This is a genomic window from Chelativorans xinjiangensis (assembly GCF_009812055.1).
In the GTDB taxonomy this organism is placed as follows: domain Bacteria; phylum Pseudomonadota; class Alphaproteobacteria; order Rhizobiales; family Rhizobiaceae; genus Chelativorans; species Chelativorans xinjiangense.
In genome coordinates this window covers 1-54,470 of sequence record NZ_WQNH01000012.1, presented here as the reverse complement: position 1 = coordinate 54,470, position 54,470 = coordinate 1, and the positions used below count along the sequence as shown (strand labels likewise).

The following is a 54,470-nucleotide window of genomic DNA, read 5'->3' as shown; positions in this document are numbered from 1 at the left end:
CGCGCATTTCTCCAGCGTGCGCACCATGACCGGCGAATTCGTGCAGTTCGGTCCCCGTGGCGAGCAGACCGGCGGTAAGTTCTACATCGAGCGGCCCGGGAAGCTCCGCTTCGACTATGAGGGTTCGGCTGGTTTCCGGGTTGTCTCCGATGGAACAACCGTGGTGGTACGGAACAAGAGGATGAACACCGCGGACGTCTATCCGCTGTCACAAACGCCTCTGAAGCTGCTCCTCGACGAGCGCATCGATCTTTCCGGCGAAAAGGTGCAGAGCGTCCAGGAGGACGAGGATCTGACGACCATCAGGCTGGCCGACCGGAAGGTGTTCGGCAGTTCGACCATCACCATGATGTTCGACGCCGGCTCCTACGAACTGCGCCAGTGGACCATCACCGACGCCCAGGGCAAGGACACGACGGTGATGATCTATAATGTGCAAGCGGGCGTCACCTTCGATCCCAGCGTGTTTGAGATCGATTACCGCCGTGTCAACGAGTTGAACCGCGGCCGTTGATGACAGCACCGCGCTTGCCATCGGCTCATCCGGCGCTAGACCGGACCATCGGTTCAAGGAATCGATGATCCGATCTAAGCTTTTGCTTTGTCGCAATTCCGGACGGAAAACCGGTTTCCACTTTTCCTGGAATTGCTTTATTGCCGCTCTGTCTGAAGAAGCTGCAAGCCGAGCGCCGAATGCCCCTCAAGATCGCCACCTGGAACATCAATTCCGTCCGCCTGCGCCTGCCGCTGGTGCAGCGCTTCCTGGAAGAACACCAGCCGGACGTCCTGTGCCTGCAGGAGACCAAGTGCCCGGACGACCAGTTCCCGCTGGCCGCCTTCCGCAAGCTCGGTTACGGGCACATCGAAATCCATGGCCAGAAGGGCTATCACGGCGTGGCGACCATCTCGCGCCGGCCCATGCAGCTGGTGGAAAAGCGCGGCTTCTGCGGCATCGTCGACAGTCGGCACGTCTCGACCATGCTGGACGTAGAGGGAAGGCGCATCCTCCTGCACAATTTCTACGTCCCGGCGGGCGGCGACGAGCCGGATCCCGAGATCAACACCAAGTTCCGCCACAAGCTCGACTTCATCGAGGAAATGCACGCGGTGCGCCCCGCCGAGGACGTCGACACGGCGACGGTTCTGGTAGGCGACCTTAACATCGCCCCGCTGGAGACGGACGTGTGGTCCCACAAGCAGCTCCTGAACGTTGTGAGCCACACGCCGGTGGAGACCGAGGGGCTGGACAATCTGCGTGACAGGGGAGGTTGGATCGACCTCGTGCGCCGGCATGTCCCGCCGGAGGAAAAGCTTTTTACCTGGTGGAGCTACCGCGCCAAGGAATGGGACCAGTCCGACCGCGGACGACGGCTCGATCATATCTGGGCTTCCGCAAACCTCGCGCCGGCGCTGCAGCGCATCGAGGTCCTGCGCGAGGCGCGTGGCTGGGAGCGCCCCTCCGATCACGTACCGGTGATCGCCGAGCTCGGCTGAAGCACCAGAGCTTCACCGCAACGTGACTTCCCAAGGAAGCCCAACAGCCGTTACGCTGCATGAATGCGGAAAGACGGCGGAGCCGGCAAACTTGCCGTGCGATTGGGGTAGACACGGACCGACAGGCGAAAAGGATATGCGAACCTCTCCCGCGCGCATCTATGTGAGCGCGATGAAGCTGACCATCCTCCTTCTGGCGCTTATAGCGCCGTTCCACGTGCAGGCCGCGGAGAGGCCTGCGGGGGTGGTCGAGCTTTTCACCAGCCAGGGCTGCAGCTCGTGCCCGCCTGCGGATGCGCTGCTGATGGAGTTGGCCGAGCGGGACGATGTGGTGGCGCTTGCCTACCACGTCGACTATTGGGACTATCTTGGCTGGAAGGACGAACTGGCCACGCCGGAAAATACTGCCCGGCAGCGCGCCTACGGAGAGACGTTTGATCGCTCGGTCTACACCCCACAGGCGGTTGTCAACGGGCAGCGGGATATCGTCGGCTCGCATCGTAAGGACGTATATGCGGCCATCGACGAGGGATCGGAAAGCGTCGCGGCACTGCGTGTCGACGTCGACATCTCTTCCAACGATGGGAGCGTCTTCGTCGATGTCGGCGCGGCCAAGGCGGCCCCGGCCGACGCGCACATCGTCGTCGTCTACTACCAACCACGCCAGGTGGTGTCGATCCGCGGCGGCGAGAACCGGGGACGGTCGATTGATTACCGTAACATCGTCACCAGCTTTCAGACCGTCGGCATGTGGCACGGCAAGGCCATGCGCCTCGAACTGCCAAAGAGCGAGATGAAGAAGAAGGGTGGCCGCTGCGCCGTGCTGCTTCAATCCTTCGATGCCGAAGGGCGCCCCGGCGCCATTTTGGGTGCCGCACGCACCGCCGAAAGCTGGTAATCGCCCACCACGTTCCCGCAAAAGAAAAACGCCGGTACGGCGCTCGCCTGTACCGGCGTTGATCCAGTTCGGGATCGTTGCCTTTGCTAGATTGGCGCAGAAGCGCCGGAGTTGGTTCGATCCGGCTACGACACCGTGGGCGGGGGGGCTTGGGGTACGGCGCCGCCTCCGGATCGAACCGTCTCAGGCAACATCAGAATGCTGGCTTCAAAATCAGGCGGGAGCTTGGAAAGAAGACGGCGAGAATAAGGCAGACGATCACCAAATCCGACAGGGCGTTTTGTGTTCGTGAAAGAAAGATGGCGCATCATCCCGGGCGCACGGGGTTGCATTTCCCGGCGCGGCACGCCAACTTTCTTGTCATAAACCGTCATGAGGGTGCGAACTGAACATGACTGACTTTGCAAGCGCCGGGGAGGACGGCGACGATTCCGGAGTTCTCGTCCGGCTCAGCGAGGCGCGGCGGGCACGACTCGACCTGCCGGTGACCTTCGAGCGCCGCGAGCTGGACCAGATACTGCGCCTCTACGGGCAGATGGTGGCCACCGGCGAGTGGCGCGATTACGCCATCGATCACCTGAGGGACAGAGCGGTGTTCTCCGTCTTCCGCCGCACCAGTGAGGTGCCGCTGTTCCAGATCGTCAAAACCCCCAAACTCGCCCGCAAACAGGGCGCCTACAGCGTTATCGCCGCCACCGGCGCCATCCTGAAGCGCGGGCATGAGTTGAGCCGTGTGCTGACGGTGTTCGACCGCAAGCTCAAACTCGTGCGGGCGTGAGCCAAGGCGATACCTGGAGCAATTCCGCGAAAAGTGGAAACCGGCTTTCCGTCCGGAATTGCAACCAGGCAAAGGGTTGGATCGGATCATCGATTCCGCGAAACGATGATCCGATCTAACGCCCCTCCCGGAACAGCCTCTCGGGTAGAGATTCGGCATCCGGCGGCCTTGCCGCGCCGCCGTTGAGTTCGAGCTGCATGAAGACCGTGTCCAGCCAGCGGCCATGCTTGTAGCCGCTGCCTTTCAGAACGCCGGCATGGCGGAAGCCAAGAGCCTCATGCAGGCGCACGGAGGCGCTGTCCGGTGAGCCGTCGCCGATGACGGCGGCGATCTGCCTGAAGCCCAGTGTCCGGCATTCCTCGATCAGCGCCTTTACCAACTGCCGACCGAGGCCGCGCCCCTGCGCCTGCGGCGCGATATAGACGGAATCCTCGACCATGAAGCGATAAGCGCGGCGTGGACGAAACGGCCCGGCATAGGCATAGCCGAGCACCCGTCCTTCTACCTCCGCCACCAGATAGGGGTAGCCGCGCGAGACCAGCGCCTCGTGCCGCGAGGCTATCTCCTCCTCTCCCGGCGGCTCCAGTTCGTAACTCGCCGTGCCGCTTTCAACGGCGTGGGCGTAGATCTGCGTGATGGCGGGAATGTCGTCGGATACCGACGGGCGAATGGTGATAGCGGTCATCGGCGGTTCGTTCGGTGTGGTTTCCATCTTCATGGCAGGATACAAGGCAAAAGAAAAGGCGGCTCTAAAGCCGCCTTTTCCTGATCGTTCCAGTTCCGCCCGTTACTCGCGGTTGCCGAGGAACTGCAGCAGGAACATGAACAGGTTGATGAAATCGAGGTAGAGCCTGAGCGCGCCCATGATGGCCTTGCGGCCGGCCACGAGCTGATCGTCCCCCTCGTAGTACATCTCCTTGATCTGCTGCGTGTCGTAGGCCGTCAACCCCGCAAACACGAGCACGCCGATCACCGAAATGGCGAACTGCAGCGCCGAAGAAGCCAGGAAGATGTTGACGATCATGGCGATGATGATGCCGATGAGCCCCATGAAGAGGAAGGAGCCCATACCGGAAAGATCACGCTTCGTCGTGTAGCCCCACAGCGACAGCGCGCCGAAGGAGGCGGCGGTGATGAAGAAGGTCCGCACGATACTCTCGCCCGTATAGACGAGGAAGATCGTCGAAAGCGAGAGTCCCACCAGGCCCGAATAGACCCAGAAGGTGGTCTGCGCCGCCGCCACGCTCATCGTGTGAATGCGGAAGCTCATGAAGAAGACCAGCGCCAGCGGGGCAAGGATGACCACCCAGCGGAAGGCGCTTGCGTAGATGAGCTGGCCGAAGGCCGTGAGCTGGCCGTCGGCCACGGCGAAGTTGAAGGCACCCCATCCAACCAGGCCGGTGATGGCCAGCCCGAGAGCCATGAGGTTGTAAACCCGGATCATGTAGGCGCGCAGGCCCTCGTCGATGGCCACGCCCGCGCGGGCGTCGCTCGCCATGCGCGGCTGATAGTTACGAAGGTCAGCCATTGTTTCCTCTTTTCTCGCACTCTCCCGTCGGGTGTCGGCCATGCAGCCGCTCGCCGCTGGCGGGAGCCCAGCATGCGTCGTTCAAATATGATGTCTGTTCGCGACAAGAGCAAGACCTTCAGCAGCGGAAAAGCGCACGCTGCCGCCGCGGTGATCGGACACCAAGGCCTGCAGCGCTAGAAGGCCGATCCCTTTCTATCTCACAGGTTCCGCAATACCGGCGCAGCCTTGTGGCCGAGCACGCGCCAAGTGCCGGCGAGTCCGAAGCCGACCGTCAGCACCAGGGCGATGACGACGGTCGATAACGCCACCTCCGGCAGGAAGCTCCAGGGCAGCGTCATGATGCGGGTTACCACATACCATGCCGCAACACCGCCGGCGGCCAGCGCAAAGAGCGCTGTGGCAAGGCCGATCAGGAGATATTCCAGCGCGAAGGCGGCAATCAGCGTGCGCCGCGTCGCGCCCAGCGTCTTCAGTACCACAGCGTCGTGCACGCGGGCGCGGTTGCCGGCCGCGAGCGCTCCGGAGAGCACGAGCACCGAGGCGATGAGCGCCACCGCCGCCGCCGCCCTTATGGCGGTGGCAAGTTGCCCGACGAGCTGGTTCACAACGTCAAGCGCGTCCTTCACGCGAACTGTGGTGATGGTAGGGAAGCTGCGTGTGACGGCGTTCAGAAGGCGCGATTCGTCGGCACTCGTGGCGCCGGCGTCGGTCAGCGTCGCCAGCCAGGCATGGGGCGCGCCTGTAAAGGTGTTGGGAGAGAAGACCATGACGAAGTTCATGGCCAGCGTCTCCCACTCCACCTGGCGGAAGCTGGCAATGCGTGCGGTGACATTGCGGCCGAGCACATTCACCGTCAGAGTGTCGCCGAGCTTCAGGCCAAGCGCGACGCCCTCGTCCGCGGTGAACGAGACGAGCGGCTCTCCTTCATAGCCGGCCGGCCACCATTCGCCCTGTGTCAGCGTGGCGTTTTCCGGCTTGTTGTCCGAATAGGTGATGCCGCGGTCGCCGCGAAGCACCCAGCCGCCCTCCGGCGGCACCTCGATGTCGCGCACACTGACGTCGTTGAGCGCGATGATGCGCCCGCGCAGCATCGGCACGCGGATGAGTTTGCCATCCGACGCTTGTGCCTCGACCAGCGAAGCGAAATCCTCCACCTGGTCCGCCTGGATATCGACGAAGAAGAAGTTCGGCGCCACCTCCGGCAGGTTGCCGGCGATCTGCCGCCTCAGATTGCCGTCGATCAGCGTAAGGGTGGCGATGAGGGTGAGGCCGAGGCCGAGCGCCAGCACGACCGACGGCGTCAGCGCACCGGGACGATGGATATTGCCGACGGCAAGCCTGAGGGCGGTCGAGCGCACGCGTGGGGCGCGGCGAGCGACGGCCTGCACCGCCCAGCCCACGCCGCGCAGCACCAGGAAGGCGGCAATGGCGGCGGCGACGAAAATCGCGGCGATGCGCCGCTCCTCGGAATAAAGGATGGCGAGAAGGGCAAGTATCGCAGCGATAGCAACTGCCAGCACCACGTAGAAGAGACGCGGCCAGCCCTTGGCGTCGATCCCCATCTCGCGGAACAGCGCCGTCGCCGGCACGTCGCGCGCCCGGCCGAGCGGCAGCAGTGCAAAGGCAAGCGTCGTCAGCACGCCGAACAGCGCGGCAAGCCCGAGCGCGGAAGGATAGATGCCGCCCTCGCTCGGCACCGGCAGGACCGAGGCAAGCGCAGCACCCGCCGCAAAAGGCATCAGCGCGGCGAGCACCAGTCCGGCGCCGATCCCCATCAGGGCGATGATGAGGACCTGCATGAGATAAACCGAGAAAACGAAGCCGCCCGACGCGCCGAGGCTCTTGAAGGTAGCGATGACGGCGCGTTTTCCGTCAAGATAGGCGCGCACCGCGTTGGCCACGCCGACGCCCCCGACCACCAGCGCGGTCAGCCCGACAAGGGTGAGGAACTGTGAGAAGCGCTCGACATTGGCCGACAGCGACGGGGCAGCGTTAAGCCGCGTGCGGACGCTCCATCCCGCTTCGGGGAAGCGCTCGCTCGCCTCCTCGCGCAGGGCGCGCAACTCCGCATTGCCGGGATCGCCGTCGAGGCGCAGCTTGTAGGCGTGCTCCACCAGGCTGCCGGGCTGCACGAGACCGGCGGCACCGAGCCCCTCCAGCGAGACCATCAGGCGTGGCGCGAAGCCGAAGCCATCGGAGATAGCATCCGGCTCGGTGACAAGCTTGGCGCGCAGTTCGAACGTCTGCCCGCCGAGCATCAGCCGGTCACCGATGGAAAGGCCTAGCCGGTCGAAAAGAAGCGAAGGCGCTGCCGCGCCATAGGCACCATCCGCAAGGCCATAGAGTGCGTCATGGGAAAGTGCTGGATCGGTGACAAGCGCCCCGTAGAGCGGATAGGCCTCGTCCACCGCCTTCACCTCGACCAGCGCCTGGTCGGAACCATCGGTAAGACGGGCCATGGAGCGCATATTGGCGCTTTCGGCAAGCTGGCCGAGGCCCGCCAGCCAGGCATGCTCGGCCGCGTCGGCGCGGCGCTGGTTGAGTTCGAAGCGGATGTCGCCGCCGAGCAATTCCTGGCCCTGCGAGGCCACGCCCGCGCTGATGGCGCGAGCGACGGAGTTTACCCCGCCGATAGCCGCCACTCCCAGCGCAATGCAGGCAAGAAAGATGAAAAAGCCGGAGAACCCGCCGCGCATCTCGCGCAGGGCAAAGCGCATTGCCAGTTGAGGCCCCGCCCCGCCACGCCTCTCGGCGCGTCCGGCGGAGAGGCTGTCCGTTTTCCCATCGATGGCCGTGGCGTCGGAGCGGAACATGGGCCGCGCCTCAGCCGGCCGAAGCGGGTTCGGGCGCGGCCTCCTCGATCCGGCCGGAGCGCATCGCCACCTGCCGGTCGCAGCGCGCGGCGAGTGCCGGATCGTGGGTCACCAGTGCCAGCGTCGTGCCGCGCTCGCGCGCCGTCTCGAACAACAGGTCGGCGATCTGCCGCCCCGTCGCCTGGTCAAGATTGCCCGTAGGCTCATCGGCAATCATGATGGCCGGCTCCGGCGCCAGCGCGCGGGCAATCGCCACGCGCTGTTGCTCACCGCCGGAAAGCTCGCCCGGATAGTGGGTCAAACGGTCCTTCAGCCCCACCGCTTCAAGCTCCTTCTCGGCGAGACCGAAGGGATCGCCATGGCCGGCGAGTTCCAGCGGGACGGCGACGTTCTCCAGCGCCGTCATGTTGGGGATGAGATGAAAAGACTGGAAGACGATGCCGATGGTGCGGCCGCGGAAGGCTGCAACCGCATCCTCGCTCAAGCCGTTGAGCGTCCGGTCGGCAACGCGCACCGTGCCGCTGTCCACCTTCTCCAGCCCGGCGATCACCATCAGCAATGTCGACTTGCCGGAGCCGGAAGGGCCGACAATGGCCGTGGATTGGCCATGTTCGACTGCCAGGCTGACGCCCTTGAGCACGTGGACGGAGGATGCACCCTCACCGAGCGTCAGGGAAACGTTGTCCAGATCGATGGCGGGTTTGGTCACGGGCGGGGCGTCCTATATGAGAGATGTCGCGGGCGCGGCTTCGGCAGATATGGGTTGAGTTTCATGCTATTCAAACCTTTGGACAAGATTTCCGGTGCTATCGTGTCGCTCACGAAAATGTCATCGGCGCTCATCCTCGTCCTTCTGCTGATGCCCGGTGCGCGGCCGGCGTGGGCGGAGGCCTTCGACATCGTCGGCTTCGGCGATAGCTTGATGGCCGGTTACCAACTGGCACCGGGAGAAGCCTTTCCGGAGAAGCTGGAGACCGCGATGCGTGACAACGGCAACGACGTCACCGTGGCGAATGCCGGCGTCTCCGGCGATACCACCAGCGGCGGCCTGTCACGGCTCGACTGGTCGGTCCCCGAAGGTACGGACCTTGTGATCCTGGAGCTCGGCGCCAACGACATGCTGCGCGGTCTCTCCCCTGCCGCCACGGAAAAAAACCTGGACGAAATCGTTACCCGGCTTCGCCAGCGCGGCATCGACGTGCTGCTCGTCGGCATGTACGCCGCGCCCAATCTGGGGCCGGACTACCAAGAGGCGTTCAACGCCATCTACCCGCGACTGGCGGAAAAACACGACCTGCCGCTGGTCCCGTTCTTCCTCGACGGCGTAGCGGCCAACGGCTCGCTGCTGCTCGAGGACGGCATGCATCCCAACGCAAAGGGTGTGGACCTGATGGTGGAGCGCATGCTCCCCCGTGTCGAGGCCCTCGTCGAAGGGGAAAAGCCCGAGATGTGAGCCGCAGGCGCCAGAAAGCGCTTGCCCCGGTGCTCAATCGATGATTCGCTGACGATAGACATAGAGATTCGAGGAGGTTGCCATGCCGCGACTTTTCACCGCCCTCGAGATTCCGCGCGATGCGGCGCTGTCCCTTTCGCTTCTGCGCGGCGGCCTGCCGGGAGCCCGGTGGGTCGATGTCGAGAACTACCACCTCACCTTGCGTTTCATCGGCGATGTCGAAGGCCACGTCGCCGACGAGGTCGCCAACGCCCTCGACCGGGTGCGGCGGCCGGCCTTCTCGCTCACACTTTCCGGAGTCGGCGCCTTCGGCCAGAAGAAGCCGCACGCGGTATGGGCGGGTGTAGCCGCCTCGCCGGACCTCTATGCCTTGCAAGGCGAAATCGAGCGCATCTGCCAGCGGCTCGGCCTCGCCCCGGATCCGCGCAAGTTCACACCGCATGTAACGCTCGCGCGGCTGAAAAGCACGAGCCCCCACGAAGTCGCTGCCTATCTGTCGGCGCGGGGCAATTTCGCTACGGTGCCGTTCCGGGTCGGGCGTTTCGTCCTGATGTCGGCGCGCGATTCGGTCGGCGGCGGACCCTATATCGTCGAGGAAGCCTGGCCGCTGATGCGGGCGGAGCCATCGCGCTCGGCAAGCCTCGCCACCAGCGCATCGGAAGCTTCGCGGAGCGTGCGGTAGACTGCGGCGAAGCCGTCGTCCCCGCCGTAATAGGGATCCGGTATCTCCTCCGGCCCGCCGAGCGCATAGTCGAGGAATAGGTGGATGCGCCCATGCGCTTCCTTCGGCGCCCGCTGGCGCAGTGCGCCAACGTTGGCGCGGTCCATGGCCAGGATGATATCGAAGCGGGAAAAATCCTCGGGCTCCACCTGGCGCGCCCTTTGCCCGGAAATATCGAGGCCGAAGCGGCGCGCGGTAGCCACCGACCGTGGATCCGGCGGCGAGCCCGCGTGCCAGGCGCCGGTGCCGGCCGAATCCAGATGGAAAGCATGCTCCAGGCCGCGCTCGGAAACGACGGCACGAAAGATGCCTTCCGCCAGCGGCGAGCGGCAGATATTGCCGAGGCAAACGAAAAGGATGGCTGTGCGGGCCTGTTCGCCCGCGCGAGGTGTATTATCCTTCATGCCACTACGCGATAGCACGGAGAGGTTTCATGGCAAGGGAGAAACTCGAGAACAAACAGGTGGAAGAGGCACTGGTGGAACTCGAAGGCTGGAGCCTTGCGCGTGACGGCGCGGCCATCGAGCGGCGCTTCGTCTTCGCCAATTTCAACGAAGCCTTCGGCTTCATGACGCGGGCGGCGCTGGCCGCCGAGAAGCTCGACCATCATCCCGAGTGGTCGAACGTCTACAAGACCGTCGACGTCACCCTCACCACCCACGACGCCGGCGGCCTGACGGAGCTCGACGTCAAGCTGGCGAAGAGGATGAACGCCTTCGCCGCCCGATAGCCCCCGATAGCTGGCATTGCATCCGGGCGCAGTCCTCCCCACATCATCCCGGCAAGGAGCGACAGTCATGGACGACGTGAAGATCGGCGAGATCCTTGTTCCCGGCAGCGCCGACGAGCACGGCCGCCACGAAGAGGATGTTCGCCGCAAATTTTGGCGCACCGCCAAGAAAGCGGCCCGCCAGGTGCCATTCATGGAAGATGTGATCGCCGGCTACTATTGCGCGCTTGATCGCGAAACGCCGCCGCGCGTGCGCGGCATCTTGCTCGCCGCACTCGCTTATTTTGTCCTGCCCCTCGACATGGTGCCCGACTTCCTCGCCGGTTTCGGCTTCACAGATGATATGGCTGTTCTGGCAGCAGCGCTCGGCGCCGTGCGCTCGCACATCACCCCCGCCCACCGGCTGGCCGCCAAGCGCGCCCTCGAAGACGCCGAATGAAGAACGGCGGGCATTCGACGCCGCGCAGCCGGGTCAAACTCTTGCCTTTTTCATCCGATTCAACCTTCTACGTGGGGTGTGAAGCGGCCGGCAGGAACGCTCGGTGAGCTCTTTTAAGAAGAGGCGGGCGATATTTCATGCAGCTTCACTCTTTGGTAACCCAGATTAAATAAAAATGAAGCCATCGGGCGTAAGCCTCTGATGTGCTTTACAAACACACGGCAGACAAAGATACGGTCAGGGACAATGCGTGGGATTTTTTCGTCGCTCTTTCTGTTTTGCGCGGTCGCGGCCGCGGGGCCGGCCTTCGCACAGGCGACAGCCGTCGGGCAGCACCGCGACTGGGGCACCTACAGCTACCAGTCTGGTAACGGTAAGGTCTGCTATGTGATGAGCGTGCCGAAGCAGAAGGAACCGTCAAGCCTCGATCACGGCGACATCTTCTTCTTCGTCAGCCAGAAGCCGGGCCAGAACGTCGCCTACGAACCGCAATTCATCGCCGGCTATAGCCTCCAGGAAGGCTCGAAGGTCACGGTGACGGTGGACGGCCGATCGTTCAGCATGTTCACGCAGGAAAAGTCGGCGTGGCTGGAGAACGCGGCGGAGGAGCCACAGCTCATCGCCGCCATGAAGGCCGGCTCCGACATGACGGTGGCGGCGAAGTCCGGTCGCGGCAACGACACCCGCTACACCTTCTCGCTTCTGGGCATGACGGCAGCGCTCGATTCGATCCAGAACTGCCAGTAGGCCACGCGGCTGCGCCTGCAGCCTCCAATCGCGGGTTCGCGGAAAGGTCGCCCTTGCGAGGGCGGCTTGCCCCTTTGTCTTTTCCTGATAATAGTGCCCGCGCAAACCGGCCCCGGGCGCGCCGGACATCCAATCACCGGAAAAGACCATGGCGAAGCACACAGACGTAAAGAAGGTCGTTCTGGCCTATTCGGGCGGCCTCGACACCTCGATCATCCTCAAATGGTTGCAGACGGAACTCGGCGCGGAGGTCGTCACCTTCACCGCCGATCTCGGCCAGGGCGACGAGCTTGAGCCGGCGCGCAAGAAGGCCGAGATGCTCGGCATCAAGGACATCCGGATCGTAGACGTCCGGGAGGAGTTTGTCCGCGACTTCGTCTTCCCGATGTTTCGCGCCAACGCGGTCTATGAAGGCATCTATCTGCTCGGCACCTCGATCGCGCGGCCGCTGATCGCCAAGCATCTTGTCGAGATTGCCGCCGAGACCGGCGCCGATGCGGTCGCCCATGGCTCAACCGGCAAGGGCAACGACCAGGTGCGCTATGAGCTTTCAGCCTACGCGTTGAACCCTGACATCAAGGTCATCGCGCCCTGGCGCGACTGGGCGTTCAAGTCGCGCACCGACCTCATGAATTTCGCCGAGCAGCACCAGATTCCGGTGCCGAAGGACAAGAAGGGTGAGGCCCCATTCTCGGTCGACGCCAACCTCCTGCACTCATCGTCGGAGGGCAAGGTGCTGGAGGATCCGTGGAGCGAACCGCCGGAATTCGTCCATCAGCGCACCATCTCGCCCATGGAGGCGCCGGACAAGGTCACGGAGATCACGCTTCAGTTCAAGTCCGGCGATCCGGTCGCGCTCGACGGGAAAGCCATGTCGCCGGCCACACTGCTCGCCGCCCTCAACGATCTCGGCCGCGACAACGGCATCGGCCGCATCGACCTGGTGGAAAACCGCTTCGTCGGCATGAAGTCGCGCGGCGTCTACGAGACCCCGGGCGGCACGATCCTTCTCGCCGCCCACCGCGCCATGGAATCGATCACCCTCGACCGGGGTGCGGCTCACCTCAAGGATGAGCTGATGCCGCGCTATGCGGAACTCATCTACAACGGCTTCTGGTTCTCCCCCGAGCGCGAGATGCTGCAGGCGGCGATTGACAAGAGCCAGGAAGACGTCGAGGGCGAGGTGCGGCTGAAGCTCTATAAGGGCAACGTCATCGTCACCGGCCGCAAGTCCGACAAGTCGCTCTATTCCGACGCCCTGGTGACCTTCGAGGACGACCGCGGCGCCTACGATCAAAAGGACGCCGAAGGTTTCATCCGCCTCAATGCCCTGCGGCTGAGGACGCTGGCGGCAAGGAAGCGGGACTAGCGCATCGGCCCGAAAATCGGAATCGATTTTCGGAAAGCACGATGCGTAGATTCAAAGACATAGAGCGTCCTTCGCGCGTCCATTTGGACGCGCGGCGCTCTGACCGCTTCCCTGCCCTTGCGGAAGGAAGGGCATGCTTCACGCATGCCCGTTGCCTGAGCATTCGCGCAGCTCCAGTTGCCGATAAAAATCCCCGAGCTGCTTGCCGCGCTCCGGCTTGAAGCCGCGCCCCGCCTCCTGCATGACGACGATGCGGTCGATGCGGAAAGCACGGAAGTCGTCCCGCAGCTCGCACCAGCCGACCAGCGTCCATACCTTGCCCCAGAACCACAGGCCGAGCGGCCGCACGTCGCGCTGGCTCATGCGCCCGGCTTCGTCGCGGTAGTCGAGGCGAAGCACGCGCCGGCTCTCCACCGCGTGCTCCAGAGCATCGATGGCCTGACGCTCGGCGTCGCTGATCACCCAGTTGGGCGTGTGGATCTCAGTGCGCGAAATGCGCTCGCGCTCGTTTTCCGGCAGCACCGTGCTGATCTTGATCAGTGCTTCCTCGGCCGCGCGCGCCATGGCGGCACCGCCGAAGGCGCGCACCATGCGCGCGCCGGCCACCAGCGCTACGATCTCATCGCGCGTGAACATCAGCGGCGGCAGCTCGAAGCCTTCGCGCATCAGGTAGCCGACGCCGGCCTCGCCGTCTATGGGCACGCCCGTCGACTGCAGGTCGGCAATGTCGCGGTAGATGGTGCGCTCGGAGACCTCGAGCCGCTCCGAGAGAAGACGCGCGGTCACAAGCCGTCCGCCGCGCAAATGTTGAACGATCTGAAAGAGCCGGTCCGCACGCCGCATGAAGGCCGCTCCTTACGTAAACAGCCCGAAGCTATTGCCGTCCGGATCGAGACAATACACGAAACGGCCCGCAGGAATAGTGACGATGGGGGAGACTACCTTGCCGCCATTCGCCGTCACCCGCTCCATGGCTTCTTCCAAAGGCGTGGAAACGGCCAGATGGATGGTGATGCCGGTGCCCTCGGAAGCAGGTTTTCCGGGGTAAAGATGGCCGGCGACGGAGTTTTCCTCCTTTGCCGCGAAACGAGCCATCGGGTTTGGCCCTTCCATGTCCGTCAGCTCGTTTTGAAGCACTGCGCCGTAGAACTCCCTGGCGCGGCCCATATCGCTCACCGGGATTTCAAACCATACGGCCGCGTGGGCGGGCAAAAACGGTGTCATCGATCTCTCCTCTTCGGTATGCCGCCAGAGTGGCACACCCCTCCTGACAACATACCGTCAGGAGCCTGTCAGCGGGCGAGATAGGGGTGGGGCCGGTCAGGCCGCGGCGTGCTCGCGCGCGAACAGCTCGCGCATCTCGCCAACCGTCTCGGCGCGCTCGGGGAAAAGCGCCTCCAGGAAGGCGGCGGCGAAGGTGCCGGGTGCGGAACCCGGCGCGCTAACGATACTGCCGTCGCTCACCGCGTGCGGCACGTCCTGATAGGCTTCCGCGCCCGCATAGCCCGGCGCGTGCTTGTTGATCCATTCGCGGCCGTTGCTGGTGTGACCGCGGCCCTCGAAAAGGCCGGCGCGCGCCAGCCCCAGCGTGCCTGCGCATATACCGCCGACGACCCCGCCGCGCTCGGCGACTGCCTTGAGAAGCGGCGTCACGTCGGGCGCATCCGGAGACGCCCAGTTATCCGAACCGATCAGCGCTACTGCGTCGAGATCCTCATTCTCCTGCGGCGTCAACCCGCGCTCGCCCGCAAGCTGGAAACCGGCGATGGAGCGCACGGATCCTGCTTCGGGCGTGAGCGCAACGGCGCGTGCGCCGAACCACTCGACAGCGGAAGCAGCCAGCAGGCCGAATTCCCAATCGGCAAACTTCTCGATGAAAACGAGACCGACTGTCTTCGACTGTTCCATGGCACCCTCCTCTTCGGCTCGACGGGGTTCAGCGCTGCCGCGTCGGCCCCGTCGGTTGCCAACCGATATCCCTCTGCAGGCTGGGCGGCAAGTCGTTCATGATCCGTTCGGTGAGCTTGCGGCGCCTGCACCGCCGATAGGCGCTGGCCCAGCGGTGGACGGTGCGCGAGATCGAATAGCGTGTAGCGGTCATGGCCTCTCATCCTCCAACGTGATTGCCGGAGGATTGTCGCACGACCGTGCTGCCAACGTTTTGTCAGGAGCCTTGCAGGGTCGCCTACTCCTGCGGCTGCACCTCGACTGTGTAGTTGAGTGGCAGCCGCCCACCGTCGGCGTAGATGGTCTGGCCGGTGATGTAGCTGGCATCGTCGGAGGCGAGAAACGCGGCGATGGATGCGATTTCCTTCGGATCGCCGATGCGCCCCAGGGGTGTGCGAGAGAGGATGCGGTCGCGAGCCGCCGGGTCGGCATTCACACTCGCCAGCATGTCCGTCATGATGGAGCCCGGTCCGATGGCGTTGACGCGGATGCCGTGCGGGGCGAGCGACAGCGCCATGGCCTTGGTGAGCTGGTTCATGCCGCCCTTGGAGACGGAATAAGGCACTTGGTTGGCAATGGCGAAGACGGCATTGACCGACGACATGTTGATGACGACACCGGGCGCCCCGCCGCCTTTCACCTTGTCGACCATATAGCGGGCGACCGCCTGGCCCACCAGGAAGGCGCCTTTCAGGTTTATCCGCAGCACCCGGTCGAAGTCCTCTTCCTTGAGATCGAGGAAATCCGCACCGTGCACGACGCCGGCATTGTTGACGAGGATGTCGATATCGCCCAGCGAATCGATGGTCGAGGCGACGAGATTGTGCACGTCGAGGCTCTTGCCCACGTCGGTCTTGACGAAATCGACCTCGCCGAGCTTCTCCAGATCCTTGATCGCCTTGGCGCCCTTCTCGGCGTCGACATCCGCGATCACCACCCGCACGCCTTCGCGCAGGAAGCGCTCGGCGATGGCATAGCCGATGCCGCCGGCAGCACCCGTCACGATTGCCGTCTTTCCGTCCAGTGCCATGGTCTCACCTCGATCGTTTCATTCGGCCGGAACCTGGGGCGCCGCCGGCGCCAGGTCAAGCTGCTTCTGGTGAAGCACTGAGCGCTGCAACCGCTTTTTGACACGGTGGTCGAAAGGAGGGCACAAGGGCGAACCTTCACCCAGTGCCGGGCGCCCAATGACAAAAATCCTCTCGCTTCTGATCGTGGCCATGATGATCCTGCATATCATCCGGCCGCTCGGCCTTCCCGGCCTGAAGAAACGCAGCGATTTCTGGAAGCTCGCCATCGTGGCGCTCGCCGCCATCATGCTCACCGTCGCGCTCAGCCACGGCCGCGGCTGAGCGCGGCTTGGCTCAGGCGGCCTTCTCCAAATCTTCTTTCCAATCGCCAAGCGCGGCAAGCCCGTTCATCTTTGCGCGGTGGGCGAAGGCGCGCTGGCCGGCGGCGACGTTCTCCTGTTTGCCGCCCCAGGCCTTCAGCGCCGCCGCCTGCAGCGCACGGCCATAGGAGAAGGTCAGCGTCCACGGCACGTCGTATCCGGCGTTCATGACGGACAGGTGCGCCGTCGCCTCCTCGTCCGACTGGCCGCCGGAGAGAAACGCGATGCCGGGCACGGCCGCCGGCACCGTGGCCTTCAGGCAACGCACCGTCTTCTCCGCCACCTCCTCGCGGCTTGCCTTGCGGGCGTTCTTGCCGTCGATGACCATGTTCGGCTTCAGCACCATGCCTTCCAGCGAGACGCGGGCATCATAGAGCTCCTGGAACACCGTCTTCAGCACCCATTCTGTAACCGTGTAGCAGCGGTCGATGGAATGGTCGCCAGGCGCCCCGTCCATCAGCACTTCCGGCTCGACGATAGGCACGATCCCCGCCTCCTGGCAAAGGGCAGCGTAGCGCGCCAATGCCTGGGCGTTCTGCTTCACCGCACCCCATGTCGGCAAATCGTCGGAAATGGCGATGACGCCCCGCCACTTGGCGAAGCGCGCGCCAAGTTCGTAGTACTCGGCAAGCCGCTCGCGCAAGCCGTCCAGCCCCTCGGTGATCTTCTCGTCCGGGAATCCCGCCAGAGGCTTCGCGCCCTTGTCCACCTTGATGCCGGGGACAGCGCCCGAGCTGGCGATGATCTCCACCAAAGGCGTCCCGTCCCTCGCCTGCTGGCGGATTGTCTCGTCATAGAGGATGACGCCGGAGATGTGGTTCCTCATCGCCTCTTCGGCGGAAAACAGCATTTCCCGGTAGTCGCGGCGCGTCTCGGCGGTGGATTCCGCACCGATCGAATCGAGACGCTTCTTGATGGTTCCAGTGCTTTCGTCCGCCGCCAGAATACCCTTGCCGCCAGCCGTCATCCTGGCGGCGATGTCCTCAAGCCGTTCGCTCATCTTCCATGCCTCCTGTACACGCTCTAGAAGCCGTTACCAGATGAAAGGACAAAACGGAATGCGGGTCGAAGTTCCCTAATCGATTGAAATAAAAAAGAACTTTGCCTTATTTCGATAACGCCGCCACGCCGGGCAGCATCTTGCCCTCCATCCACTCCAGGAAAGCGCCGCCTGCCGTCGACACGTAGGTGAAATCGTCGGCCACGCCAGCCTGATTGAGGGCGGCCACCGTATCCCCGCCTCCGGCAACAGAAATCAGAAGCCCCTCGCGCGTGCGCTCTGCCGCATGGCGCGCGGCGGCCATGGTCGCCTTGTCGAAAGGTTCGATCTCGAATGCGCCCAACGGCCCGTTCCACACCACCGTGTCGGCCCGGTCGAGCCATTCGTTGACCGCTTCGATGCTCTTCGGCCCGACGTCGAGGATCATCGCATCCTCGGGCACGGCGGACACGTCGACCACCTCGCTCTCCGCCCCCGCCTCGAACTTCTTCGCCACCACTGCATCCACCGGCAGGATGAGCGCGCAGCCGGCGGTGGCCGCGTCGATCATGATCTGCTTGGCCGTCTCGGCGAGATCATGCTCGCATAGCGATTTGCCGACCTTCGTGCCGCGCGCGGCGAGGAAGGTATTGGCCATGCCGCCGCCGATCACCAGCCCGTCCACCTTCTTCACGAGGTTCAGGAGCAGGTCGATCTTGGTGGAGACCTTGGCGCCGCCGACGATCGCCAGCACCGGCCGCTTCGGCTGGCCCAGCCCCTTCTCCAGCGCCTCCAGTTCCGCTTGCATGGTGCGCCCGGCATAGGCTGGCAGGAGATGTGCAAGGCCTTCGGTGGAAGCATGCGCGCGGTGGGCGGCGGAGAAGGCGTCGTTCACATAGATATCGCCGTTCTCGGCCAGCGCCTTGGCGAAGTCCGTGTCGTTCTTCTCCTCGCCGGCGTGAAAGCGCGTGTTCTCGAGAAGCAGGATGTCGCCATCACTCATCTCGTCGACGGCTTCCCTAGCGGCCTCGCCCACGCAGTCAGCGGCGAAATAGACGCGACGGTCGAGCGTGGCTTCCACGGCGTTGGCCACCGGCCTGAGCGAGAACTCCGCGGCCGGTTTCCCTTTCGGTCGCCCGAAATGAGCGAGCAGGATGACCTTTGCCCGGCGGTCAGAAAGCTCGGTAATGGTCGGAGCGATCCGCTCGATGCGCGTCGCATCGGTCACCGCGCCTTCCTTCATCGGCACATTCAAGTCGACACGCACAAGCACGCGCTTGCCGGCGATATCCTTAAGGTCGTCCAGGGTTCTGAAGTCGGCCATCGATCCGCTGCCTCGAAAATGTGGTGATTGTGCCGGCGAACATACAGGCCACGGCGCGCGAGGCAAGACCGCCATCACTCGTCCGGCAGGTCGGCTGTCTCCGTCGGCGTGCGCCGGCGCCGGTTTTTCCACCAGCGCCGGAAGAACATCCGAAGCCGGTCCGCCGCCTCGCCGACGCTCATGAAGACCGGCACCTGGGCGGGCTGCGCGGGCGGATCGACGGACAGGCCGATGCCGACGATACGGCCTTCCTCGTTCACCTCGCGCACAATCAGCTCGATGCTGCCGAGTGGCACGCGATCGCCATACTCCGCCCGCCCGCCCAACCGTTTGCGCACGAATTCGGCGATGGAAAGTGCCTGCTCCTCCGCATCGAGGCCGAGGGCATAGGCGGCCTCGATGTCGGCGGCGGGGCGCTCCGGGTCCACCGCGAAGGCGCCGAAGAACTCCGCATCCTCCGGATCAACTCTCGCCGGACTGGCGAAAAGCCGGTCGAGCAGTCTGGGATAGCGGTCGGGCACGAAGATATAGATGCGGTCGCCGGCCTGCAGCCTGCCGGCATAGTGAAAGCCCATCGAGCGGCCGTCGCGCACCACGAGAGAGGGACGCGCCCAGCGGGGGATGCGCTCACCGCGTTCGACCGGGCTGCCGGCGACGACGCGATAGGCCAACAGTTCGTGATGTGCCGAGCCCGGCAGTTCCAGCTCCACCTTGTCCACCGGCCCGGTGCGCGTCGGCACGACCAGTCCGAGCCGGCGGGCGAGCGGCCCGACGCTCCAGCCTTGCACCACCAGCGAGACAAGCACGATGATGAAGACGATGTTGAACAGGCTGCGGCCTCCTTCCAGCCGATCGATGAGCGGCGTAATGGCGAGCAGGATCGAGACCGCCCCGCGCAAGCCCACCCACGAGATGAAGGCCGTCTCGGCGCGCGAGAAGCGGAACGGTGCCAGGCACAGCGCCACGGCCACCGGCCGGGCGATGAAGATGAGGAAGAGCCCGATGAACAGCGCCGGCAGCGCGATCTCGGTGAACTGCGAGGGTGTGGCGAAAAGCCCCAGCACCAGGAACATGATGATCTGCGCCAGCCACGTCACCCCGTCCTGGAATCGCTTCAGCATCCCCGTCGAGCGCATCTGCGCATTGCCGGCCACAAGCCCCGCCACGTAGACGGCGAGAAATCCGGAGCCGCCGAGCGCGCCGGTAAGAGCGAAGACCAGGAGCGACAGCGCGAGCACGAAGATGGGCACGAGCCCTTGCTCGAGCCTGAGCCGCATGACCAGCCGCACGATCAGGTAACCGCCGGCAAGCCCGGCGGCGAGCCCTATACCCATCTGCTGCAGGAAACCGAGCGCCACGTCGCCGGCAAGCTGGCCCGGCTCCAGCGGGGCGCCGGCGGCAATCAGGCTGACGAGGGAAAGGGTGAGGAAGATCGCCATCGGGTCGTTCGATCCCGACTCCACCTCCAGGGTCGAGCGCACACGGTCGCGCACGAAGATATTGCCGACGCGCAGCAGGAAGAAGACGGCGGCCGCGTCCGTGGAAGCGACGGCGGCGCCGAGCAGAAAGGATTCCAGCCAATCGAAGCCCACCACAAAGTGGGCAGCAACGCCCACCAGCCCCGCCGTCAAGAGAACGCCGACCGTGGCAAGGACGATGGCCGGGAGTGCCGCGGAGCGAAAACTGGCGAAGGACGTGCCGAAACCGGAATCGAACAGGATCACCGCCAGCGCCAGCGAGCCGATGAAAAAGGCCACCGAGGCGTTGTCGAAATCGAGCCCCAAACCGTCCGTACCCGCGGCAAGGCCGATGCCGAGGAAGATGAGCAGCAATGGCGCGCCGAAGCGAAAGGCGATCAGGCTGGAGAACGCAGCAAACAGCACAAGTGCGGTGCCGATGAGCGTTATCAGGTAGATGCCTTGATCCATTACCCTCTCTGAAATGCGATTCTCGGCTAAATTGCGGTGAATGGGCAGTATAGGCAAGAGCCAAAGAAAAACGCCCGGCCGATTGGCCGGGCGTTATGGCAGAAAAACAAGAAAGAAGGCTTAATCAGCCGATCGTCTTGCCGAAGGCCACCGCCGTGTCGGCCATGCGGTTGGAGAAGCCCCACTCGTTGTCGTACCAAGACATCACCCTGACCAATTCGCCCTCGATCACCTTGGTCTGATCGAGTGCAAAGGTCGAGGAAGCGGCGTTGTGGTTGAGGTCCACGGAGACCAGCTTCTCGCCCGTATAGGCGAGAATGCCCTTGAGCGGCCCATCCTTGGTCGCCGCGACCAGCGCCTGGTTCACCTCTTCGACCGTCACCTTCTTCTTCGGCACGAACTTGAAGTCGATGACGGAGACGTTGGGCGTCGGCACGCGGATCGATACGCCGTCGAGCTTGCCGTTGAGCTCCGGCAACACCAGGCCCACGGCGCGGGCGGCACCCGTGGAAGTGGGGATCATGGACATCGCCGCCGCGCGGGCGCGGTAGAGATCCTTGTGCATGGTATCCAGCGTCGGCTGATCGCCCGTATAGGCATGGATCGTGGTCATGAAGCCCCTCTCGATGCCGAAGGCATCGTTCAGCACCTTGGCGACCGGGGCCAGGCAGTTGGTGGTGCAGGAGGCGTTGGAGATAACGCGATGCTCGGCGGTGATCTTGTCGTGGTTGACACCGTAGACCACCGTCAGGTCCGCACCGTCCGAGGGCGCTGAGACGAGCACGCGCTTGGCACCGGCCGTCAGATGCGCGGAAGCCTTTTCCTTGGAGGTGAAGATGCCCGTGCATTCGAGCACGATGTCGATATCGAGATCCTTCCACGGCAGCTTTGTGGGATCCCGCTCGGCCAGCACCTTGAAAGAGTCGGAGCCGACGACGATCGTATCGCCCTCAACCTTCACATCGCCGGGGAAACGGCCGTGCACGCTGTCATAGCGCAGAAGATGCGCATTGGTCTCCACCGGACCGAGATCGTTGACGGCGACGATATCGATATCCTTGCGGCCGGACTCATAGATGGCACGCACGATGTTGCGGCCGATGCGGCCAAATCCGTTGACGGCTACTTTAACGGTCATGAACTACCTCCGGCGAACGTGATGCGTGCCTAAAGGCACGGCGGGAAGACGCCGCTCCATAACGGCGTCCAGAATAGAATAACAGGCTTTGCCGACACCAAAGTGTGGTCCAGCGTCGCGCCTCACAATTCTTACGCAGCGGCCAGGCGCGCTTCCGCCGCCGCCACTACAGCCTCTGCCGTAATCCCGAAATGCTTGTAGAGATCCGGTGCCGGTGCACTGGCGCCGAAACCGGTCATGCCGATGAAGGCGCCGTCGGAGCCGATGAAGCGATCCCAGCCCTGGCGGATGCCGGCCTCGACGGCGACGCGTACGGGCGCCTTGCCGATGATCGCCTCGCGATAATCTTCGTCCTGCGCCTCGAACAGTTCGAAGCAAGGCACCGAGACGACGCGCGTCGGGTGCCCCCGCTCTTCCAGAAGCGCCTTCGCGGCGACCGCGATCTCGATTTCCGAACCGCTGGCGAAAAGCGTCACCTTCGCCTCGTCGCCGGCGGGCAAGAGCTCATAGGCACCGCGCGCGCACAGGTTCTCTTCCTGGTACTCGCGGCGCACCGGCTCCAGCTTCTGCCGCGTCAGTGCCAGGGTGGAGGGCGCCTTCTTCGATTCCAGGGCAAGTTGCCAGCACTCGGCGGTCTCTACCGGGTCAGCCGGCCGGAAGACGCGGTGGTTCGGGATCGCCCTGAGCGCCGCCAGATGCTCCACCGGCTGGTGCGTCGGCCCATCCTCGCCCAGCCCGATGGAATCGTGCGTCATGACGAAGATGGTGCGGATGCCCATCAGCGAGGCGAGCCGCATTGCCGGCCGCGCATAGTCGGAGAAGGTGAGGAACGTGCCGCCATAAGGAATGAGGCCGCCATGCAGCGCAATGCCGTTCATCGCCGCCGCCATGGCATGCTCGCGGATGCCGTAACGGATGTAGCGGCCGGAATAGTCGCCCGGCGTCACGTCCACCGTCTGGCTTGTCTTGGTGTTGTTGGAGCCGGTCAGATCCGCCGAGCCGCCGATGGTCTCCACCACGCAGTCATTGATGACATCGAGCGCCATCTCCGAGGCGTTGCGCGTGGCAACCTTGGGGTTTTCCTGCGCCAGCTTCTTCTTGTACTCGGCGATCGCCGACGGCAGCGCCTCCGGCAGGTCGCCGCGCATGCGCCGCTCGAACTCGCCACGCGTCTCCGCATCCGCTGCCGCCAGCCGCGCCTCCCATGCCTTGCGCTCCTTGGCCGAGCGCAGGCCTGCGAGCCGCCAATCGTCTAGGATATCCGATGGCACGACGAAGGGTTCGGCGTCCCAGCCGAGCGCCTCACGCGTCTTGGCGATCTCATCGGCACCCAGCGGCGAGCCGTGCGCCTTGTTGGTGCCCGCCTTGGTCGGCGCGCCCCAGCCGATGGTGGTCCGGAAGGCGATCATCGTTGGCCGGTCGGACCCTCGCGCCTCTTCGATGGCAGCTGTGATGGCGTCCGGGTCGTGCCCGTCCACCCGCATCGTGTTCCAGCCCGACGCCTCGAAACGCGCGCACTGGTCGGTGGAATCGGCCAACGAGACCGGCCCATCGATGGAGATCTGGTTGTCGTCGAACAGCACGATCAGCTTGGAAAGCTTCAGATGTCCGGCAAGGGCCAGCGCCTCTTGGCTGATGCCTTCCATCAGGCACCCGTCGCCCACGAGCGTATAGGTGTAGTGGTCCACGAGGTCGTCGCCGAAACGGGCGTTGAGCAGCCGTTCGGCAAGCGCCATGCCCACCGCATTGGCAAAGCCTTGGCCGAGCGGCCCGGTGGTCGTCTCGATGCCCGCTGCCTCGCCATATTCGGGATGGCCGGCCGTGCGGGAGCCGAGCTGGCGGAAATTCTTGATTTCGTCGATGGTGATGTCTTCGTAGCCGAGCAGGTAAAGCAGCGAGTAGAGCAGCATCGACCCGTGACCCGCCGACAGCACGAAACGGTCGCGGTCCGCCCAGTGCGGGTTCTTCGGGTCGTGCGTCATGAAGCGCGTGAACAGCACCGTGGCGATGTCGGCCGCCCCCATCGGCAGGCCGGGATGGCCGGACTTCGCCTTTTCGACGGCGTCCATGGACAGAAAGCGGATCGCGTTCGCCATCCGGTCGTGTTTTTCGCGTGAAATCATCTTTGCTCGCTGATCGGCTGCCGGCATTTTCAGGCATTGGGCGGTGTCGCGCCCGAGAAAGCAGGCGACACATAGCAGGTGCGCTGCCCAAGTCAATAAACGGCCGCGGGGCCGGAAAGTTCGGGCGCCGCCCCGAAAGCAAAAGCAAATCGGGGGATAGCCGCCAAGTGTGTTGACGCCGGGTTCATCCGCCGCGTAATCTTTCAGGGGTAAAATCTTATGATTGCGCACAATTCGCAGGCGGGCGGGCTGGGAATGGGTTGCAATGAACGGTGATACCACACTCAGAGAAGTAATCGGCCGCCTTGGCAAAGCCATAGAGGGGCTGGAAGCTGCTGCCGATAACCGGATCGAGAAGGAACAGGACTACGCCGAAGCCGAAGCCGAAGTGCAGCGCATGGGCGCCGACCGCACCCGCCTCGCCCAGGAGATCGACAAGTCCGAAGCGCGCGCGGAACGCCTGGCCGAGGTGAACCGAGAGGTCTCGCGCAGGCTGGTGACGGCCATGGAGACCATCCGCGCCGTCTTGGATCGATAGGCTCATGGCACAGGTAACGGTCACCATCGACGGCAAGGCCTACCGCATGGCCTGCGACGAGGGTCAGGAGGAACACCTGATCGACCTCGCCCAGCGGTTTGACCGCTATGTCGCGCATCTGAAGGAGTCCTTCGGCGAAATCGGCGACCAGCGCCTCACCGTGATGGCCGGCATCATGGTGATGGACGAGTTTGCCGAGTTGCAGAAGCGTGTCCACGGCATGGAGAGCGAGATCGCCACCCTGCGCAAGACGCGCGACGACGCGCTCTCGAAGGCCGGCAAGAACGACGCTACGCTGACCGGCACATTGGCCGAGCTTGCCGAACGCATCGAGGCGGTGGCATCAAAGCTGGCCAAGTCCTAACCTATCGGCGGCGTGGCGTGCGGTGATTGGCCCTTTCCCCTGCTCGGTGCCATCGCGGGAGCGCTGCTTCGTTGGCCAGGATGACGGGCGGGGCGATTTGCCACCCGGATCCGCAGAGTGGATAAGAAGAGCGTCGGCATATGACAAAGCCCAGGAATCCAGTCCAGCTCGGCGTCGTAGGCGCGGCCCACGGCATCCGCGGTGAGCTGCGCGTAAAGCCGTTCACCGACGATCCTATGGCGCTTGGCCGCTACGGTCCCCTCTTCACCGCGGACGGCCGCGCGCTGACTGTCGCCTCCGTCCGGCCCGCCAAGGATGTCGTGATCGTTCGTTTCGGAGACGTAACGGACCGCGACGCAGCGGAAGCCTTGACGGGCGAGGCCCTGTTCGTGGACCGCTCCGTTCTGCCGGAGGAACTTGAGGAAGAGGAATTTTATCACGCCGATCTGGTGGGGCTGCCCGTCTTCGACGAAACGCAGGAGGAAATCGGCAAGGTGGTCGCCATCCACAATTTCGGGGCCAGTGACATCCTCGAAATTCGCCCCGACGCCGGGCCGACGCTCATGGTCCCTTTCACCCGCGAAGCAGTGCCGAAGGTAGATGTTGCCGAGGGTATCGTGCATCTCGACAGCTCCGCCGCCGGCCTCGACCACCAGAAGCCGATCGATGAAGATGCACATCCGGACCCGAAGGCGCGCCCACGCGGACCCAAATCGGCCGGGGGCAACCGGTGAGCTTCCGCGCCACCGTGCTGACCCTCTATCCCGAAATGTTCCCGGGGCCGCTCGCCGTTTCGCTCGCCGGCCGCGCCCGGGCCGCCGGCACCTGGTCGCTGGAGACCGTGCAGATCCGCGACTTCGCCACTGACAAGCACCGCAGCGTCGACGATACGCCCGCCGGCGGCGGGGCAGGCATGGTCATGCGCGCCGACGTGCTGGCGCACGCCATCGACCATGCCGCCCCCGAAGGCGACCCGCGCCCGAAGCTCCTCATGAGCCCGCGCGGCATCCCGCTCACCCAGGCCCGCGTGCGCCAACTCGCCGCCGGCCCCGGCGCCGTCATCCTCTGCGGCCGCTTCGAGGGCGTCGACCAGCGCCTCATCGAGGCGCGCGCCCTGGAGGAGGTCTCCATCGGCGACTACGTCCTCTCCGGCGGCGAGCCAGCCGCCCTCGTGCTGCTGGACGCGGTGGTGCGCCTCCTGCCGGGTGTCATGGGCAATGAAACCTCCGGCACCGAGGAGAGCTTTGAAAGCGGCCTCCTCGAACACCCGCACTACACGAGGCCGCAAAGCTTCGAGGGCCGCGAAATCCCGGAAGTGCTCCTGTCTGGCAACCATCGCAAGATCGCCGAATGGAGGCTCGCCGAGGCGGAGAAACTGACGGCGGAGCGGCGACCGGACCTGTGGGCCGCGCACCAGAAGGCGGGAAAAGCCAAGTGAGCACCTTGCTGAAGATCGAGGCGGCATTTAGCCTTGGCTACGGCCTGAAGCACCCGAGCGACTTCAAGGATACGCGTCTGGGCCGCATCGGCGGCTGACGTCCCGCGCTTGCCCCATTATGGGCCGCCGTCTGTTAATTCCACCGCCTGTTGATTCCCTATGTGATGTGGTGTATGTGCGCCGCACCGGAGCTGCCATGGGGGTCCATGGCCGGAACTTAAAGCTAAAGAACGTGAATTCGCTCCTGCGCTTCCCTGGGAGGCGCACCTTTCAGGCGGTCAAGCAGGACTGCCGGTGGGACGAGCGCTCTGGCGGTCGCCAAGAACAAGAGGACAGGACGATGGACCTTATCCGTCAGCTCGAGGCCGAGCAGGCCCAGAAGATCGCCGCCCAGCGCACCCTTCCCGATTTCTCGCCTGGTGACACCGTGCGCGTGCAGGTGCGCGTCACCGAGGGCACCCGCACCCGTGTGCAGGCCTATGAGGGCGTGTGCATCGCCCGCGCCGGCGCCGGCCTCAACGAGAACTTCACCGTGCGCAAGATCTCCTACGGCGAGGGCGTGGAACGCGTCTTCCCCGTCTATTCGCCGCTGGTCGAGGCGGTCGAGGTGGTGCGCCGTGGCAAGGTGCGCCGCGCCAAGCTCTATTACCTGCGCGACCGCCGCGGCAAGTCGGCCCGCATCAGCGAGAACACCGGCGCCCGCGCCCGCAAGCTGAACGACGCCGAGCGCCAGGCCTCGGCCGACGAGAAGGCCCGCATCGAGGCCGAGAAGATCGCCGCGGCGCAGGCGCTGGCTGCCGAGAAGGCGGCGGAGGAAGCAGCCGAGGCCAAGGCGGCGGAAGCCGCCAACCAGGAGGCCGCTCCGGCTGAGGCGCAGAGCGAGTAGGCCTCGTTCAAGCCGATACCTGTTTCTGAAAAGAGCGCCGTCCGGCGCTCTTTTTTGTTGCTGCCTGCGCGTGCGGGTTCCTGTGAACCGCGCAAACGGTATCCACCTTCTTCATCCGATGCTCTAAGGTGCGGTCCCGAACCCGGCCGCGGATGCGGTCAGCCACAGGGGGAATCCATCATGTCGTTTCGTACGTTTCTTGCCGGGACGTTCGCCGTCTTTGCCGCCACGGCTGTCACCCATGCGCAGGGCCTGCCGGATCTGGGCGGCCGCAGCGTCACCGTGGTGACGGAAAACGCCTATCCGCCGCTGCAATTCATCGATCCAAAGACCGGGCAGCAGATCGGCTGGGAGTACGACGCCATGGAGGAGATCGCCAAGCGGCTTAATTTCGAGGTCGCCTATCAGAACATCAGCTGGGAGGCGATGATCCAGGCGGTCTCCGACGGGCAGTACGACATCGGCATGACCGGCATCACCATCCGCGACGACCGCAAGGAGAGCGTCGACTTCTCCGCCCCCTACATGCATTCGGAAATGCGCATGCTGGTGCGCACCGACGAAGAACGTTTCACCGATGCGGAGAGCTTTGCGGCGGAGGAGGGCCTGCTGATCGCCGCGCAGCCCGGCACCACGCCCTTCTACGTCTCCGTCTACGACGTGCTCGACGGGAACGAGCAGAACCCGCGGATAAAGCTCTTCGAAACGTTCGGGGCGACGGTCCAGGCGCTCAGGGCCGGCGATGTCGATCTCGTGCTCACCGACGGTGTGGCCGCCAATGGCTATGTCGAAGCTTCAAACGGTGCTCTGAAGGTCATCGGCGAGCCGCTCGGATCGGAGGATTTCGGCTTCATCTTTCCCAAGGGCTCCGATCTCGTCGGTCCCATCAACGCCGCGATCGCCGCGCTCGAGGCCGACGGCACGCTCGACGCGCTCAATAAGAAGTGGTTCCTCGATTACAAGCTGGGCGAATGAAACCACGCATGAAGGGTGAAGGGGGCGCCGACCGCCGCCGCTGATGGCCTCTCCCCGACCCGCCGCAGCCGATAAGGAGTTCCCCTGGTGGCTTGTCGCCGCCACGGCGATTGCCGTCGGCGTCGCCGTGTATGTGGCGACGAGCGATCTCTATACGCAAATCATCTCCACCGTATCGCGCGGCGTCCTCATCACCGTCTTCGTCACCGTCACCGGCTTTGCGCTCGCCTCCGCGCTGGGGCTCGTGATGGCGCTGATGGCCTTGTCGAAGAGGGCGCTGCTGCGCCAGACGGCGCGTTTCTATGTCGAGATCATCCGCGGCGTGCCGGTGCTTGTGCTCCTGTTCTGGATCGCCTTCGCCGGCGTGCCGGCATTCGTAGCGGGCTGGAACGCGCTTACCGGCCCGCTGCAGGAGGCCGGGCTGACCGGTGCGCTCCAGGTGCGCGACGTCTCCCTTCTGTGGCGCGCCGTCATCGCGCTCACCATCGGCTATTCCGCCTTCATCGCCGAGATCTTCCGTGCCGGCATCCAGTCTGTGGACGAAGGGCAGATCGAGGCTGCCCAGGCGCTCGGCCTCACGCGCTTCCAGCGCTTCCGCCTCATCGTCATGCCCCAGGCGCTGCGCACCATCCTGCCGCCGCTCGGCAACGACTTCGTGGCCATGGTGAAGGACTCTTCGCTGGTCTCGGTGCTTGGCGTGGCCGACATCACGCAGATGGGCAAGATCTACGCCTCCGGCTCCTTTCGCTTCTTCGAGACCTATTCCATCGTCGCCTATATCTACCTGCTCCTGACCATCAGCCTGTCGCTGGCGCTGCGCGCGCTGGAGCGGCGCCTGCGCCGCACCGAGGCTGCCTGAACCGGAACCCCTTCCGCCGGCAGGGCGTTCACCGCCCCATGGACGCGCTCCTTCAGGAATTTGTGCCGCAGACAACTCTGCCCTGGCAGGTGATCGCCGTCCGCCTCGCGCTGTCCCTTGTCCTCGGCGGTATTCTGGGCTTCGAGCGGGAGCTGCTCGCCCGCCCGGCCGGCCTGAGGACCCATATGCTCGTCTGCCTCGCCTCGGCCACGTTTGCCATCGTTGCGATGGAGATCGTCTCCATGCCGGTTTTCCAGGACGAGAGCGTGCGGGCCGACCCCGTCCGCCTCGTCGAGGCGATCACCTCGGGTGTGGCTTTCCTCGCCGCCGGGTTCATCATCTTCAAGCGCGGCCATGTGCGCGGGCTGACCACGGGCGCCGGCATGTGGCTCGCCGCCGCCATTGGCCTGGCCGTGGGGCTCGGCCTGTGGCTGGTCGCAACGCTCGCCTGCCTGTTCGGCGCTCTGGTGCTCGCCGCCATGCGCCAACTGGAGATACGGTTCGATCTGAAAAACCGGACTGACGACGAGTGAGTATCCATCCGCGCCTCCAATTGCCGAAAGCGCAAAACGCTGGTATGACGCGGCCCATGGAAGAGATTTTCGCACATCCATCCTGCAAGAGCTTCGTTCTGCAGGACGTAAAGCGTCTGCCGGGCCGCTTTTTCGCGCGCATTTCCGGCGCGCTTTTGTGCCGACTTCCCTGAGCGGACGAGACACCGCCCTCGGGCATTTTCCCTCTCCGCTTTCGAGGAACAGCAGACTATGACCAAACCCAGCACGCTCTACGACAAGGTATTCGACGACCATCTGGTCGACCGGCAGGACGACGGCACCTGCCTCATCTATATCGACCGCCACCTGGTGCACGAGGTTACCAGCCCGCAGGCCTTCGAAGGCCTGCGCCTGGCCTCGCGTACAGTGCGCCACCCGGAAAAGACGCTCGCCGTGGTCGACCATAACGTGCCGACCTCGCCGGACCGCAAATTCGGCATCAAGAACCCGGAAAGCCGCATCCAGGTCGAGGCGCTGGCCAAGAACGCCGCCGATTTCGGCATCGAATATTACAACGAGGCCGACCAGCGGCAGGGCATCGTCCATATCGTCGGGCCCGAGCAGGGTTTCACGCTGCCCGGCATGACCATTGTCTGCGGCGACAGCCACACCTCAACCCACGGCGCCTTCGGCGCCCTGGCGCACGGCATCGGCACCTCCGAGGTCGAGCACGTGCTGGCCACACAGACACTCATCCAGCGCAAAGCCAAGAACATGCTCATCCAAGTGGACGGCAAGCTGCCGGAGGGCGTGACGGCCAAGGACATCATCCTCGCCATCATCGGCGAGATCGGCACCGCCGGCGGCACCGGCCACGTGATGGAATATGCCGGCGAGGCGATCCGCGCCCTCTCTATGGAAGGCCGCATGACGGTCTGCAACATGTCCATCGAGGGCGGCGCGCGCGCCGGCATGATCGCCCCGGACGAGACGACCTACGCCTATATCAAGGACCGCCCCCGAGCGCCCAGGGGCAAGGCCTGGGATATGGCACGCGCCTATTGGGAGACGCTGCATTCCGACGAAGGCGCCCATTTCGACCGCGTCGTCAAGCTCGACGCGGCCAACCTGCCGCCCATCGTTACCTGGGGCTCCTCGCCCGAGGATGTGATGTCGGTCACCGGCGCCGTGCCCGACCCGGACCTCATCCCGGACGAGAACAAGCGCTTGTCGAAGAAGCGCGCGCTCGACTATATGGGCCTCACGCCCGGCACCAGGATCACCGACATCGCGCTCGACCGCGTTTTCATCGGCTCCTGCACCAACGGCCGCATCGAGGATCTGCGCGAAGTGGCGAAGGTCGCCGAAGGCCGCAAGGTGCACGAGCATGTCAACGCCATGATCGTGCCGGGTTCCGGCTTGGTGAAAGCCCAGGCCGAAGCGGAGGGTCTCGACAAGATCTTCATCGAGGCCGGCTTCGACTGGCGCGAGCCCGGCTGCTCCATGTGCCTCGCCATGAACGACGACCGCCTGAAGCCGGGCGAGCGCTGTGCTTCGACCTCGAACCGCAACTTCGAGGGCCGCCAGGGCTTCAAGGGCCGCACCCACCTCGTCTCGCCCGCGATGGCGGCAGCGGCGGCGATCGCCGGTCACTTCGTGGACATTCGCGAGTGGCGCTAGGGCAATTCCAGGAAAAGTGGAAACCGGTTTTCCGTCCAGAATTGCGATAAAACAACGAGTTAGAACAGTTCATCGATTCCATGAAACGATGAACTGTTCTAGGCTGAGCCCCGCCTTTCCCTCCCCCTGAGGGCCCTCGAGGGGAGGGCTGTCGCATATAGGTTCTCTTTGTTCGGCTTCGCCGGACCCCCACCCTCAATCCCTCCCCATCCTGAGCCTGTCGAAGGGGGGAGGGGAGTTGCTAGCGCCGCGCCTTCCCTGGCGAAGGACGTGCCTATCCGTTGCCGCGCTTCATCCGAAGCCGGGCTATGTCAAAGAACTGGGAAGCGGGGCGCGTTGTCCGAGCCACTCAATTTTTTTTTAGGCGCGTCCAACGCGCCCCGCCGGAGTCTGTCCCGACAGTCGGCCGGTCACTCGGGCCTTTCTCCTTCCCGGCCGCACCCAATTGGGGGTGGTCTCAGCCGGGCCGAACAAAAGCCCTGGCGGCTTCTCCGCAATGCCGGCAACGCTGTCACCCAGCGCTCCCGGCACCGCCGGCCTGTCGCGGGCCCTCAGGCCTCCGGGTACCGAGCCCGAAGGGAGAGGTCTCCGCCGCTCTCCCTGATCCCCGGTCCGGACCCGGTTCCCGCGAGAGCGATGGGGTGGATTTTAAGGGCAGGCTGGGCAGGGGGGAGTATTTTCCTGCGAAAAAAGTTGGGGAAATTATTCCGAAGCGAGGGAAACCAATGGGTTGTCGGGGAAGAAAAAAATTGTCGCCACATTTTATCCCCGCGCAGGCGAGGCATCGCCGGCTGAGGTGAAGGGCGCCCGCCGCCTTCCAACGTGCATCATCCCCACCCCACCCGCGCTCGTCATCCCGGATGTCGGAGCGAAGCGGAGACTGTCCGGGACCCATTCTCGCCTCGCTGAAGCTCCGGCGAAGCGGGCCGGAATGTGGAAGAGTCACGGAATGGGTCCCGGACAAGCCTTCGGCTTTCCGGGATGACGCCCGCGGGTGGGGTGGGCGTTGGGTGGGGTGGGCGCGGATGGGGTGGGGTGGGGATGCACGCAGTGCGCGCATGTCATCGCGCGGTCGGGATGGCACGCGGGTGGTGGGTTTCTTTGAAATGCCGGCGCCCTTTGCCGCACCGGCTGCATAGCTCTTCCAAACGCGTGTTTAAGAAAGGCGCCTTACGCCACCAGGTGCCGGAAGGCCGCCACCACGTCCTCGTAGACCTGCCGCTTGAACGGCACGATGAGCCGCGGCAGCTCCTCCATCGGCTTCCAGGCCCAGGCATCGAACTCCGCCGCATGCCCGCCCGGCGGCGGGTTGATGGCGATCTCGCTTTCCTCGCCTTCGAAGCGGAAGGCGAACCATTTCTGCTTCTGGCCGCGAAAGCGCCCCTTGAGCGCCACGCCGACGAGGTGCTCCGGCAGGTCGTAGGTGATCCAACTGGGGGCCTCGGCAAGCAGCGAGACGCTGCGGATGCCGGTTTCCTCGTAGAGTTCCCGGCGCGCGGCCTTCAGCGGGTCTTCGTCCGCATCGATGCCGCCTTGCGGCATCTGCCACAGCATGGTGGCGCCGTCGAGCTCGTCCCGCGGCTCGACCAGGCGTCGTCCCGCCCACACCGCGCCTGCCGCGTTGAGCACCATGATGCCCACGCAGGGCCGGTACGGCAGGTCTTCCGCCTTGATGTCTTTTTTCTTCATTCCGCCCTCAATTCCTCTCCGGATCCGCGGCCACGGCCGACACGGGCACCAGCTCGATGCCGCGCTTGCGCACCTCGTTCGCCCAGACGGCGACCGCGTCCACCGTCGCCTCCATTGCCGAGCCGCTGCCCACGGCGAAACCGCGCGCCCGCGCGATGCGCTCCAGCTCGTCCAGCTTGTCCAGGATGGCGCCGCGCTCCTTTTCCTGATCGATGACGGTGTCGCCGGCGGCGAAGGGAACCCCCTTGGCCCGTGCCACCTCCTCGGCCACGCTGCGCGCCGACGTGCCGTCGTCGAGATAGGCCAGCCCCCGCTCGGCGAGTTCGCCCATCAAAAGGTCCATCGCCCCCGCGTCGGCGGTGAAGCGCGCGCCGGTATAGTTCACGACGCCCGTATAGTTGGTGATGCGCGACAGCGTCCAGCGCAGGCTTTCAAGGGTCTCGGCCGGCGCCGCGTCGGCGAGCAGCGTGTGCCGGCCGGGATTGTTGTCCGGGTAGCCGAAAGGCTCGAGCGGCACCTGCAGCATGACCTCGTGGCCCTCCTGCCGGGCCGTCTGCATCCACCGCGCGAGGCTGTTGCCCAGCGGCGCGAAGGCCAGAGTGATCTCCGGCGGCAGCTTGGCGATGGCCTCCTGCGTGCCCGTCTGCGAGATGCCGAGCCCGCCGATGACAATGGCGATCCGCGCGCCTCGCGCGCCGGACCAGGGCCGCGCGTAGACATCGAACGGCCGCCGCCCGGCAGCGTCGCGCACCGGCAGCGGCCCGGTTTCCGTCTCCTCGATCAGGGCGCGGTCGGGCAGATGGGCGAAACGCGGGTTCTGCCCAAGCGCCGAAGGATCGCGAATGACGATGACGTTGTCGCCCGAAGAAGGCGCATCCGGATCGACACGGATGATCGAGGCACCTGGCGCGCCGGCGTTCTTCACGGCCGTGCCGTCCGCCTTGTCCCGCACGTCCGCGTGCTCGTCCACGGCGGTTCTCGGCTCGGAGATCGCCATGGGTGGCGGATTGCGGAACGGCCGTTCGCGCAATGCGATAGCGCTGGAACCGGCGAAGATCGCCACCGCGCACAGGATAAGGAAAATCGAGCTTGTCCCCGGCCGCTGCCACCTCGACGCCCCGCGCCCAGCCTTCTCCTGGCCGAGCGGCTGGTCGATGTCGTTGCGAACCGGTTCCATGCGCGCCCGCGTTCCCCCAAGTCCCGCCGCGCGGTCGAGCGGCGGCGCCCCTTGTTAAAGAGGGGCCGCCGGTCCTTCTATTGCTGGTTCATGACCGCCTTGTCGGGATTGGGCGGGAAGGTGGGGTCGGTCTTGTCGCCGCGCAGGAGGTCCAGCGCGTAGCCGAGCTGTTCGTCCTCTTCCGGATCCTGCGGCACGTAGGCGATGGAGCCCGAGCCTTCCTCGCCCTCGGCCTCGCCGCGGATGTGCCCGCGCAGGTCCGATTCGCCGCGCGACACGTCGACACCCTGCAGATCCTCGGGCAGCGGCTGCTCGACCTGGATGTCCGGGGTAATACCCTTGCCCTGGATCGACTGGCCGGACGGCGTGTAATAGAGCGCCGTCGTCAAGCGCAGCGCGCCGTTCTCGCCCAGCGGAATGATCGTCTGCACCGATCCTTTGCCGAAGGACCGGGTGCCGAGCACGGTGGCGCGGCGGTGATCCTGCAGCGCACCGGCGACAATCTCGGAGGCGCTTGCCGAGCCGCCGTTGATCAGCACGATCATCGGCTTGCCATTGGCCAGATCGCCTGGCTGCGACCCGAAGCGGGCGATGTCGCTGGCCTCGCGGCCGCGCGTCGAGACGATCTCGCCGCGGTCGAGGAAGGCATCCGACACATTGACCGCCTGATCGAGCAGGCCGCCCGGATTGAGCCTGAGATCGAGCACATAGCCCTTCAGCTCGTCCTCCGGCACTTCCTTCTGAATGGCCTCCATCGCCTCGCGAAGGTCGTCCGTCGTCTTTTCCGTGAAGGAGGTGACCTTCAGATAGCCGACGTCGCCCTCGACCCGATGCTTGACCGCCTTCACCTTGATGACGTCGCGGACAATGGTGATCTTGATCGGCTTCTGCTGCCCTTGGCGCAGGATCGACAGATCGATCGGCGTGTTCACCGGACCGCGCATCTTGTCGACGGCGTCGCCGAGCGTCATGCCGCGCACCTCTTCGCCGTCGATCTTCTCGATGAGATCGCCCGCGAGCACACCCGCCCGGGCCGCCGGTGTGTCGTCGATGGGTGAGACCACCTTGACGAGCTCGTTCTCCATCGTCACCTCGATGCCGAGGCCGCCGAACTCGCCCTTGGTCTGGACGCGCATGTCCTGCGCCGCATCGGCGTTGAGATAGGACGAGTGCGGATCGAGCGAGGTGAGCATGCCGTTGATGGCGCTCTCCACCAGCTCCTTCTCGTCCGGCGGCGTCACATATTGCGCGCGCACGCGCTCGAAGATGTCGCCGAAGATGGCAAGCTGCCGATAGGTCTCCGTTCCGGCAGCATTGGCCGCCGTGCCGTTCGTCCCGTAGACAAGGCTCACGGCGGATGCGCCAACCAGCGCGCCGGCGAACAGCAACGACAATTTACGTATCATTTCCCGTCCTTCCAGATAACTCCCGCGCCCACCAGGGCTTCGGGTCGACCGGTTTCCCGTCTTTCCTGAACTCAATATATAGCTCCGGCGTGGTGTTGCCCACCGTCGGAGCCGCGATACTCGCTAATCTCGCCTCGCCCATCATGCCCACCGGCTCTCCCGCCAGCACCGATTGTCCGAGTGAGACGTTCAGTCGGTCCATCCCCGCCAGCACGATATGATACCCATCGCCGGGATTGAGGATCAATAGCTGACCGTAGGATCGGAACGGCCCCGCGTAAAGCACCGTTCCATCTGCCGGTGCTGTAACGATTGCGCCCGATTGTGTTCTTAGAATGTCGCCGTTGAGGCTGCTTCCCGCGCTGTCCTCCTCGCCGAAACGGCTGGCGAACCGGCCGGAAACGGGGAACGGCACAAGGCCCTTGCGCTGGGCGAAAGGCAGCGCCTCGGAGAGCTGGCCGGGCCCGGCCTCCTCGCCGTCCTTCATGGCCTCGCGCAAGGTCCCGATCTCGCTTTCCAGCGAGACGATCAGTTCCTGCAGGTTCTGCGCCCGCGCCGCCAGCTCCCCGGCCGCGGCACGCTCCTCCTGCATGCGCGCTTCGGCTTCCGCCCTCGAACGCTGCTTCTCTTTCAAGAGCAGGGTAAGGCGCTCCTGCTCCTCCGCCTGCGCGGTCATTTTTTCGTGAAGCCGCTCCTGCTCGGTGCGGATCGACGTCATCACGCGCGCCAGTTCCTTGAGATCGACGACCAGCATCTCGGTTTCCGCCCGCATCTCCGGCACCACGGCGCCAAGCAGGATGGCGCTGCGCACGGAGGAAAGCGCATCCTCCGGCCGCACGAGGATCGCCGGCGGCGGGTTCAGCCCCATGCGTTGCAGCGCGCCCAGCACCTCGGCGAGCGTGCCGCGGCGGTTTTTCAGCGATCGCCTGAGATCGCCTTCCCGCCGGTCGAGCGTCACCAGCCCGCTTTCGATGTCCTCGATATCCTCGCTGAGCTTGCGCTCGGTCTTGACCGCCTGGATCAGCGCCGCCGTCAGCGCCGCGCTGTCGTCCTTCACCGCGGCTATTTCGGCGGCCAGTTCTTGCTGGCGCCGTTCCGACAGCGCCAGTTCCTGCGACAGGCGCCGATATTCCTCCACGCTCTCGCTCTGGCGCATTTCCAGCCCGTCCAGGCCCTGCGCCCCGGCATGGCGAGGCAGCACGGCGGCGAGCGACACGGCGGCCGCAAGCATGGCCGCCCTCCACCCGGCATGGCTGATCCGTCTCGCTTTCATATGACCGCCGCAGGAAACCTCTTCATCTCCAGTGTAGAGAAGATTTCGTTAACGAAACATCAACCATAGGCCTTCTCGATATACAACCAAAGGTAGATATTTTCGATACGCCAAGCAAGCCGCGCCATATGTGGCCGCCGGCTCAGTCGCGGTGATAGGGATGACCGGCCAGGATCGTCGCGGCCCGGTAAAGCTGCTCGGCCAGCATGACACGAACGAGCTGATGCGGCCAGGTCTGCGCTCCGAAAGACAGGCTCAAAGCCGCCTGGCGGCGCATCGCTTCGTCATGTCCGTCCGGTCCGCCGATGGCGATGGTCAGGCGGCGCTCGCCCGCATCGCGCCAGGCGGCCATCTTTTCGCCGATCTCGCGCGAGGTCAGGTTCCTCCCGCGCTCGTCCAGGAGGACCAACGTGCCGCCGCCAGCGATTTCCGCCAGCCTCTGGCCTTCCTCGCGCTTGCGCTCGGCCGCCGTGCGCGCCCGGCTTTCGGGGCTTTCGCTCACCCCGGCAAACTCCAGGCCCACCGCCGGGCCGGCTTTCGCCAGGCGATCGAAATAGCGCTCGGCGAGATCTTTCTCGGCGTCCGCCTTCATGCGGCCCACCGCATGCACAACGATACGAATTGAACCCTCCTCCCATCTCAGGGCCAATCGCCGGGCCAATCTCGAGAAGGATATTTTCTATCTGAAAGCGCATCCGTCGCGCTGTCCGGGAAACCGGGTTTCCCGAAAAGATCATGCCCGCAGCACGCGAGCGCCGCTCGACGCCGAAGAACATCTCCGCACGGCCGCGGCCATGCGCAACGTCAAGCGATATGCGCGCCCCAGACGGGCGCTAATGTACCGTTTCGTCCTCCAGGTCCGGCGTCTGCCACATCTTCTCGATGTTGTAGAACTCCCGGACCTCCGGGCGAAACACATGAACGATGATGTCGCCCGAATCGATCAACACCCAGTCCGCGCCCGAAAGGCCTTCCACCCGCGCCGCGCCTACGCCGGCGTTTTTGAGCGCACGGATGAGATGCTCCGCTACGGCTGCGACATGACGATGCGAGCGCCCGGAGGCTACGATCATGTAGTCCGCCAGGGGAGACTTGCCATGGATGTCTATGGAAACGATGTCTTCGGCTTTGGAGTCTTCCAGACTCTTGAGCGCTGCGTTTACGGCTCGAGACACGCTGCTTTCAGGCGCCCCGGCCGGCGAAGGCATGATGTCTGCCTTCTTCTGAAGTGCTGTTCTCAGTGTCTTTCCTTTCCAACAAGAACAACGATATCGCACGGCGCATGCCGCACGATACCAATAGATAGGCAGACATGCTTGTCAGTTTCAAGACAAGAGATGTTGTGCGCCGCAAGCATTTGCCCGCTCAGCGGCCTTCCTCCTTGCGCGCCGCGTCGCGCAGCGCGGTCGAGGAAAGCGACGAACGCGGCCCGTGGATGAAGGTCCAGGCGGGCGGCCTGATGCGCGCCAGAAGCGGCGCATCGCTCTCGTCGATGCGCGCATGGCCGAAAGCCTTGGCCATGGTCGAGGAGAGGAAGGAGAGCGTGGCGCCGGGCCGGTCGAAGACGGCGATCGGCACCGTCCGCGCGATATCGCGCCAACGCTCCCAGCGGTGGAAGTCGCGCAGGCTGTCGGCACCCATGATCCAGACGAAATCGACCCCGCTATTGCGCTTTCTGACGAGATCGATCGCATCGGCCGTGTAGCGCACCCGGTAGCCGGCCTCGAAGGCGGTCACCTTGATCCGCGGATCTTCGGCACAGGCCTCCGAAAGCGCGACACGCTCGGACAACGGCGCCAGCCGGCTATTGTCTTTCAGCGGGTTGCCCGGCGTGACGATCCACCAGAGCTGGTCGAGCCGCAAGCGCCTGAGCGCGGTTTCCGCCACCAGGGCATGGCCGGCATGCGGCGGGTTGAAGGAGCCGCCGAACAGCCCCACCGCCATGCCCCTTTCCACATGCGGCATGCGCAGGTAACGCGCCGGCACGTCCTCCCGGGGGAAGCTCATCGCTTCAAGGCCGGGTCTGGCCGGTACCGCGCACGCGGTACTTGAAGGAAGTGAGCTGCTCGACGCCCACCGGGCCCCGCGCGTGCATCTTGCCCGTGGCGATGCCGATCTCCGCCCCCATGCCGAACTCGCCGCCATCAGCGAACTGGGTCGAGGCGTTGTGCAGGAGGATCGCCGAATCGATCTCGTTGAAGAAGCGCTCCACCGCGTGGCCGTCCTCGGCCACGAGGCCTTCCGTATGGTGCGAGGAATAGGTCTCGATGTGCTGTATGGCATCGGCCACGCCATCCACGAGCTTCACCGAAATGATGGCGTCGAGATATTCCGTATGCCAGTCCTCCTCGCTCGCGGGGTGGGCGGTGGGAAAGCGGGCACGCACATCTTTATCGCCGCGGATTTCGCAGCCTGCCTCGGCGAGCGCCTCCAGTATCGGAACCAGATGCGTGTCCGCCGCCGCACGGTCGACCAGCAGCGTTTCCGCCGCCCCGCAGATGCCGGTGCGCCGCATCTTCGCGTTGACGGCGATGGAAACCGCCATGTCGAGCTTCGCCGACTTGTCGATATAGAGATGGCAGATGCCTTCCAGATGCGCGAAGACCGGCACCCGCGCCTCGCTCTGCACCCGTTCGACCAGGCTCCTGCCGCCGCGTGGCACGATGACGTCGAGGTTGCCGCCAAGCCCCTTCAGCATTTCGCCGACGGCGGCGCGGTCCGTCACCGGCACGCGCTGGATCGCGTCCTCGGGCAGGCCCGCCTTGCGCAGCCCTTCAACAAGGCACGCATGGATGGCGGCCGACGAATACGCCGAATCGGAGCCGCCGCGCAGGATCACCGCGTTGCCCGCCTTCAGGCACAGCGCGCCGGCGTCCGCCGTCACGTTGGGCCGGCTTTCATAGATGACGCCGATGACGCCGAGCGGCGTGCGCACCCGCTCGATATGCAGGCCGTTGGGCCGGTCCCATTCGGCGATGACGCTGCCCACCGGATCGTTCAGCCCGGCGATGGCACGGATGCCCTCGGCCATCGCGGCGATGCGCTGGCTGTCGAGCTTCAGCCGGTCCATCAGCGCCGCCGAAAGGCCCGCCGCCTTGCCCTTCTCCATGTCCCTGGCATTGGCCGCGAGGATATCGCCCTCGCGCGCGGCAAGCGCCTCGGCCATGGCGAGGAGCGCGGCGTTCTTCGTTTCCGACGGGGCGGCGGCGAGCGGACGGGCGGCGGCGCGGGCCCGCGCGCCGAGATCGGCCATCAGCGCGGCGACGTCCTCGTCCGCATGTTCACGCGCCTTCAACATTCTGTCCCTCCACCTCACGCTCGCCCGCCGGCGGCGACAACACCAGGTCGTCGCGGTGCACCATGGCCGCGCGCGCCTCGTAGCCGAGCACGGCGGCGATGTCGCCCGTCTTGAGCCCGGCGATCTTTACGGCATCGGCGGCATCGTAGGCAACCAGCCCGCGCCCCGCCTCGTGCCCGTCAGGCCCGACGATGGCGACCGTATCGCCGCGCGAAAACGCACCGGAAACCGACCTCACACCCGCCGGCAGCAGGCTTTTGCCCGAGCGCAGCGCCTTCAGGGCGCCCTCGTCGACACCGATCCTACCTGCCGGCTCCAACTGCCCGGCGATCCAGGTCTTGTAGGCGCGCACCGGCGTGCGGCTTGCCCTGAAGAGGGTGGCCCGCGCGCCCTGCTCGATGGCCGCCAGCGAATTCATCTCCTTGCCGGAGGCGATGATCATGGCCGTGCCGGCGGCAGTGGCGATACGCCCGGCGTCGAGCTTGGTGCGCATGCCGCCGCGCGAGAACTCGGATGCCGCATCGCCGGCCATGCCCATGATCTCCGGCGTGATCGCCTCGACCACGGGAATGAAACGCGCGTCCGCGTCGCGCTCGGGCGCCGCCGTATAAAGCCCGTCCACGTCCGACAGCAGGATGAGCAGGTCGCTGCCCATCATGGTGGCGACGCGCGCGGCCAACCGGTCGTTGTCGCCATAGCGGATTTCGCTGGTCGCCACAGTGTCGTTTTCGTTGATGACCGGCACCGCCTTCATCTTCAGGAGCGTCGAGATGGTTGCACGTACGTTGAGATAGCGCCGCCGCTCCTCCGTATCGCCCAGCGTCATCAGCACCTGGCCGGAGGTGAGCCCGTGGCGGCCGAGTTCGCCGGCCCAAGCGCCAGCCAGCGCAATCTGGCCCACTGCCGCCGCCGCCTGGCTTTCCTCCAGCCTGAGCGTCCGCTTGCCGAGCCCCAGCACCGTACGGCCGAGGGCGACGGCGCCGGAGGAGACCACCATCACCTCCGCACCCGCCGAGACAAGCCGCGCGATATCGTCGACAAGCGCCGCCAGCCACGCCCGCTTCAACCCCGCAGTCCGGTCGACCAGGAGCGCCGAGCCGATCTTCACGGTCACGCGGCGGTAGGATGTGAGCGAGAGACGGCTCATCGCGACACTCCCTCACGAGCGAGCATTTCAAACCTCGTCATTTCTGCCACCGCTCGTCCACCGTCTCCGCCGCCGCTTCCTCCCCGCGCGCCTCCTCCACCACCCGCATCAACGCACGCAGCACCTCCTGCACGCCTTCACCCGTTGCCGCGGAAAGCAGATGCGCCTTACGCCCCGCCGCTTGGCTCAGCGCTGCCAGCTTCTCCGCCCGCGCCTCTTCGCCAAGCAAATCGGCCTGGCTCAGCGCCAGCACCTCGGGCTTCTCCTCCAGCCCATGGCCATAGGCCGCAAGCTCCCCGCGCACCGTGGCGTAGGCCTGCGCCACGTCCTCCTCCTGCGCGGAGACGAGATGCAGCAGCACCCGCGTGCGCTCCACATGGCCGAGGAAGCGGTCGCCGATGCCCACACCCATATGCGCGCCCTCGATGAGGCCGGGGATATCGGCCATCACGAATTCCCGAGCGTCGATGCGCACCACGCCCAGATTGGGATGCAGCGTGGTGAAGGGATAATCGGCGATCTTCGGCTTGGCCGCAGTGACCGCGGCCAGGAACGTCGACTTGCCGGCATTGGGCAGGCCCACCAATCCGGCATCGGCGATCAGCTTCAACCTCAGCCAGATCCAGCGCTCTTCCCCCGGCAGGCCGGGGTTGGCGCGGCGCGGCGCCTGGTTTGTCGAGGATTTGAAGTGCTGGTTGCCGAAGCCGCCATTGCCGCCGGAGGCGAGCCGATAGCGCTGCCCCACCTCGGTCAAGTCGCAGATCGGCGTCTCATTGTCGTCTTCGTAGACCTGCGTGCCCACCGGCACCTTCAGCACCACGTCGGCGCCCTTGGCGCCGGTGCGGTTGCGGCCCATCCCGTGGGTGCCGGGCCTGGCCTTGAAATGCTGCTGGTAACGGTAGTCGATCAGGGTGTTGAGGCCGTCCACCGCTTCCACCCACACGTCGCCCCCGCGCCCGCCGTCGCCGCCGTCGGGCCCGCCGAACTCGATGAATTTCTCGCGCCGGAACGATACCGAGCCCGCCCCGCCGTCGCCGGAGCGGATATAGACCTTGGCCTGATCGAGAAACTTCATGGGGCAGTGCCTTCCGTTCTTCGGCCTCCCTCTAGCGCATCGCGCGGCAAAGCGCGAGGGCGGCGAACCCGCTCGACGCCATCATCCCGGAAGCCGTAGCCCGCAGGGCGGAGGCTGTCCGGGACCCATTCTCGCCTCGCTGAAGCTCCGGCGAAGCGGGCCGGAGCGTCGATGTCACGGAATGGTCCCGGCTCTCGCTTCCGCCTTCGCCCTACTGGCTTCGGCGGACAGGTCGCTCGGCCGGGATCACGGCGCGAACAGCATCCCGCCTATCCGCCCCAGCTTCTGAGGCTCACCCAGGTCTTGCGGTCGAGTTGATAGCGCTCCACCGGCACCTTGCCGGCCACCACGGAGTCCATCATGCCCTGGCTGATATACTGGAACCCGCACTTGTGGATGACGCGGCGCGAAGCGCTGTTGATGACGCGGCACGAGACATGCAGCCGGTCGACATCGGTCGCCCTGAAGGCAAGATCGACCAACGCATGCGCCACCTCCGTCGCATAGCCGCGCCTCCAGTAGGGCTCGCCGAACCAGTAGCCGAGCTCCAGCCCGTATTGCCTGGTGTCGAGCCCGGCGCAGCCGATGAAGGCGCCGCTGTCGGCGAGCGCCACCGCATAATGGCACCCCGAGCGCTCGCGCGAGCGGCTGCCGCGCACGAAGGCCCGTGCGTCCGCTTCACTGTAGGGGTAGGGCATGCGCGAGAGCATTTCGGCCACGCGCCGGTTGTTGGCCAGCTCCGCCAACTCCGGGATGTCGTCCTCGTGCGGTGGGCGTAGTACCAGCCGCTCGGTGACGAGAACGGGACACTCTATACTCAGACTTTCACTCTCGACCTCTTCAGTTTCAGCAACCATTTCTCTTCCTCCGGACAAAAATAAAGGGGAGATGGCAACCCATCTCCCCTGAACCTTTTCCGGATTTTCCGGACACCGGCCCCCAAGATGGGTTGCCGGTGTTTTGGTGCGGAACCGGCTACTCCGCTGCGTCCATAATCGGGTTTACCGACACGTAGGTTCGGCCGTTGGCTTTCTTGGCGAAGGACACTGCGCCCGCCTCGAGCGCGAAGAGCGTATGGTCCTTGCCGAGGCCAACATTGGCGCCGGGGTGCCACTTCGTCCCGCGTTGACGCACGATGATGTTGCCGGCGAGCACTTTCTCGCCGCCGAACTTCTTCACGCCAAGGCGCTTGGACTCCGAGTCGCGCCCGTTGCGCGAGGAACCGCCAGCTTTCTTGTGTGCCATGACTCTACTCCTTTGCGCCCGCCAGGAGCGCCTTCATTTCCCTTATGAACGCACACGCGTTCATTTGCAAATCGTTTGCCTCAGGCCAGTGGCCCGACCTTTATTGCGCCAGCGCCTTGGCCTGCTCGCGCCAGTCCTGGATCTGGTCGGCGCTGAAGGGCATGGCCTCGTCGATCTTCGCGATATCCTCGTCGGACAGCGCGGCGATCTGCGCGAAGGTGGCGATCCCCTGCTCGTTGAGCTGGCTGGCGGCCACCGGGCCGATGCCCTTGATCTTGGTGAGATCGTCGGCCTCGCCCTTGGGCGCCGTGAACAGCGGCTTGGCGGTCTTCTCGGCCTTGGCTTCCGCCGGCTCGGCCGCCTTTTCCTTCGGCGCCGCCTTGGCCTTGGCGGGCTTTTCCTCGGCCTTCGCCGCCGGCTTCTCTTCCGCCTTCGGCGCGGGCTTTGCCGCCTTCTTGGAAGGCTTGGCACCGCCCAGGAGGATCTCGGAGATGCGCACCGTCGTCAGAAGCTGGCGATGGCCGCGCTTGCGGCGCGAGTTCTGGCGCCGGCGCTTCTTGAAGGCGATGACCTTCGGCCCGCGGCCCTGCTCGACCACTTCCGCCGCCACGCTGGCACCGTCGATGAAGGGCACGCCGATGGTCACGTCCTCGCCTTCGCCCACGGCAAGCACGCTGCCGAATTGGATAATCTCGCCAGGCTCGCCGGCGACCCTTTCGACCTGCAGGAGGTCCTCGGCGGCGACGCGGTACTGCTTGCCGCCGGTTTTGATGACTGCGAACATCTTTCTTGCCTTTCAGTGTCCGGTCCGGCTTGGTCTGCCCCTTGCGGAGCTGGACCTGCCGTCTTTTTGTCAGTCGTTTCAGCTCGTTGTGAGCCCTCGGCGTGAGCCCTATGAGCCCACGAAATAAGCGGCGCGGAGAATCCTCCGCGCCGCAGATGGCAAACTTATACTGAACGAGGGCGGAGCGGTCAAGGCAAAGCGGCAAATTGCGCCGTAAAATGGCCTTGTAACAAAATTGGTTCGCCGCTATCTAAGCGCCGCTGCATTCGGGCGCTCTGTGCGCCCGCGCGGAGAGGTGGCTGAGTGGTTGAAAGCACCGCACTCGAAATGCGGCATACTCGCAAGGGTATCGGGGGTTCGAATCCCTCCCTCTCCGCCATTCGCCGCCGATTGCACGATTCTCTGCGGGATGGCTACCTAATCGCCGCCGATCGCCGCACGAAAAATATCCGCCATTCCCCTTCTTCAGTCATTGGCTGGGAACGCCGATAGCCACCGATTTCCCTCCTTCTGCGGCAACAATGGTTCTTGGCATCTGGTAGCAGCAAGCCGACATCATCGCTAATGGTCAGGCCCGAACGGTTTCGGTTAGTGCGGGAACAAGTACCTCGTTTGTGAGCTGCCTGATCGTTCTGGCCTGCTTGCCTGAAATTGCTTGAACCGCGTCGGTGGTGAAATCGCCCCAGCCACGTGAATAGGCCAGGAGGTATTCGTGAGAGCCTTGGGCGAACCATTCACCCAAGCCCATATCCCTGACACTTTGGGCAATAGCTTCAGACAACTCTTGAGCGATTTCGTGGAAAGAAACCGAAGCCGGCCCCGTAAGATCATAAGTGTTGCCGTCCCAAGCTGAACTGAGCAGGGCGCACATGGCGACATCGGCAATATCGCGCGTATCGATCATGCCGAGCCTGGCATTGCCAGCAGCGGCGTAGGGGGTGTCCTGCGCCTTCAGGGTAGGCACGTCCGCCAGCAGGTTCTGCATAAAAAGTGAGGCCGCAGGATGACGCTCGCAATGCCGCAAGCGCGAAGCTCGTCATCGGTCCGGCCGTGTAGCCTGTTATTGTCGGACGGGCCATCGGGCCCGGCGAGGAGGGCCGAGATTCGTACGATCCGCTTGATACCCGCCCGTTTTGCCGCCGCAAGTCCCGCGCTTGCCCAACCGGTGGCGTGCTTGTGTGGCGGTGTCACGAGAAGAAGCGTCTCGACGCTGGCGAAGGCCTTGTCTAGCGCCCCCGGATCTTCGAAGCTGGCAATGACTGTTCCTGCGCCTTGCTTTCCGAGCGCTACCTCCTTGTCAGGTGAACGAACCATTGCGCGGACAGACTGGCCTTGCTCGAGAAGCGATGGAATGAGGTGCTGCACGATCTTGCCGGTCGCGCCCGTAATGAGAATTGTCATGGTTGTCTCCTGGGTCGGCGCACTGGCGCCATAATCGCTCAGTCTTCGGGGAGGAATGCCTGGTTGTAGACCACTTCCCACAGATGACCGTCCGGATCCTGGAAATAACCCGTATAGCCACCCCAAAAGGACTTCTGGGCCGGCTTTATCAGACGAGCGCCGGCCGCGACGGCATGGTCCATCACAGCATCGACCTCGCTCTCGCTCATGACGTTGTGGCCGAGGGTGAATTCCGTCGAACTGGGTTCGGCCTTTTCGATTCCCGCGTCGTGCGCGATGTCGGCACGCGGAAACAAGGCCAGCTTGACGCCGTTCTGAAGATCGAAGAAGGCGACAGCCCCGTGCTCGAACTCCTTGCCGATGATACCTTCTGTCGGCAGCCCCAGGCCATCGCGGTAGAACTTCAGCGATGCCTCCAAATCGTTGACACCGATTGTGATCACACTGATTCTAGGTTTCATGATTACTCTCACTGGCTGTTGCTTTATGGTTCCGAAGGCCTGTCACGCCGGGTTGCGGGTTCAACTTGAGCCAGGGCGAGCCCGAGTTCTTGAAGAATTCGGCCAACATTGTCGCGCATGGGACAGACGATGCAGCCAGTGCCGGCGGGTACTATCGGTAACTTTCGTGAACGGCCGGTTTCGCCGGGCCTGCGCGAAATTTTTACCGCGCTGTGGATACACAAGATGCCGCAGGACCGGGCGCCGCCGATCATCGTGGCCCCGGACGGCGCTATCGATCTGCAGTGGATCGATGGCGTCCTTCGGGTTGCTGGCCCCGACAAGGAGGCGAACACCGAGATCGTACCCGCAGGTGCGACTGTCATCGGGTTTCGCTTTCGTCCCGCCGCCGCTGCAGCGTGGTTGCGGATTCCCGCAAACGAGCTCGTTGGTCAGCGGCCGGCGCTTGAGGACCTCTGGGGTTCGAAAGCGACCCGCCTTGCGAACCAAATCTGGAAGTCGCAGAAAGACGGCAACGCAGTCGCCGCGATCGAGGCTGTCCTAGCTGAAAACGCGGCAGATGGGCCGACCGATGCGGCCATGAGCGCGGCCTATGCCCTTATCGAAGCAGGTCCGCCTCCGGGCGTGCCGCTTGTTCCGTGGCTGGCGCGTTCGCTCGCCATGAGCGAGCGAACGCTGCGCAGGCGCTTCGACGAGAGCTACGGCTATGGCCCGAAGACGCTCGAGCGCATTCTGCGTTATCAGCGCTTCCTAAGGCTTTCACGAACGTCGCAATCGCCGACGGCGGTAATGGCAGCTGAAGTTGGCTACTCCGATCAAGCGCACCTGGTGCGAGAAAGCAGACGCCTCGCCGGTATCACGCCGAAAGGATATCGTCGCACCAAATTTAGAGAGACCCGATGATGGTCACTTGCCCTGCGTGGTGGGGCTTCTGGATGTTGCACATTGCGCAATGTACAATGGAAGGAAGCAGATATGACCATTTCCACGAAATACATTGGTCTTGATGTCCATAGGGACACGATATCGATTGCGGTCGCCGATGAAGCCAGGAACCGGGAAATCCGTTTCTTCGGGACGGTCGCCAATGACGGCGAGGCGCTGCACAAGGCGCTAACGAGCATCGGGAAAGACGGTGCGACGCTGAAGGTCTGCTACGAATCCGGGCCCTGTGGGTTCGTGATCCATCGCTTCCTGACGAAGCTCGGGATCGATTGCGTCGTGATCTCGCCATCCTCGATGCCGCGACGGCCGAACGATCGGGTGAAGACCGACCGCCGCGATGCGCAGACGCTGGCCCGGCTTTTGCGCGCCGGCGAACTCACCGCCGTCTGGGTGCCGGACGAAGCGCATGAGGCGATCCGCGACGTGGTGCGGGCGCGCCGGCAGGCCAAGCAGGAACTCGTGTCGGCGAAGAACACGTTGAAGAGCTTCTTGCTGCGGCACGACCGCCGCTTTCCAGGTAAGGCCATATGGGGCCGGATGCACTGGCGCTGGCTCTCGGACCAGCGCTTCGCCTTTCCCCACCAGCAGTTTGTCTATGAGGAATACAAGCGCGCATCCAGGAACTGGAGGAGCGCTGCGACCGCCTGGAGCAGGTGCTGGCCGCTGGCACCGATCGTCACGGCGCTTCAGGCGCTACGCGGGATCAAGTTCATCGCGGCTGTCACGCTGGTGGCGGCGATCGGCGATCTGCATCGCTTTGACAGCCCGAAGCAGTTGATGGCTTGGCTGGGTCTTGTGCCGGCCGAGCATTCCAGCGGAACGCGGACGAGGCGCGGCGAACTTACCCGGACCGGCAACGCCGCTGCGCGCGCCATACTGATCGAATCCGCATGGCAATACCGCTACCCTGCGCGGGAGGGGCGAGCACTGCGAGAACGCAATGCCAGGCTGCCCGATCACATCCGGGCCATCGCCTGGAAAGCGCAGACCCGGCTGTGCGCCAAGTTCCTACTTCGTCCCTCTGCGTTGCAGGCCACAAAAATGGGGCAGGAATCCAATGCTTCCATGTCAGGAATGACACGCGATGTGTTTGGGTGACACGAGTGCAGCATCTGGCGATGACCTAGATTCCCAACGACGCTCCGCAGTTCCATGCTCAGCGTGGTGGCAAAACCGCCTGATCGGTGAAGAAGACATCCGTAAGCAGCGACCGCATGGCGATCAGGCCGTTTGTGTTGTCGATCATGTCCGATGTGATGGAAGGCTGCACCAGCAGGATGGCGAGAACCGAACGCACGACTGATATGTCGGTTCGGAAGCGTTCGCCGAATGCCGCGCCGTCCGGGAAGCCCGGCCCCTGATCTAGCGCCTTTTCGAGATCGTCGAGCGCTGCGCTGAAGCGCTTGAGGTAGCGGCGGATCTGGCTTTCGCCGCTGCCTTCCACCATCTCATGCTTCCTGCCCTGGGCGGCATAGGCCAGCATGAACTCATAGGACTCCTCGATGCGGTCGAAAGCGTCACGCATTGCGGCGGCTTGCGTCATCCGGTCGGTCATGAATTGCCCTTTCTGGCTTTTTCCGGCCCCTGCCCGCTGATCATGGCGGCAAGAAAGCTCCTGTGCTCGGGAAGGAGCGCGAAGTAGACGTGAAGGATGAACAGAAACAACAGCATCAGGGCCGCGGCCCCGTGAATGACGTAGATGATCCCCCAGGTGTAGTCGGTCAGGATCGATGGATCGCGCCGCCAGAAGATCGTGTCGATCTTGGCGAGCATGATGAGACCCGTTGCCAGAAGAACCAGAACGGTGGTGGCCGCGGCGAGGTGAAAGCCCTTCTGGAAGGCATCGTACTTCGCCTCCGTGAGAGCCTCCCGGCCGGCGCCTCGTGTGGCACGCCCGATTTCGCGGATGTCGTCGCCCCGCGGGACCATTTCCCACACGCCGTGGACGAAGAACACGCGAAAGAGATGGAAGAGCACGAGAGGCGCCAGAACCACGCCGGACGTCCAGTGCAGCGGCACCCAGTCGAACCTGTATCCGAGGATCGGCAGGAAGGCGGTCGCCCCCAGCAAAATGACACAGGCCGCCATCCCCCAGTGAAAAAGTCGATCGGCAAGGCGGTGGCGCACGCCCTGATGCCGGATCGGAGTATTCATGCGTTCCTGTTCCTTTGGATTTTGTCGAGGAGGTGGTGGCGCCGGGCGGAAGGTCAGCCCATCCGGCGCAGTGTCCTTATGACAAGATGCAGGATGATCACGGCGGCGGCGGCCGCGACCGGAAGCCAGAGGATATCCCAGTTCACGCCGACAAGCATCCTCTGGCCGAAGGCGTCCTGCGTATGCCGGAGAAACTCCATGGCCTACGCCAGGGACCGGATCGCGCGCATGGCGAGGTTTTCCATCAGCGGAACCTTGAAGTGGTTGAAGTTCAGGGGCTCCGCGCCCCGCGCCGCCACGCGCTTGACGAGCGTTTCCAGTTCCTCGCCCGGGGTTTCCCCGCGCACCAGGCTCTCCACGTCGGTCAGCCGCCGCGGTGTGCATTGCACGGCACCGCAGACCATCGAGATATCGGAGATTGCGCCGGCGTCCACGGTCGCCGCCATGGCGATGTTGGCGAGCGCGAAATCCCACGTGTTGCGGTCGGCCACCTTCTCGAAATACTGGCGCGATCCGGCCCATTTGCCGGGAACGCGGATGCCGACGAGAATGTCGCCCGGCTCCAGGCTGGTCATGCGGGTGATGTCGATGTCGGGGCCGATGAAGAAATCGGCGGCCGCCACCTCGCTCCGGTCTCCACGCCGCTCGACGATGAACATCGCTTCGAGTGCGCTCAGCGCGATTGCCGTATCCGAAGGCGTCACCGCCACGCAGCGGCTTACGCCGAAGAGAGCATGCTCGCGGTTCATCGCCGTGGGCGTGTTGGCGTAGCAGGTGTTGCCCCCGGCCCGGTAGCAGGGAAAGCCGTCGCGATAGTAGGTGCAGCGCGTGTCCTGCGAGACATTGCCGCCGATGGTTCCCTTGTTGCGGATCTGCGGCGAGGCGACCCGCAACGCCGCCTGCGCCAGAACGGGAAAGCGGCTTTGCACCGCTTCGCTTTCGTTCACCTCGGTGAGCGTGGTCGTCGCGCCGATCCAAAGGCCGCGATCGTCCTCCTCGCGGATGCCGTGCAGGTCGGGAATGTTGGCGATGTCGACGACCACCGAGGGCTGCTTCACCCGGTGTTTGAACCAGTCGAGGCTGTCCATGCCGCCGGCGATGATCCAGGCATCTTCGTGATCGCCGAGGATGGCCTGAGCGTCCGCCAGTGTGGCCGGCTGGAAGAGCTCGAAATTGTGCATCACGTCAGTCATTATGTCCTCCTCCCGCGCTCGCTCACACGGTGTTCGTGGCAAGCGGCTTGTGGGACTGCGGCCGCCCTTCGGCGGCATTCAGGATCATGTCGGTCACGACCGGCGTCCGGTTGAACAGGTGTCCGCCAAGCGCATCCGAGATGGCACAAATCAGCGCCGAGGACGCAGCCCCCTCCAGAGGCTCGCCGATGCCCTTGGTGCCCATCGGGCTCTGGGTGTCGGGCTGGTCGACCGCCGCCCAGTTCATCTGCGCGGGCATGTCCAGATAGGTCTTCGGCTTTGCCTGATAGAGCGCCTGGGCGTTGGGCCGGCCATATTGCGGGTCGTAAACGTGCCGCTCCGACGTGGCGAGGCCGAAGCCCATCATTGCGCCGCCGCGCACCTGCGCGGCCAGCCCCATCGGATGGATGACCGTGCCGCAGTCGGCGACGCAGTGATAGTCGAGGATCTCGAACTTTCCGGTCTCGACATCGACATCCACCTCGATGAATGCGGCCGCCAGGGCCGGAACCGTGGCGTCCTTCGGCAGGTTGTCCTTGGCTACGCCGACCAGGCCCGTACCGGCGATGGCGCTGGCGGAAGCCTGGGTCATCGGGTGGATATCGTCGGGAATCTCATGACCGTCGTACCGGCCACCCATCTCGATGGCCTTCTGCGCGGCTTCGGCAAAGGACATGCCGGCACTCTCGTCGCCGGTCTTCACCACCCGCTCGTCCTTCAGCTCATAGTCCTCCGCGCTACCACCCAGGGTGGCAGCTGCGATCTCCTTGAGCTTCTGGGCGGCATCCATCGCGGCGACATAGTTCGTCCGCGCCATGGTGAAGTTGGTGTTGGACCCGAACTGGCCGAGATTCCACGGCACATGCTTGGTGGTGCCGCCATACTCCAGCACGACGTGGTCCCACTCATAGCCGAGGGCCTCCGCGGCGATGCGCGAGGTCGAGGCATAGGAGAAGGTCCCGAGATTGCCGACACCGGTATGCACGTGCAACGCCCCGTCGGGGGTGATGCGCACCAGCCCGTCGAATCCGTTCGAGCCAGCGGTGTGATAGGCCTCTCCGATGCCGTAGCCGCGCACCTTGGAGCCGTTGCGCATGCCGGATTGTTTCGAGCGTTCTGTCCAGTTGAAGGCCTCCGCACCCATCTCCAGGGCCTCCCTCAGGTAGGCGGAGGTCACCGGGCCCTGTTCGTGGCCGTATTTGGCGCCGACGCCGCCACCAGGCGCGTTGGCGAGCCTGAGCGCAAGCCGGTCGATGCCAAGTTCGCGCGCGGCCTTGTCCAGAAGCGGTTCCAGCATGTTCGCCGCTTGGTTTTCGCCAGGACCGCGCTGCGGACCCTTGGGCACGGTGTTGGTCAGCACCGGCGTGGCGCGGAAACGGGCCGCTTCAGGCTGGAAGACAATGACGGCGGCAGACCCGACATTGTTGAAATCCGGAAAGCCCGAGGTTGGGCCGAGATCCTGGACGACGTAGATGTCGGCTGCCAGCATGCGCCCTTCCTGACTGAAGCCGAGCTTCGCCCAGCCCTGGAAGCCGGCGCGGGCAGAGCCGTTATTGTATTCCTCGTTGCGGGTGACGCGCAGCAGGCACGGTCGGCCGTTAAGCTTGCGCGACACTACCGCCGGAAGGGCCATCAGCGGGTAGGTCGTGCCTTTGCCGCCGAAGCCGCCACCGCAGAACTCCGAAACCAGGACCAGATCCGACAGCTCGATGCCAATCAGGTTGGCAAGGCCCGGCTGCGCGAAGGCGGTCGACTGGGTGGATCCCCAGACATGGCACTTGCCGCCCTCCCAGTAGGCCGCAGCGGAGCGGGGCTCCATCGCATGGTGGGCGTTCGAGGCATGCACGAAGCTTTCCTCGACGATGACGGCGGAATTGGCGAAGCCGGCCTCCACGTCGCCGAAGCTCCATTCCACGGGTGCCTCGCCGCGGGGCAAGGCGTTCTCGTCGGCCAGGGCGAAGTCGCGGCCGGACCACTTCAGTTCCTGAGCGTCGATGTCGCTGCCGGCGACGTTCAAGCCGTCGAGCGCGTTCGGCCCATCGGGCTGAAGGCTTTCAAGCGGATCGGTCACGAAGGGCAGAAGTTCCATGTCCATCCGAACCGCGGCGATGGCATCGGCAGCCGCCTGTTCGGTCTCGGCCGCGATCGCCAGGATAGGTTGGCCGAAATAGGTCGGCTCGCTGGTGAGGATCGGAAAGCCGACCGGCGAGTCGGGCTGTTTCACCTCTTCTGGCAGCAGCGCGGCGAGAAACCCCGGAATCTTTTCCGCCTCGCTCAGGTCAATGCTGTTGACCCGGCCATGCGGCATGGGCGAGCCGTAGAACTTGACATGCGCCATGCCGTCGGCACGGAAATCCTCGGCATAGTCGGCCGCGCCGGTGACCTTGGCTTCGATGTCGGGCGGAATGAAGTTCTTACCGATAAGTTTGTAAGCCATGGCTTCACACCCTCTCTGCGGCCTTCATGACGCCGCGCAGGTAGTGGTCGTAGGCGCCGCACCGGCAGAGGTTTCCGGACATCGCCAGCCGCGCTTCTTCGATCGTCGGGTTCGGATTCCGGTTCAAGAGCGCAACTGCGCTCACGACCTGGCCGGGCGTACAGAAACCGCATTGCGGGCCGATCTCCTCGATAAAGGCCTGCTGCACCGGGTGCAGCGTGCCGTCCTCTCCAGCAATGCCTTCCACGGTCGTGATCTCGCTGTCGCGGACACGGTGGGTGAGTGTCGAACAGGAATAGATCGTGGTCCCGTCGGCGATCACCGTGCAGGCCCCGCATTCGCCCTGATTGCAACCGATCTTAGTGCCGGTCAGCCCGAGGCGGTAGCGAAGCGTGGTCGCGAGTGTTTCGTTCGGCGCCACCTCCACGCTGTGCGTGCGGCCGTTGACGGTGAGACGCACCAACCGCTCCACGGCACGGGTGTCAGCCCGCGCTGGCGTGGTAGCAGAGAACAGATAGGCCGAGCCGCCGATCACGACGCCGGAACAGACGACGCCGCGCAGAAAATTGCGCCGCGACATATGCAGCGGTCGCCACGAGGAAGTCTCCCCGTCACGTCCGTGCTTCGGCCTCGGTGCCGGCCCCGGCACATAGTCGACCGTCGGATCGTAAGGTCCGTAAGTTTCCATGGGTGGCTCCTCCCAGTCATGCGGCCTGGCAGGATGAGCGCGTATCCCTGTAAGGCCGCGTCAGTGTGTTGCCCACACTCTGACGGAATACTAGACTCTCAAGTGAGTTGAGACAATGTGTCGAAGGATTTTCGGCATGAGAGGACACAATAGTGTGATAATAGCGATCCTGAACATCGGCTCCGTTCGTGCGCGGCAGATCTTTAAGGGTCTTAAAACTGGACTTATATATTCAAGTTTTATTGTTTCGATGACACTTTTCTGTCCTTCGCCAAGCTATGCAGATCGCCATTGTCTGCCATCGCTGGAGGCGTTCTATGGCGCGCGATACGTACTGCGGGACGAATCCCTAGCCTGTCCTGCAGCGCTGGAGGAGGCCTTCGAAGCGCTCCAATCCGCCTTTGACCATGCAACCGCCTGCGGGTGCAGCGAACTTGCCTCAGCCATGCAGGCTCTCATCGAGAAAGCCGGCGACGATGGGGCCAGTTGCCGGAGCCGCGCCACAGATATCCTGGGCCAGACAGAGCGGGTGAAGGCCCTCATCGAAGTGTGCCACCACTGATGTGCATCAGACTCGACCTGGTGCTCCACAGGAGGAAATCGCCTGTTCGAATCTGAATGCGAGTTCGGAAGCCAACCTGGCTCGAAGGAAGCACCGATGATGGACGACATAATGAATCTTCGCGCGCTTGTGGAGAAGACACCTGGATGAAGCGTTGATCAGAGCGACGTTCTCGGGCTTGCTGGCATGGTGTTGAACAAAGCGCCTGAAAGCCTTGCTAAGCCTTGCTCTCAACCAGAGAACCAACGCCCATGATGCCGACATGGCCACTGGCTGACGCAGCAAGAGCTTCTTGTAGCGGCGGGAACACGCCGAACAGCGGCACGGAGCTATCTTGTCTGATCTCATCCAGCACCAGGATGGATGGCGCGTTCGACGCGACAACGATGGCATCCGAAACCCTTCACCACGACAGACATCCGCACGCTTGCCGCGAAAGGCGCACTCTGCCGTGAGCCGACATTCGCGACGGAACGTTCATCGGGATGGTGCGGCGTTG

61 protein-coding genes and 1 tRNA gene (1 of these 62 running past the window's edge) are annotated in these 54,470 nt (G+C 64.6%); 25 read left to right on the top strand and 37 right to left on the bottom strand.

What is annotated here, in order from left to right; translation table 11 throughout:
* From GM910_RS10980 to GM910_RS10965, 4 genes are all read left to right on the top strand, one after another.
* On the top strand, positions 1–514 hold the 3' portion of the coding sequence (locus GM910_RS10980; RefSeq protein WP_159587592.1) for an outer membrane lipoprotein carrier protein LolA. It extends 137 nt beyond the left edge of the window; the window shows 514 of its 651 coding nt (coding positions 138–651); its start codon lies beyond the left edge, outside the window; the stop codon is at positions 512–514.
* Between the two features lie 179 nt (positions 515–693).
* Positions 694–1,494: an exodeoxyribonuclease III gene (gene xth, locus GM910_RS10975; RefSeq protein WP_159587591.1), complete on the top strand. Its 801-nt coding sequence runs from the start codon at positions 694–696 to the stop codon at positions 1,492–1,494.
* Positions 1,495–1,630: 136 nt separating this feature from the next.
* On the top strand, positions 1,631–2,392 hold the full coding sequence (locus tag GM910_RS10970; protein ID WP_159587590.1) for a DUF1223 domain-containing protein: 762 nt from the start codon (positions 1,631–1,633) through the stop codon (positions 2,390–2,392).
* A 391-nt stretch (positions 2,393–2,783) separates the two neighbouring features.
* Entirely contained in the window at positions 2,784–3,170 is a 387-nt protein-coding gene (locus GM910_RS10965; RefSeq protein ID WP_159587589.1) for a DUF2794 domain-containing protein, read from the top strand.
* A gap of 115 nt (positions 3,171–3,285) precedes the next feature.
* Here GM910_RS10965 and GM910_RS10960 read toward each other — a convergent pair whose 3' ends face one another.
* From GM910_RS10960 to GM910_RS10945, 4 genes are all read right to left on the bottom strand, one after another.
* Positions 3,286–3,855: a GNAT family N-acetyltransferase gene (locus GM910_RS10960; RefSeq protein ID WP_159587588.1), complete on the bottom strand. Its 570-nt coding sequence runs from the start codon at positions 3,853–3,855 to the stop codon at positions 3,286–3,288.
* Positions 3,856–3,957: 102 nt separating this feature from the next.
* The gene (locus GM910_RS10955) at positions 3,958–4,698 is read right to left on the bottom strand and encodes a Bax inhibitor-1/YccA family protein (RefSeq protein ID WP_159587587.1); all 741 of its coding nucleotides are present in this window, start codon (positions 4,696–4,698) and stop codon (positions 3,958–3,960) included.
* Positions 4,699–4,898: 200 nt separating this feature from the next.
* Positions 4,899–7,418, bottom strand: coding sequence for an ABC transporter permease (locus GM910_RS10950; protein ID WP_246226004.1), 2,520 nt, complete (start codon positions 7,416–7,418; stop codon positions 4,899–4,901).
* 106 nt (positions 7,419–7,524) lie between these two features.
* Positions 7,525–8,223, bottom strand: a complete 699-nt coding sequence (locus tag GM910_RS10945; RefSeq protein WP_159587585.1) for an ABC transporter ATP-binding protein — start codon at positions 8,221–8,223, stop codon at positions 7,525–7,527.
* A 63-nt stretch (positions 8,224–8,286) separates the two neighbouring features.
* Between GM910_RS10945 and GM910_RS10940 the strand changes: the two genes are divergently transcribed.
* Together GM910_RS10940 and thpR are read left to right on the top strand one after the other, a co-directional pair.
* Entirely contained in the window at positions 8,287–8,967 is a 681-nt protein-coding gene (locus GM910_RS10940; protein ID WP_201285472.1) for an arylesterase, read from the top strand.
* 82 nt (positions 8,968–9,049) lie between these two features.
* Positions 9,050–9,649, top strand: a complete 600-nt coding sequence (thpR, locus tag GM910_RS10935) for an RNA 2',3'-cyclic phosphodiesterase (RefSeq protein ID WP_159587584.1) — start codon at positions 9,050–9,052, stop codon at positions 9,647–9,649.
* On the opposite strand, the gene GM910_RS10930 is transcribed toward thpR, so the two are convergent.
* On the bottom strand, positions 9,550–10,092 hold the full coding sequence (locus GM910_RS10930) for a low molecular weight protein-tyrosine-phosphatase (protein WP_159587628.1): 543 nt from the start codon (positions 10,090–10,092) through the stop codon (positions 9,550–9,552). The two genes, thpR and GM910_RS10930, sit on opposite strands and share 100 nt — an antisense overlap.
* A 29-nt stretch (positions 10,093–10,121) precedes the next feature.
* Here GM910_RS10930 and GM910_RS10925 point away from each other — a divergent pair, with 29 nt between their 5' ends.
* From GM910_RS10925 to GM910_RS10910, 4 genes are all read left to right on the top strand, one after another.
* On the top strand, positions 10,122–10,418 hold the full coding sequence (locus tag GM910_RS10925; RefSeq protein WP_159587583.1) for a 4a-hydroxytetrahydrobiopterin dehydratase: 297 nt from the start codon (positions 10,122–10,124) through the stop codon (positions 10,416–10,418).
* A 67-nt stretch (positions 10,419–10,485) separates the two neighbouring features.
* Entirely contained in the window at positions 10,486–10,857 is a 372-nt protein-coding gene (locus GM910_RS10920; RefSeq protein WP_159587582.1) for a YkvA family protein, read from the top strand.
* A gap of 246 nt (positions 10,858–11,103) precedes the next feature.
* Positions 11,104–11,604 (top strand): invasion associated locus B family protein, encoded by a 501-nt coding sequence (locus tag GM910_RS10915; RefSeq protein WP_159587581.1) that lies wholly within the window; start codon positions 11,104–11,106, stop codon positions 11,602–11,604.
* 148 nt (positions 11,605–11,752) lie between these two features.
* A complete protein-coding gene (locus tag GM910_RS10910; RefSeq protein WP_159587580.1) occupies positions 11,753–12,973 on the top strand; it encodes an argininosuccinate synthase in 1,221 nt (406 codons plus the stop codon).
* 138 nt (positions 12,974–13,111) lie between these two features.
* Here GM910_RS10910 and GM910_RS10905 read toward each other — a convergent pair whose 3' ends face one another.
* From GM910_RS10905 to GM910_RS10885, 5 genes are all read right to left on the bottom strand, one after another.
* Entirely contained in the window at positions 13,112–13,816 is a 705-nt protein-coding gene (locus GM910_RS10905) for a helix-turn-helix transcriptional regulator (RefSeq protein ID WP_159587579.1), read from the bottom strand.
* Between the two features lie 12 nt (positions 13,817–13,828).
* Entirely contained in the window at positions 13,829–14,197 is a 369-nt protein-coding gene (locus GM910_RS10900) for a VOC family protein (RefSeq protein ID WP_159587578.1), read from the bottom strand.
* Between the two features lie 96 nt (positions 14,198–14,293).
* Positions 14,294–14,881 (bottom strand): DJ-1/PfpI family protein, encoded by a 588-nt coding sequence (locus tag GM910_RS10895; RefSeq protein WP_159587577.1) that lies wholly within the window; start codon positions 14,879–14,881, stop codon positions 14,294–14,296.
* Positions 14,882–14,909: 28 nt separating this feature from the next.
* Positions 14,910–15,074, bottom strand: coding sequence for a hypothetical protein (locus GM910_RS10890; protein ID WP_159587576.1), 165 nt, complete (start codon positions 15,072–15,074; stop codon positions 14,910–14,912).
* An 84-nt stretch (positions 15,075–15,158) separates the two neighbouring features.
* Positions 15,159–15,950: an SDR family NAD(P)-dependent oxidoreductase gene (locus GM910_RS10885; RefSeq protein WP_159587575.1), complete on the bottom strand. Its 792-nt coding sequence runs from the start codon at positions 15,948–15,950 to the stop codon at positions 15,159–15,161.
* Between the two features lie 157 nt (positions 15,951–16,107).
* Between GM910_RS10885 and GM910_RS26930 the strand changes: the two genes are divergently transcribed.
* Positions 16,108–16,272, top strand: a complete 165-nt coding sequence (locus tag GM910_RS26930; protein WP_163265143.1) for a hypothetical protein — start codon at positions 16,108–16,110, stop codon at positions 16,270–16,272.
* Positions 16,273–16,284: 12 nt separating this feature from the next.
* Here GM910_RS26930 and GM910_RS10880 read toward each other — a convergent pair whose 3' ends face one another.
* The 5 genes from GM910_RS10880 to tkt all read right to left on the bottom strand — a co-directional run bounded on the left by GM910_RS10880 (position 16,285) and on the right by tkt (position 23,802).
* Entirely contained in the window at positions 16,285–17,310 is a 1,026-nt protein-coding gene (locus GM910_RS10880) for a class I fructose-bisphosphate aldolase (protein ID WP_159587574.1), read from the bottom strand.
* Between the two features lie 106 nt (positions 17,311–17,416).
* Positions 17,417–18,613 (bottom strand): phosphoglycerate kinase, encoded by a 1,197-nt coding sequence (locus tag GM910_RS10875; RefSeq protein WP_159587573.1) that lies wholly within the window; start codon positions 18,611–18,613, stop codon positions 17,417–17,419.
* 74 nt (positions 18,614–18,687) lie between these two features.
* Entirely contained in the window at positions 18,688–20,541 is a 1,854-nt protein-coding gene (locus GM910_RS10870; protein WP_159587572.1) for a potassium/proton antiporter, read from the bottom strand.
* Between the two features lie 124 nt (positions 20,542–20,665).
* Positions 20,666–21,679 (bottom strand): type I glyceraldehyde-3-phosphate dehydrogenase, encoded by a 1,014-nt coding sequence (gap, locus tag GM910_RS10865; protein WP_159587571.1) that lies wholly within the window; start codon positions 21,677–21,679, stop codon positions 20,666–20,668.
* 131 nt (positions 21,680–21,810) lie between these two features.
* Entirely contained in the window at positions 21,811–23,802 is a 1,992-nt protein-coding gene (tkt, locus tag GM910_RS10860) for a transketolase (protein WP_159587570.1), read from the bottom strand.
* Between the two features lie 265 nt (positions 23,803–24,067).
* Here tkt and GM910_RS10855 point away from each other — a divergent pair, with 265 nt between their 5' ends.
* The 10 genes from GM910_RS10855 (at position 24,068) to leuC (ending at position 31,036) form a co-directional block, all read left to right on the top strand.
* Entirely contained in the window at positions 24,068–24,340 is a 273-nt protein-coding gene (locus tag GM910_RS10855) for a DUF4164 domain-containing protein (RefSeq protein WP_159587569.1), read from the top strand.
* Between the two features lie 4 nt (positions 24,341–24,344).
* Positions 24,345–24,704, top strand: coding sequence for a cell division protein ZapA (locus GM910_RS10850; RefSeq protein WP_159587568.1), 360 nt, complete (start codon positions 24,345–24,347; stop codon positions 24,702–24,704).
* A 140-nt stretch (positions 24,705–24,844) separates the two neighbouring features.
* Positions 24,845–25,438, top strand: a complete 594-nt coding sequence (gene rimM, locus GM910_RS10845; protein WP_159587567.1) for a ribosome maturation factor RimM — start codon at positions 24,845–24,847, stop codon at positions 25,436–25,438.
* Complete coding sequence (gene trmD / locus GM910_RS10840; protein ID WP_159587566.1) at positions 25,435–26,142, top strand: tRNA (guanosine(37)-N1)-methyltransferase TrmD; 708 nt, start codon at positions 25,435–25,437, stop codon at positions 26,140–26,142. Before rimM ends, trmD begins: the two co-directional genes overlap by 4 nt.
* The gene (locus GM910_RS27220; protein WP_246225994.1) at positions 26,139–26,240 is read left to right on the top strand and encodes a DUF4260 domain-containing protein; all 102 of its coding nucleotides are present in this window, start codon (positions 26,139–26,141) and stop codon (positions 26,238–26,240) included. Before trmD ends, GM910_RS27220 begins: the two co-directional genes overlap by 4 nt.
* A gap of 242 nt (positions 26,241–26,482) precedes the next feature.
* Positions 26,483–27,028 (top strand): 50S ribosomal protein L19, encoded by a 546-nt coding sequence (rplS, locus tag GM910_RS10835; RefSeq protein ID WP_159587565.1) that lies wholly within the window; start codon positions 26,483–26,485, stop codon positions 27,026–27,028.
* 180 nt (positions 27,029–27,208) lie between these two features.
* Entirely contained in the window at positions 27,209–28,003 is a 795-nt protein-coding gene (locus GM910_RS10830; protein WP_159587564.1) for a transporter substrate-binding domain-containing protein, read from the top strand.
* A gap of 43 nt (positions 28,004–28,046) precedes the next feature.
* Positions 28,047–28,862, top strand: a complete 816-nt coding sequence (locus GM910_RS10825) for an amino acid ABC transporter permease (protein WP_159587563.1) — start codon at positions 28,047–28,049, stop codon at positions 28,860–28,862.
* Positions 28,863–28,900: 38 nt separating this feature from the next.
* Entirely contained in the window at positions 28,901–29,395 is a 495-nt protein-coding gene (locus tag GM910_RS10820; protein ID WP_159587562.1) for an MgtC/SapB family protein, read from the top strand.
* 231 nt (positions 29,396–29,626) lie between these two features.
* Positions 29,627–31,036: a 3-isopropylmalate dehydratase large subunit gene (gene leuC, locus GM910_RS10815; RefSeq protein ID WP_159587561.1), complete on the top strand. Its 1,410-nt coding sequence runs from the start codon at positions 29,627–29,629 to the stop codon at positions 31,034–31,036.
* A 1,170-nt stretch (positions 31,037–32,206) separates the two neighbouring features.
* Here the strand turns inward: leuC and GM910_RS10810 are convergent.
* The 13 genes from GM910_RS10810 to GM910_RS10750 all read right to left on the bottom strand — a co-directional run bounded on the left by GM910_RS10810 (position 32,207) and on the right by GM910_RS10750 (position 44,130).
* Positions 32,207–32,725, bottom strand: coding sequence for an RNA pyrophosphohydrolase (locus GM910_RS10810; RefSeq protein WP_159587560.1), 519 nt, complete (start codon positions 32,723–32,725; stop codon positions 32,207–32,209).
* Positions 32,726–32,732: 7 nt separating this feature from the next.
* Complete coding sequence (locus GM910_RS10805) at positions 32,733–33,902, bottom strand: divergent polysaccharide deacetylase family protein (protein ID WP_159587559.1); 1,170 nt, start codon at positions 33,900–33,902, stop codon at positions 32,733–32,735.
* 77 nt (positions 33,903–33,979) lie between these two features.
* On the bottom strand, positions 33,980–35,308 hold the full coding sequence (locus GM910_RS10800; protein ID WP_159587558.1) for a S41 family peptidase: 1,329 nt from the start codon (positions 35,306–35,308) through the stop codon (positions 33,980–33,982).
* Entirely contained in the window at positions 35,298–36,539 is a 1,242-nt protein-coding gene (locus tag GM910_RS10795) for a murein hydrolase activator EnvC family protein (RefSeq protein WP_159587557.1), read from the bottom strand. Before GM910_RS10795 ends, GM910_RS10800 begins: the two co-directional genes overlap by 11 nt.
* Before the next feature lie 184 nt (positions 36,540–36,723).
* Positions 36,724–37,203, bottom strand: coding sequence for a 23S rRNA (pseudouridine(1915)-N(3))-methyltransferase RlmH (rlmH, locus tag GM910_RS10790; RefSeq protein WP_159587627.1), 480 nt, complete (start codon positions 37,201–37,203; stop codon positions 36,724–36,726).
* A gap of 211 nt (positions 37,204–37,414) precedes the next feature.
* Positions 37,415–37,789, bottom strand: a complete 375-nt coding sequence (rsfS, locus tag GM910_RS10785) for a ribosome silencing factor (RefSeq protein ID WP_159587556.1) — start codon at positions 37,787–37,789, stop codon at positions 37,415–37,417.
* 157 nt (positions 37,790–37,946) lie between these two features.
* Complete coding sequence (locus tag GM910_RS10780; protein ID WP_246225992.1) at positions 37,947–38,588, bottom strand: nicotinate-nucleotide adenylyltransferase; 642 nt, start codon at positions 38,586–38,588, stop codon at positions 37,947–37,949.
* Positions 38,589–38,592: 4 nt separating this feature from the next.
* On the bottom strand, positions 38,593–39,879 hold the full coding sequence (locus tag GM910_RS10775; RefSeq protein WP_159587555.1) for a glutamate-5-semialdehyde dehydrogenase: 1,287 nt from the start codon (positions 39,877–39,879) through the stop codon (positions 38,593–38,595).
* Positions 39,863–41,026 (bottom strand): glutamate 5-kinase, encoded by a 1,164-nt coding sequence (gene proB / locus GM910_RS10770; protein WP_159587554.1) that lies wholly within the window; start codon positions 41,024–41,026, stop codon positions 39,863–39,865. The genes GM910_RS10775 and proB overlap by 17 nt, the downstream gene beginning before the upstream one ends.
* A gap of 37 nt (positions 41,027–41,063) precedes the next feature.
* Positions 41,064–42,101 carry a GTPase ObgE gene (gene obgE, locus GM910_RS10765; protein WP_159587553.1) on the bottom strand — a complete coding sequence of 346 codons (1,038 nt, stop codon included), beginning with the start codon at positions 42,099–42,101 and terminating at the stop codon, positions 41,064–41,066.
* 269 nt (positions 42,102–42,370) lie between these two features.
* Positions 42,371–42,958, bottom strand: a complete 588-nt coding sequence (locus tag GM910_RS10760) for a GNAT family N-acetyltransferase (RefSeq protein WP_159587552.1) — start codon at positions 42,956–42,958, stop codon at positions 42,371–42,373.
* 118 nt (positions 42,959–43,076) lie between these two features.
* Positions 43,077–43,346 (bottom strand): 50S ribosomal protein L27, encoded by a 270-nt coding sequence (gene rpmA, locus GM910_RS10755; protein ID WP_159587551.1) that lies wholly within the window; start codon positions 43,344–43,346, stop codon positions 43,077–43,079.
* A gap of 100 nt (positions 43,347–43,446) precedes the next feature.
* The gene (locus tag GM910_RS10750) at positions 43,447–44,130 is read right to left on the bottom strand and encodes a 50S ribosomal protein L21 (RefSeq protein WP_159587550.1); all 684 of its coding nucleotides are present in this window, start codon (positions 44,128–44,130) and stop codon (positions 43,447–43,449) included.
* 289 nt (positions 44,131–44,419) lie between these two features.
* Here GM910_RS10750 and GM910_RS10745 point away from each other — a divergent pair.
* Positions 44,420–44,509 (top strand) — tRNA-Ser (locus tag GM910_RS10745).
* A 189-nt stretch (positions 44,510–44,698) separates the two neighbouring features.
* Here GM910_RS10745 and GM910_RS10740 read toward each other — a convergent pair.
* The 3 genes from GM910_RS10740 to GM910_RS10730 are packed head-to-tail and all read right to left on the bottom strand — an operon-like array spanning position 44,699 to position 45,992.
* Positions 44,699–45,115, bottom strand: coding sequence for a Rossmann-fold NAD(P)-binding domain-containing protein (locus GM910_RS10740; RefSeq protein ID WP_159587548.1), 417 nt, complete (start codon positions 45,113–45,115; stop codon positions 44,699–44,701).
* The gene (locus GM910_RS10735) at positions 45,082–45,531 is read right to left on the bottom strand and encodes an SDR family oxidoreductase (RefSeq protein ID WP_159587546.1); all 450 of its coding nucleotides are present in this window, start codon (positions 45,529–45,531) and stop codon (positions 45,082–45,084) included. Before GM910_RS10735 ends, GM910_RS10740 begins: the two co-directional genes overlap by 34 nt.
* A gap of 38 nt (positions 45,532–45,569) precedes the next feature.
* Positions 45,570–45,992, bottom strand: coding sequence for a VOC family protein (locus GM910_RS10730; RefSeq protein ID WP_159587544.1), 423 nt, complete (start codon positions 45,990–45,992; stop codon positions 45,570–45,572).
* A gap of 129 nt (positions 45,993–46,121) precedes the next feature.
* Between GM910_RS10730 and GM910_RS10725 the strand changes: the two genes are divergently transcribed.
* Together GM910_RS10725 and GM910_RS10720 are read left to right on the top strand one after the other, a co-directional pair.
* Entirely contained in the window at positions 46,122–46,895 is a 774-nt protein-coding gene (locus GM910_RS10725) for a helix-turn-helix domain-containing protein (protein WP_159587543.1), read from the top strand.
* A 72-nt stretch (positions 46,896–46,967) separates the two neighbouring features.
* Positions 46,968–48,035 (top strand): IS110 family RNA-guided transposase, encoded by a 1,068-nt coding sequence (locus GM910_RS10720; RefSeq protein ID WP_159587541.1) that lies wholly within the window; start codon positions 46,968–46,970, stop codon positions 48,033–48,035.
* 58 nt (positions 48,036–48,093) lie between these two features.
* On the opposite strand, the gene GM910_RS10715 is transcribed toward GM910_RS10720, so the two are convergent.
* From GM910_RS10715 to GM910_RS10690, 6 genes are read right to left on the bottom strand one after another with little or no spacing between them, the layout of a single operon-like run.
* Complete coding sequence (locus tag GM910_RS10715) at positions 48,094–48,492, bottom strand: hypothetical protein (protein ID WP_159587539.1); 399 nt, start codon at positions 48,490–48,492, stop codon at positions 48,094–48,096.
* Complete coding sequence (locus GM910_RS10710; protein WP_159587537.1) at positions 48,489–49,091, bottom strand: cytochrome b/b6 domain-containing protein; 603 nt, start codon at positions 49,089–49,091, stop codon at positions 48,489–48,491. The genes GM910_RS10715 and GM910_RS10710 overlap by 4 nt, the downstream gene beginning before the upstream one ends.
* 53 nt (positions 49,092–49,144) lie before the next feature.
* Positions 49,145–49,291, bottom strand: coding sequence for a hypothetical protein (locus GM910_RS10705; protein ID WP_159587536.1), 147 nt, complete (start codon positions 49,289–49,291; stop codon positions 49,145–49,147).
* 3 nt (positions 49,292–49,294) lie between these two features.
* Complete coding sequence (locus tag GM910_RS10700) at positions 49,295–50,284, bottom strand: FAD binding domain-containing protein (protein ID WP_159587534.1); 990 nt, start codon at positions 50,282–50,284, stop codon at positions 49,295–49,297.
* A gap of 22 nt (positions 50,285–50,306) precedes the next feature.
* Positions 50,307–52,721, bottom strand: a complete 2,415-nt coding sequence (locus GM910_RS10695; RefSeq protein ID WP_159587532.1) for a xanthine dehydrogenase family protein molybdopterin-binding subunit — start codon at positions 52,719–52,721, stop codon at positions 50,307–50,309.
* A gap of 4 nt (positions 52,722–52,725) precedes the next feature.
* Entirely contained in the window at positions 52,726–53,409 is a 684-nt protein-coding gene (locus GM910_RS10690) for a (2Fe-2S)-binding protein (RefSeq protein ID WP_343032981.1), read from the bottom strand.
* 154 nt (positions 53,410–53,563) lie between these two features.
* Between GM910_RS10690 and GM910_RS10685 the strand changes: the two genes are divergently transcribed.
* Positions 53,564–53,971, top strand: coding sequence for a hypothetical protein (locus GM910_RS10685; RefSeq protein ID WP_159587530.1), 408 nt, complete (start codon positions 53,564–53,566; stop codon positions 53,969–53,971).
* The last annotated feature ends 499 nt before the right edge of the window (positions 53,972–54,470 follow it).

Bases quoted from the DNA above. Each gene is read 5' to 3' on its own strand.
- GM910_RS10895 (WP_159587577.1), bottom strand. From the start codon at position 14,881: ATGGAACAGTCGAAGACAGTCGGTCTCGTTTTCATCGAGAAGTTTGCC.
- GM910_RS10960 (WP_159587588.1), bottom strand. From the start codon at position 3,855: ATGACCGCTATCACCATTCGCCCGTCGGTATCCGACGACATTCCCGCC.
- GM910_RS26930 (WP_163265143.1), top strand. From the start codon at position 16,108: ATGACAAAAATCCTCTCGCTTCTGATCGTGGCCATGATGATCCTGCAT.
- obgE (WP_159587553.1), bottom strand. From the start codon at position 42,101: ATGAAGTTTCTCGATCAGGCCAAGGTCTATATCCGCTCCGGCGACGGC.
- GM910_RS10965 (WP_159587589.1), top strand. From the start codon at position 2,784: ATGACTGACTTTGCAAGCGCCGGGGAGGACGGCGACGATTCCGGAGTT.
- GM910_RS10730 (WP_159587544.1), bottom strand. From the start codon at position 45,992: ATGAAACCTAGAATCAGTGTGATCACAATCGGTGTCAACGATTTGGAG.
- GM910_RS10735 (WP_159587546.1), bottom strand. From the start codon at position 45,531: ATGACAATTCTCATTACGGGCGCGACCGGCAAGATCGTGCAGCACCTC.
- GM910_RS10810 (WP_159587560.1), bottom strand. From the start codon at position 32,725: ATGAAGAAAAAAGACATCAAGGCGGAAGACCTGCCGTACCGGCCCTGC.
- GM910_RS10900 (WP_159587578.1), bottom strand. From the start codon at position 14,197: ATGACACCGTTTTTGCCCGCCCACGCGGCCGTATGGTTTGAAATCCCG.
- GM910_RS10720 (WP_159587541.1), top strand. From the start codon at position 46,968: ATGACCATTTCCACGAAATACATTGGTCTTGATGTCCATAGGGACACG.
- GM910_RS10875 (WP_159587573.1), bottom strand. From the start codon at position 18,613: ATGGCCGACTTCAGAACCCTGGACGACCTTAAGGATATCGCCGGCAAG.
- GM910_RS10715 (WP_159587539.1), bottom strand. From the start codon at position 48,492: ATGACCGACCGGATGACGCAAGCCGCCGCAATGCGTGACGCTTTCGAC.
- GM910_RS10705 (WP_159587536.1), bottom strand. From the start codon at position 49,291: ATGGAGTTTCTCCGGCATACGCAGGACGCCTTCGGCCAGAGGATGCTT.
- GM910_RS10910 (WP_159587580.1), top strand. From the start codon at position 11,753: ATGGCGAAGCACACAGACGTAAAGAAGGTCGTTCTGGCCTATTCGGGC.
- gap (WP_159587571.1), bottom strand. From the start codon at position 21,679: ATGACCGTTAAAGTAGCCGTCAACGGATTTGGCCGCATCGGCCGCAAC.
- GM910_RS10930 (WP_159587628.1), bottom strand. From the start codon at position 10,092: ATGAAGGATAATACACCTCGCGCGGGCGAACAGGCCCGCACAGCCATC.
- GM910_RS10940 (WP_201285472.1), top strand. From the start codon at position 8,287: ATGCTATTCAAACCTTTGGACAAGATTTCCGGTGCTATCGTGTCGCTC.
- GM910_RS10725 (WP_159587543.1), top strand. From the start codon at position 46,122: ATGCAGCCAGTGCCGGCGGGTACTATCGGTAACTTTCGTGAACGGCCG.
- GM910_RS10760 (WP_159587552.1), bottom strand. From the start codon at position 42,958: ATGGTTGCTGAAACTGAAGAGGTCGAGAGTGAAAGTCTGAGTATAGAG.
- GM910_RS10925 (WP_159587583.1), top strand. From the start codon at position 10,122: ATGGCAAGGGAGAAACTCGAGAACAAACAGGTGGAAGAGGCACTGGTG.
- GM910_RS10700 (WP_159587534.1), bottom strand. From the start codon at position 50,284: ATGACTGACGTGATGCACAATTTCGAGCTCTTCCAGCCGGCCACACTG.
- GM910_RS10955 (WP_159587587.1), bottom strand. From the start codon at position 4,698: ATGGCTGACCTTCGTAACTATCAGCCGCGCATGGCGAGCGACGCCCGC.
- thpR (WP_159587584.1), top strand. From the start codon at position 9,050: ATGCCGCGACTTTTCACCGCCCTCGAGATTCCGCGCGATGCGGCGCTG.
- GM910_RS10885 (WP_159587575.1), bottom strand. From the start codon at position 15,950: ATGGCACTGGACGGAAAGACGGCAATCGTGACGGGTGCTGCCGGCGGC.
- GM910_RS10800 (WP_159587558.1), bottom strand. From the start codon at position 35,308: ATGATACGTAAATTGTCGTTGCTGTTCGCCGGCGCGCTGGTTGGCGCA.
- GM910_RS10775 (WP_159587555.1), bottom strand. From the start codon at position 39,879: ATGTTGAAGGCGCGTGAACATGCGGACGAGGACGTCGCCGCGCTGATG.
- rpmA (WP_159587551.1), bottom strand. From the start codon at position 43,346: ATGGCACACAAGAAAGCTGGCGGTTCCTCGCGCAACGGGCGCGACTCG.
- GM910_RS10750 (WP_159587550.1), bottom strand. From the start codon at position 44,130: ATGTTCGCAGTCATCAAAACCGGCGGCAAGCAGTACCGCGTCGCCGCC.
- proB (WP_159587554.1), bottom strand. From the start codon at position 41,026: ATGAGCCGTCTCTCGCTCACATCCTACCGCCGCGTGACCGTGAAGATC.
- GM910_RS10710 (WP_159587537.1), bottom strand. From the start codon at position 49,091: ATGAATACTCCGATCCGGCATCAGGGCGTGCGCCACCGCCTTGCCGAT.
- rplS (WP_159587565.1), top strand. From the start codon at position 26,483: ATGGACCTTATCCGTCAGCTCGAGGCCGAGCAGGCCCAGAAGATCGCC.
- GM910_RS10820 (WP_159587562.1), top strand. From the start codon at position 28,901: ATGGACGCGCTCCTTCAGGAATTTGTGCCGCAGACAACTCTGCCCTGG.
- GM910_RS10805 (WP_159587559.1), bottom strand. From the start codon at position 33,902: ATGGAACCGGTTCGCAACGACATCGACCAGCCGCTCGGCCAGGAGAAG.
- tkt (WP_159587570.1), bottom strand. From the start codon at position 23,802: ATGATTTCACGCGAAAAACACGACCGGATGGCGAACGCGATCCGCTTT.
- leuC (WP_159587561.1), top strand. From the start codon at position 29,627: ATGACCAAACCCAGCACGCTCTACGACAAGGTATTCGACGACCATCTG.
- GM910_RS10695 (WP_159587532.1), bottom strand. From the start codon at position 52,721: ATGGCTTACAAACTTATCGGTAAGAACTTCATTCCGCCCGACATCGAA.
- GM910_RS10905 (WP_159587579.1), bottom strand. From the start codon at position 13,816: ATGCGGCGTGCGGACCGGCTCTTTCAGATCGTTCAACATTTGCGCGGC.
- GM910_RS10740 (WP_159587548.1), bottom strand. From the start codon at position 45,115: ATGCAGAACCTGCTGGCGGACGTGCCTACCCTGAAGGCGCAGGACACC.
- GM910_RS10880 (WP_159587574.1), bottom strand. From the start codon at position 17,310: ATGAGCGAACGGCTTGAGGACATCGCCGCCAGGATGACGGCTGGCGGC.
- GM910_RS10870 (WP_159587572.1), bottom strand. From the start codon at position 20,541: ATGGATCAAGGCATCTACCTGATAACGCTCATCGGCACCGCACTTGTG.
- GM910_RS10690 (WP_343032981.1), bottom strand. From the start codon at position 53,409: ATGGAAACTTACGGACCTTACGATCCGACGGTCGACTATGTGCCGGGG.
- GM910_RS10780 (WP_246225992.1), bottom strand. From the start codon at position 38,588: ATGAGCTTCCCCCGGGAGGACGTGCCGGCGCGTTACCTGCGCATGCCG.
- GM910_RS10795 (WP_159587557.1), bottom strand. From the start codon at position 36,539: ATGCTTGCGGCCGCCGTGTCGCTCGCCGCCGTGCTGCCTCGCCATGCC.
- rsfS (WP_159587556.1), bottom strand. From the start codon at position 37,789: ATGCCTTCGCCGGCCGGGGCGCCTGAAAGCAGCGTGTCTCGAGCCGTA.
- GM910_RS10890 (WP_159587576.1), bottom strand. From the start codon at position 15,074: ATGACCGCTACACGCTATTCGATCTCGCGCACCGTCCACCGCTGGGCC.
- GM910_RS10850 (WP_159587568.1), top strand. From the start codon at position 24,345: ATGGCACAGGTAACGGTCACCATCGACGGCAAGGCCTACCGCATGGCC.
- GM910_RS10825 (WP_159587563.1), top strand. From the start codon at position 28,047: ATGGCCTCTCCCCGACCCGCCGCAGCCGATAAGGAGTTCCCCTGGTGG.
- GM910_RS10915 (WP_159587581.1), top strand. From the start codon at position 11,104: ATGCGTGGGATTTTTTCGTCGCTCTTTCTGTTTTGCGCGGTCGCGGCC.
- GM910_RS10970 (WP_159587590.1), top strand. From the start codon at position 1,631: ATGCGAACCTCTCCCGCGCGCATCTATGTGAGCGCGATGAAGCTGACC.
- GM910_RS10950 (WP_246226004.1), bottom strand. From the start codon at position 7,418: ATGCGCTTTGCCCTGCGCGAGATGCGCGGCGGGTTCTCCGGCTTTTTC.
- rimM (WP_159587567.1), top strand. From the start codon at position 24,845: ATGACAAAGCCCAGGAATCCAGTCCAGCTCGGCGTCGTAGGCGCGGCC.
- xth (WP_159587591.1), top strand. From the start codon at position 694: ATGCCCCTCAAGATCGCCACCTGGAACATCAATTCCGTCCGCCTGCGC.
- GM910_RS10855 (WP_159587569.1), top strand. From the start codon at position 24,068: ATGAACGGTGATACCACACTCAGAGAAGTAATCGGCCGCCTTGGCAAA.
- GM910_RS10830 (WP_159587564.1), top strand. From the start codon at position 27,209: ATGTCGTTTCGTACGTTTCTTGCCGGGACGTTCGCCGTCTTTGCCGCC.
- GM910_RS10920 (WP_159587582.1), top strand. From the start codon at position 10,486: ATGGACGACGTGAAGATCGGCGAGATCCTTGTTCCCGGCAGCGCCGAC.